This window comes from Streptomyces sp. NPDC020875 (assembly GCF_040641415.1).
Classification (GTDB): Bacteria; Actinomycetota; Actinomycetes; order Streptomycetales; family Streptomycetaceae; genus Streptomyces.
In genome coordinates this window covers 1-54,126 of the sequence record NZ_JBFADP010000026.1, presented here as the reverse complement: position 1 = coordinate 54,126, position 54,126 = coordinate 1, and the positions used below count along the sequence as shown (strand labels likewise).

Here is a 54,126-nt window from a genome sequence, read left to right as displayed (position 1 = left end):
GCGGGGGCGTCGTCTCCGGGCTCTCCGCCATCGGCGCCCGCGACGACTCCCTCTGGGTCTGCTCCGCCCTCGGCGACGGCGACCGCGAGGCCGTCCGGCGCGGTATCGCCGAGGACGGCGTCCTGATGCTGGACATCGATCCGGACATTCACGCCGACGCGTACAACGGCATCGCCAACTCGGTCCTCTGGTTCGTCCACCACATGCTCTACCAGACGCCGCTGGAGCCCGTCTTCGACGACGAGTTCCGGCGGCGGTGGCGGGCGTACGAGACGTACAACCGGGCCTTCGCCGAAGCCCTCGCCGAACGGGCCGCCGACGGGGCGGCCGTCCTCGTCCAGGACTACCACCTCGCCCTCGTCCCCGGACTCCTCCGCGAACTCCGCCCCGACCTGCGGATCGGCCACTTCACCCACACCCCGTGGGCCCCGCCCGACTACTTCCGGCTGCTCCCCGACGACATCGCCGAACAACTGCTGCGCGGACTCACCGGCGCCGACCGCACCTGCTTCCTCACCCGCCGCTGGGCCGACGCCTTCACCGCCTGCTGTACGGAGATCCTGGGCCCCGACGCCCTCAAAGGCACCCGGATCGGGGTCCACGGCCTCGGCGCCGACGCCGACTTCCTGCGCGAACGGGCCCACCGGCCCGATGTGGACGAACGCCTGGCCGCCCTGCGCGAACAGATCGGCGGCGACGACCGGAAGACGATCGTCCGGGTCGATCGCACGGAGCTGTCGAAGAACATCGTCCGAGGACTCCTCGCCTACCGTCGTCTGCTGGCGAACCGCCCCGAATGGCGCGAACGCGTCGTCCACATCGCCTTCGCCTACCCGTCCCGGCAGGACCTCGCGGTCTACCGCGACTACACGGCCGAGGTCCAGCGGCTCGCCGACGCGATCAACGAGGAGTACGGGGTCCCCGGCTGGACGCCCGTCGTCCTCCACGTCAAGGACGACTTCGCCCGCTCCCTCGCGGCGTACCGCCTCGCCGACGTGGCCCTCGTCAACCCCATCCGCGACGGCATGAACCTCGTCGCCAAGGAGATCCCCGTCGTCTCCGACGCGGGCTGCGTGCTGGTCCTCTCCCGCGAGGCGGGCGCCTACGAGGAACTGGGCGCGGACGCGGTGGTGGTGAACCCGTACGACGTGATCGCCACGGCGGCGGCGCTGCACGAGGCCCTGACGCTCCCGCCGGAGGTCCGCGCCGACCGTACGGCCCGCCTCGCGTCGGCGGCCACGGCCCTCCCCCCGACCCGCTGGTTCCTCGACCAACTGGAGGCCCTGACCCCCGAGTAACCCCGCCCCTCATGACCCTGGAGTGTCGCCCGCGCCCCGTCGGTGGTTGCTCGCGCAGTTCCGCCCCCTATGCCTTCGGCAATGGGGGGACCCCCAACCTATGCCTCGGCGATGGGGGGACCCCCAGAGCCTTGGCCCTCCGGGTGAGGCCCACGGACCCGGGCCGCGCCCGGCGACCTGATGTTGTTCGCGGTCCGCGGACCGTGGCTGGCTGGTCGCGCAGTTCCCCGCGCCCCTAAATGCTCTCCACCGCACCGCCCCTGAAAAAGGGGGCCGCCTCCCTACGAGGGCGGTCAGGAGGGCAACCTAGGGGCGCGGGGAACTGCGCGACAAGCCACAGGCGGGCCGCAGACCGCCGACAACACCAGGCCGCCGGGCGCGCGGCCCGGGATCGCCAGGATCAGGAGGGAGACGGCGCGGCGGCCCCGGGAGAGAGCCGCGTCGCGAGCGCGTCCAGGAAGGCGACGACCTCCGGCGGGCCGGAGAGGAGGACGTCCGCGCGGTCGGCCAGCTCCGTGACCTCCGCACTGCCGCTGCACACCAGCACGCCCGCCAGCCCGTCCGACCGCAGCTTCTCCACCGCCGCGTACGCCGGGAGATCGCCCAGGTCGTCGCCCGCGTAGAGGACCGTCTCGGCGCCGACCTCGCGGACGTATTCCGCGAGGGCGACCCCCTTGTCCATGCCGGGCGGCCGGAGTTCGAGGACCATCCGGCCGGGTTCGAGGACCAGGCCGTGCCGGGCGGCCAGCGCCGCCAGGGGTTCCCGGAGCGCTTCGAACGCCGCCGCCGGGTCCTCGGCCCGCCGGGTGTGGACGGCGACGGCCTGCCCCTTCTCCTCGATCCAGGTGCCCCGCCATGCCCCGTGCCGGTCGAGGCAGCCGGGGAGTTCCGCCCGGACGGCCGCGACTCCGGGGTGCGGCGCCGGGGTGTGGACCGTACTGCTGACGGCGTCCCACCGTTCGGCGCCGTAGTGGCCGAGTACGACGAGGTGCGCGAGGGCCTCGACTCCGGCGAAGCCGCCGTACCGGACCGCCACGCCCGCCGGGCGGCCGGTGACCACGGCGACATGGCCGACGCGTGGCGCGAGCCGGGAGAGGGCGGGGACGGCGCCTGGGTGGGCCCTGGCCTGTTCGGGGTCGGGGACGATCTCGGCGAGCGTGCCGTCGAAGTCGAGTGCGATCACGGCCTTCTCGGGCCGGGCCAGCAACGCGGCGAGTCCGTCCCGCCCGGCGGGCGTCGACGGCTCCGGGAGCCCGCGTGCGGATGACGTTGAAGCGTCCGGGGAGTGCGGAGAGCTGCCCATGCCCCCGACCCTATCGGCGCTCGCGTTTCCCGTCTCTCACCCGCCGGAGCCGGTTGACGGTGACCGGATCGTGCGCCAGGGCCCGTTCGTCGTCCAGGAGGGCGTTGAGCAGCTGGTAGTAGCGGACGGGCGACATGCCCAGATCCTCCCGGACGGCTCGTTCCTTGGCGCCGGGTCCGGCCCAGGAGCGCCGTTCCATGGCGAGTACGGCCCGGTCGCGGTCGGTCAGCTCACGGGCGGTACGCCCCGTACCGCCCCCGGAGCCCTCGGAGTCCCCGTCGCTCCCGGCGGCGGCGTTCACCTCGTCGGCATCGGTCATACCGTCCAACATAGGCGCCGCCACCGACACCCGCCCGCCGCGCTCCCCCCGGGCCCTCGGGCCCCCGGGCCCCTCCGGGCGGCGGGCTACTCCTCCTCCGCCCGCTCCGCTTCCTCCGCCTTCTTGTCGATCCCGTCCAGGATCGCCTTGGGGTTCCCGCCCGGTGCCACCGCGCGCCCCATGTTCTTCTTCAGGTCGGCGCTCACCGACGCCCAGGACGTCTTGCCGACCGGCGGGAGTACGGAGTCCGGCAGCTCGTCGAGGAAGCCCTTCAGCTCCTTGTACTCAGGGTCCTCCCGCATCGCGTCGAACGCGCTCGTCGTCACCGGCAGCAGATTGTTCTGCGCGGCGAAGGCCATCACGTTCTCGTCGGTGTAGAGGAAGTCGAGGAACTTCCCGATCTCGGCCCGGTTCCCGTTCTCCTTGAACGCCATGACCCAGTCGGCGACGCCCATCGCGTGCTGCGGCTTCCCGTCGGGCCCGGGGATCGCCACCGTACCCATCTCGATCCCGGCCTTGTCGGCGATCCGCAGCAGCGACGGATGCCCGTTGAGCATGCCGACCTCGCCCCGGGCGAAGGCCGCGAAGGCGTCCTTCCGGTTGAGCTGGCCGGGGGTGACGGGCCCGGTCAGCTCCTTGTCGACCAGGTTCTCCTTCACCCACTTCACGGTGGAGACGTTCCGCTCGGAGTTGATGGTGTAGCCGGATCCGGCCACGGTGTACGAGTCTCCGGCGCTGATCATCCAGTTCAGGGTCTCGGCCTGGGCCTCCTCGGGCCCGAGCGGCAGCGCGTACGGATAGACCGCCTTGGTGTTGTCCTTGAGCCGCTCGGCCGCGTCCCGCAGCTCGTCCCAGGTCTTCGGCGGCTCCTCGATCCCGGCCTCGTCGAAGAGCTTCTTGTTGTAGAAGAGCAGCCGGGTGGAGGCGACGAACGGCATCCCGTACTGGGTGCGCCGGTGCTCACCGGCGACCGCGAGGGGCCGCAGGAAGTTGGTCATCGTGCCGAGCGAGAGCAGCTGGTCGACGTCGTACAGCTTGTCCTCGGCGGCGTAGTCCGCGTAGGCGCCGATCTGGGCGATATCGGGTGCCTGGCCCGCGTCGACCATCTCCTGGACCGTACGGTCGACATTGGTCCACGGCTCGATCCGTACGTCGACCTTGATGCCCTTGTTCTTCTTCTCGAACGCCGTGACGAGGCCGTCCCAGTACGCCCGGCTGCTCTGGCCGCCGTCGACGTCGTAGTCGGCGGCGACGAGACTGAGGGTGACCTCTTCCTCCCCGTCGGAACCGCAGCCGGTGAGCGTCGCCGCGGTCAGTCCGAACGCCGCCGCGGCGGCCCCGATTCGCCCGTATCCGGGCGCGGCGGAACGGAGCGGTCTGCGTCGGAAGGGGTGGTGTCGCACGAAGGGTGTCCCAATCTGCTTCTGCGTCAGCGTCTGGTCGCCGGAGCCCGCCGGACGATCGGTGCGGCGGGTCTTCCGTACGCGCGGCTCGCGCGCCTGTCCCGGCGCCTCCTGTTGTCCCGTGGGGGACAGCACGAACCCTGCGGCTACGCCCGGAATTCGAGCGATTGTTCACCAACTCCGCACAGAGGTCCATGCCACGGGGTCTCCTTTCGGCAACGGCTCGATCACTGCTTCCTCCCGCCGGTCCAGACCAATTTCGGCCGGTGGGACGTGGTACGGGGGCGCCGTTGCCGACCGGGGTGACCTGCTGCTAAGGAGTTTCCTGTGGATCTGGCCGGATCAGCCGACAGCACTCAAGCTCAAGGAGCCCGACGCATGTCCCGTACGCCCACGCACTCCGCGACCCCTTCCCGGACCGCCGCCGAGGCGGCGACCCAGCCCGCGTCGTGGCGCCGGGCCGCCGAGGCGGCGGCGGCCTTCGGCGGCTTCCCGGCACCGGGGGAGCGGGTCGCCGTCACCGGCTGCGGCACGTCGTGGTTCATGGCGATCGCCTACGCCGCCCTGCGCGAGGCGGCGGGCCTCGGCGAGACCGACGCCTTCGCCTCCTCCGAGTTCCCGGTGGGCCGTTCGTACGACCGGATCGTGGCGATCACCCGCTCCGGTACGACGACGGAGGTCCTGGACCTCCTGGGCGCGGTCGCGGGCCGCATCCCGACGCTGGCCCTCACCGCCGACCCGGACACCCCGGTGATGGCGGCGGCGGACACCGTCGCCGTGCTGGACTGGGCGGACGAGGAGTCCGTGGTGCAGACCCGGTTCGCCACCACGGCCCTGGCGTTCCTCCGCGCCGGGCTCGGCGAACTCCCCGCCGCCCTCGGCGTCAAGTCCGTCGCCGACGCGGCGGTCGACGCCGAACTCGCCCTCACCGAGCCCCTGCCGGAGGCCGTCGTCGCCGCCGAGCAGTGGACCTTCCTCGGCCGGGGCTGGACCTACGGCCTGGCCCAGGAGGCGGCGCTGAAGATGCGCGAGGCGGCGGGAGCCTGGACGGAGGCGTACCCCGCGATGGAGTACCGCCACGGCCCCATCTCCATCACCGCCCCCGGCCGCGTGACCTGGGCCTTCGGCCCGCTCCCCGAGGGCCTGGCGGCCGATGTCGCCGAGGTCGGCGGCACGCTGGTCGCCAACGCGCCCTGCGACCCGCTGGCCGACCTGATCCGCGTCCAGCGCCTCGCGGTCACCCTCGCGGAGTCGAAGGGGTACGACCCCGACCGCCCCCGGAACCTGTCCCGGAGCGTGATCCTGAGCTGAGAGACATGGCCCGGGGCCGGTTATCAGCAGAGTTCCGGCATCTCGTCGGGGATCGGCCCCGGTGCCAGTATCGGGGCGCAGAGGGGACAGGCGTAGACCGTGGTCCCCTGCGCGGCTGCCCGCCCGTCGCCCGGGCCGACGTACCGCACGGCGACGGGCGCGTACGTCGGCCGGCCGCACCGGCAGCAGATCGCGGTCCGCGCGGGCGGGGGCGGCTGGGTCAGCCCCTCGCCGGTCACCGGCCGGATCCTGGCCGTCGGGGTCCGGCCACGGGGCGGGGTCCGGCCGTAATCCGGAAAACGTCCGGACACGCCTTCGTGTCCCGGCTAATGTCCCTCACGTTCGTCAGCTCCTTGTTCGAGAGTCGGCTGATGGGCCGTGCCCCCGGACGTTGCAGCGTCGCGGGGGTCCACTGGTTCTGTTCGTCGCCGGGTGCGTGCGTTCGCGCGTTCAGACGCCCGCGTACGCGGCGTCCCGGGCCAGGGCCTGACGGCGGACGCGCAGCGCGATCTCGGTGAGACAGCCGCCGCAGGCGTACAGCTCCCCGATCGCGCCGGGGGTATGCACGGACCCCACCCACAGCACCGGCACCTCCCGCCGCCCGCAGTAGAGCCAGCACCCACCGGTCAGCCAGTCGTTCCCGTCCCCGGTCCTGGCGGGCGCGGGCCATACGTCACGCCAGGGGAACCGGGCGGCGGACGAGACGGGCCCGGTCACGCCGGGTCCGCCGCCCTCGCCGTCCCCCGCTCGACGACGGCGGCGAGGGCCAGCGCCACATCGGGCCGCACCCGTCCCAGCTGGACGAGCGGTACGGGATCGAACTCGGCGTACGTACACGGGTCGACGCCGAGTGACGGCAGCCGAACCCCGGCGAGCGCCAGCGCCTCGCCGAGGGTGTCGCACGCCTCCTCCGCCTGCCTGATCTTCTCCGTCGCCATGAGCGGTCGCTCCAATCCAGATATTTCCCCCGTTTGCCTGTATGTCATACGGGAGTTGGGCTACTGTGCGTGTCCCGAGCGTCACCGAGCTTGGGCCCGGACCTTGCGAGCGACAACGTTTATGGGGGCTACTTCCACAGTCCGGGAGTAACTTCCACATCGTTCGAAGGGGGGCTTCATGCCCACCAGGAAAGCGACGACCGGCCGCAGTCAATCTCCCCGCCAGCGGTTCGCCGAGGAGTTGCGGTCCCTGCGGACCGAGTCCGGCGAGAGCCTGCGCAAGCTGGCCGACCGGCTGGGCTGGGACTGGTCGCTGTTCGGCAAGATGGAGAACGGCGAGACGATCGGTGGCCCCGAGGTCGCGATCGCGTTGGACCAGTACTACGGGATGCGGGGCGGACTGCTCGCCTTATGGGAACTGGCGTTGGGGGATCCGACGCAGTTCAAGGAGCAGTACCGGCGGTACATGGCTTTGGAGGCCGAGGCGGTCGGCCTCTGGCATTACGGTGTCAGCACCATTCATGGTCTGTTGCAGACCAAGGGGTTCGCCTCCGAGCTGCTCGCCGCCGGTGGCCTCGAAGGTGAGGCGCTGAGCCGACAGGTAGAGGCGCGAGCGGGCCGAGCGGCCCTGCTGACGGGGGACGGCGCTCCCCGCTTTCGAACGATCCTGTCCGAGGCCGTTCTTCGAACACGGTTGATGAACCTGGCAGAGTGGCGGCGACAGTTGCAGCACCTGATGACCATGGGGGAACGGCGCAACATCATCGTGCAGGTGATACCCCTGGCATCCGGACTGCACGGTCTGACCAACACCGACACGATGTTTCTCCGCACCTCGGACGCGAGGACTATCGCCTGGGTCGAAACCGGTTACTCGGGTTCCCTGGTTGAGTCCACCAAGGACGTCGAACGGCTCCAGCTCGCATACGATGCGGTACGCGACTTGGCGCTGTCCCCGGCCGAGTCACGGACTTTCATACTGCGGATGTTGGAGGAAGTGTCGTGCGACGCCCCATCATCGACCTGAGTACGGTCACCTGGCGCAAGAGCAGCTACAGCAACCAGGACGGCGGCGCCTGCCTGGAGGTCTCCGACGATCTCCTGACCACCGCCGACTGGTTCAAGAGCAGCTACAGCAACTCCGACGGCGGCGAGTGCGTCGAGGTCGCGGCGAATGTCCCCGCCGTGGTCCCCGTCCGTGACAGCAAGACCCCCGACGGCCCGGTCCTGGTCTTCCCGGCCGCCGACTGGTCCTCGTTCGTCACCGCCGTGAAGAGGGGCTCGCTCCCCTCCTGACCGATCCTGACCCAACGACCGAACGCGTTTCCGTCGTACCCGCGAGCCGGTGGCAGCCCCTGCCACCGGCTCGCGGTCGTCTGTTCGGGGGTCATATGTGCTCGGCGCACATTTGTCGCGCTCCGCAACGCCGGGATCCCCATTTTCCCCCATTTGATGGTGCGGCAAACGGGTGTCGCGTGACGTTCCGTGTGTCTCGCGGCATGAGAATGGGAGGGCATCGGGGGGCGTACGCACTGCACACCCCTCGGTGCCGTGCCGATCCGGCGCACCCCCCACTCTCCCCGAAGGGAGCGTCATGCCGTCGAGGAAAGCGACCTCGGGACGCAGTCAGTCCCCCCGCCAACGTTTCGCGGAGGAACTCCGCATCCTGCGCGCCGAGAGAGGCGAAACGCTGCGTCAGCTCGGCGACGCGCTGGGCTGGGACTGGGCCCTGTTCGGGCGGTTGGAGAAAGGGGAGAGCCTGGGCGGCGCGGACGTCGCCGAAGCGCTGGACCAGCACTACGGGACGAAAGGCGGACTGACGGCCCTCTGGGAACTGGCGCTCGCCGACCCCAGCCAGTTCAAACCGCAGTACCGCAGGTACATGCTGCTGGAGGCACTCGCCGTGAACATGTGGCACTTCGCCGTGGGTCTGCTGCCGGGACTGCTCCAGACGAAGGAGTACGCCACCGAGGTCCTCACCGCGGGCGGCATCTCGGGCCAGGATCTCGACCAGCAGGTGGAGGCCCGGGTCAGCCGGGCGGAACTGCTGACGCTGGACGGGGACACGCATTTTCGGACGATCCTGTCCGAGGCGGTCCTGACGACCCCGCTGAACGATCCGGGCGCCTGGCGCCGCCAGTTGGAACACCTGCTGGCGATGAGTGATCTGCCGAACGTCAGTGTCCAGGTACTTCGCCAGGCGGAGGGCATCCACGGCCTGACGAACACGGACACGATGTTCCTGCGCTCCCCCGAGGACACGACGGTCGCATGGGTGGAGACCGGCTACGCGGGCTATCTGGTGGAGGAGCGGTCCGCCGTGAACCGCCTCTGGTTCGCCTACGATTCGGTACGCGACCTCGCCCTGTCGCCCGGCGAGTCGCGGACGTTCATCCTGCGGAAGCTGGAGGAGATGTCATGCGACACCACGTCATCGACGTAACCGCCCTCACCTGGCGCAAGAGCAGCCACAGCAACCCCGACGGCGGCGAGTGCGTGGAGGTCTCCGACGACCTCCTGACCGCCGCGACCTGGTTCAAGAGCAGCCACAGCAACCCGGACGGCGGCCAGTGCCTTGAGGTCACCGCCGACTTCCTGGCGACGACGGCCGCCTGGCACAAGAGCAGCTACAGCAACCCCGACGGCGGCGCCTGCGTGGAGATCGCCCCCGCCGTCCCGGCCCCGGTGGTCCCGGTCCGCGACAGCAAGTCCCCCGACGGCCCCTTCCTGATCTTCCCGGCGGCCGACTGGTCCGCCTTCGTCACCGCGATCAGGACGGGATCCCTGCCTCTCTGACTGATCCTCGCGGGGGCTCCCGTCGCGAACCCCTGTCGCGGACCTCTATCGCGGGGTCGCCGCGCGGAACGCCCGCCGGTACGCCCCCGGGGTCGTACCGAGGGCCGAGACGAAGCGGCGGCGGAGATTGGTCGCCGAGGAGAGCCCCGCCCGGCGGGCCACCGTCTCCAGCGGGAGATCCGTGGTCTCCAGGAGTTCCCGGGCGAGGGCGATGCGCTGGGCGAGCAGCCAGCGGCCGGGGCTCGTACCGAGCTGTTCGGTGAAGCGGCGGGCCAGCGTGCGGACGGAGACGCCCGCGTGGTCGGCCAGGTCCGCGAGGTCCACCGGGTCCGGGTCCCCGATCCGGGTCACCGCCCACTCCAGGAGCGGGGCCAGCGTGCCGTCGAAGTCGGCCGGGCCGGGCGGGGCCGCGTACTGGAGCTGGCCGCCCTCCCGGTGCGGGGGCATCACCATGTTGCGGGCGATCCGGGCCGCGTGCCGGGCGCCGTGGTCCTGGCGGACCAGATGGAGACAGAGGTCGATCCCGGCGCCCGAACCCGCGCTCGTGGCGACGTCGCCGTGGTCGACGTAGAGGACGTCCGGATCGAGGCGTACGGCGGGGAAGCGTGCCGCGAACTCCTCCGCCTGCCCCCAGTGCGTGGTCGCGCGGCGGCCGTCGAGCAGACCGGCGTACGCGAGGACGAACGCGCCGGAGCAGATGCTGACGATCCGGGCACCCCGGGTGTGGGCCCGGCGCAGGGCCCGTACGACCTGCGGGGACGGCGGCCGGCCGATCGGCAGCCAGCCGGGCACGACGACGGTGTCCGCCCAGTCCAGCGCGTCCAGGCCGTCCGGCACGAGCATGTCGTAACCGGCGATGGTCGCGACCGGCCCCGGGCGTTCCGCGCAGACCATGAACTCGTAGCGGGTCGGGATGCCGGGGCGTACGACCCCGAACACCTCTGCGGCGCAGGAGAGTTCGAAGGTCGACTGCGGCGGATGGGCGAGGGCCGCGACGCGATGCATGGCAGGAAAGTACCGCAGCATGTCATTCGAGACACTCGGCCGGACGGCGGACGGCGGCGAGGCTGAACCGTATGACCACAGAACAGCAGGAACAGAAGCAGGAGCATCAGGAGCAGGGGCGGGCGTACGCCGGTCCCGGCTATGTCTGGTCGGCGGTGGCCGACGCGCCCGTCAACGAACTCTTCCCCGGGATCCGGCAGCGCCCGCTGTGGCGCGGCGAAGGCGGGGCGAGCGCGCAGGTACTGGAGATGGACCCCGGCTCCCGGTGGGAGGGCATCGACGTCCACGCCCCCGGACCCGAGGAGGTGTACGTCATCTCCGGGGTCTTCAACGACGGCGAACGGGACTATCCGGCGGGGAGCTTCATCCACGCCCCGGCGGGGTCGTCGCACATCCCGCAGACGGCGACGGGGTGCGAGATCTTCGTGTTCTACCCGGCGGGCTGACGGGCGCCGCCGGTTCTCGGGGCGCGGTACGGGGGAGCGGCCCCTGGAGCACCCCCGTGACTCCAGGGACCGCGGCTCGTGGCTCTCGGCCGGTCGGGCGGCCGGTCAGCGGCTCGGCCGGTCGGTGAGTTGATCGGTCAGCCGGCCAGCCGGTTGGCCGGTCAGTCGGTCGCGCGCAGGGCCGCCGTCTCCTGCCAGCGGCGGCCCGCCGCCTCGAACATCGCGGGATAGACACCGAACCGGCGGAACGGCTTGATACCCGCCAGATAGGCCCGCCCGAAGCGGCCGTTGGGCTTCACCAGGACGGCCATCTGCGCGTGATATCCGCCGGAGCCGTCGGGCACCCAGCCCAGGTGCAGCGCCGCGTGGACCGTCCGGTTGGCGATCTCCGCCAGCCACTCGTCCCGGGTCGTGTAGACCGAACGGAACGGGATCGGCCGGGCGTCCGGACCCCGGGGCCCGTCGCGCAGATCGTCCGGCAGCCGCTCGCGGAGCGACGGTACGCGGGCCCCGATCCCCGTACCGGGCCCGTCCCAGCCCAGCAGCGCGCCCAGCTTCCAGCGCAGCCCGAGCAGGGTAGCCGCCACCGGGTGCGCGAACGGCGAGGACGACTGTTCCGGCGCCGCCCCTCCCGTGCGGGGGGCGGTGCCGGAGAACTGTCGTACGAGATGGATCAGATCGTCCGGACCGCCGGGCGTCGGCAGCCGCCAGACGTCCGCGAGGGCGAAGTCCCCGGCGATGGCGTGGACCCGCCAGGGGCGTCCGGTGTGCGCGCTCGCGGGCAGCCGCATGTTCTCTCCCCCGGGATCTATACGGTGGCGTATGGAACGAGGCTAGACGGATCTATACGGTGCCGTCTATACGTTGCCGTATATATCTCGGGCGGGCTCGGCGGATGCGGATGAGGAGACGGAAACGTGGGCGTGACCAGAACACCCCGGAGCACCTGGATCGAAGAGGGCCTGCGGGCCCTCGCGGCGGGCGGCCCCGAAGCCGTCCGGATCGAACCCCTGGCGCACGCCCTCGGCGTCAGCAAGGGCGGCTTCTACGGGCACTTCGCCAACCGCGACGCGCTCCTCACCGAAATGCTCGACGTCTGGGAACGGGACGGCACCGAGGTCGTGATCGCCCGGGTCGAGAACCGGGGCGGAGACGCCAGGACGAAGCTCGCCCGCCTCTTCGGAATCGTCGCCGTCAGAAGTGAGGAGACCTCGGCCACCAGCATCGCCGCCGACCTCGCGATCCGCGACTGGGCCCGCCGCGACGAGGCGGTCGCCGCACGACTGCGCCGGGTCGACAACAAGCGGATGGAGTATCTGCGCACCCTCTACCGCGAGTTCTGCCCGGACGAGGCCGATGTCGAGGCGCGCAGCACGATCGCGTACGCCCTCCGGATCGCCTACCACTCCATGGCGGTCGACCACGGCGCGTACACCCGGGACGAGGTCATGGAACTGATCAAGGTCCGACTCCACGCGTGACGCCTCCCGCGGGGGCGCCTCCCGCTGTGGGGTGCGCCGCGCCCGGGGACCCCCAGCGCCTCGGCCCTCCGGGAGGCCCCGTCACTACCGGGCCGCGCCCGGCCACTGATTCTTGTTCGCGGCCCGCACCACCGTCGTGGCTGTTCGCGCAGTTCCCCGCGCCCCTGGCCCCTTCCTCCGAGTCGCCTCGGGGAGGGGGCGCCCTCCGGGCGGGATGGGTAGTGCTTCCTCCGGAGGAGTTCCGACTGCGGGCCGCCGTGGCTTGTCGCGCAGTTCCCCGCGCCCCTAAAAGCTCTCCCCAGCACCGGACCTGAAAAGGGGCACCCGCCCCGGGAAGAGGGGCCCGTCTCTTTTCGAGGGCGGTCAGGAGGGCAACCAGGGGCGCGGGGAACTGCGCGAACAGCCACATGCGGTCCGCAGGCCGCCAACTGCACCAGGCCGCCGGGCGCGGCCCGGGGTTGTGGGCCTCAGCCGGAGGGCCATGGCGCTGGGGGTCCCCCGGCGCCGACGGGCGCGGGTGGGCCGACGGCGCCGGGCGGCCTGGCCGGGCGGCGCGGTCGGGGCGTAAGAGCTAGTCCGCGCCCTTCAGGGCCTCGCGGAGGTGGCCGTTCGACTCCTCCAGGAGGCGCGCCGCCGACTTCGCGTCCGTGCCCGCGAGGATCATCAGGATCGCGGGTTTCACCTCGCCGCCCGTCGCCTCCAGGGCTGATTCGATCTCGTCGGCCGCGGCGCCCGTCGCGAACGAGACGATGCGGCGGGAGCGGGCGCGGAGCTTGTCGTTGGAGGCGCGCAGGTCGACCATGAGGTTTCCGTACGTCTTGCCGAGGCGGATCATCGTGATCGTGGAGATCATGTTGAGGACCAGCTTCTGGGCCGTACCGGCCTTCAGGCGGGTGGAGCCGCTGAGGAGTTCGGGGCCGACGACCACCTCCACGCCGTGTTCGGCCGCCGCCGCGAGCGGGCTGTTCGCGTTGTTGGAGAGGCCGACGGTCAGCGCGCCGACCCCCCGGGCGTAGCCGACCGCGCCGACCGCGTAGGGCGTACGGCCCGAGGCGGACACCCCGACGACCGTGTCGTCCGGGCCCACGCCCAGCCGGGCCAGATCCTCCGCCGCCAGGTCCGGCCGGTCCTCCGCGCCCTCGACGGCCGTCACGAACGCCGCCGTACCGCCCGCGATCAGACCCACGACCCGCTCCGGGGCCGTATTGAAGGTCGGCGGGCACTCACTCGCGTCCAGCAGGCCCATCCGGCCCGCCGTGCCCGCGCCCGCGTAGATCAGCCGGCCGCCGCGGGCCATCCGCTCCGCCGCCGCGTCGATCGCCGCGGCGATGGCGGGGAGTTGGTCCGCGACCGCGCCCGGGACCGTCCGGTCCTCGGTGTTCATCAGCCGGGCGATGTCGAGCGTCGGCAGCCGGTCGATCTCGGCGAGATCGGGCCGGAACGCCTCGGTGGTGAGGGCGGCCAGCTGGGCGCCGAGTTCGCGGTACGCGGGGGAGGTGGGCGTCATGGGCGACTTCCTCATCGATGGGTGGTGGTCCGGGGGGAGTGCCGGTGCGCGAGGGCCTCGTAGGAGGCGGCGAGGGCGGGCGCCGCGGTCTCGTAGGTCCGCTGCGCCACGCCTATGAAAAGGCAGTCCACGACCAGCAGCTGGCTGGTCCTGGACGACATCGCGGCGGGCCGCAGCTCGCTCTCCCGCGCGGTCGACGTGGTCAGGACGTGGTCGGCGTACTGCGCGACCGGGCTGTCGGGGCGGCCGGTGATCGCGACGGTCGTCGCACCGCGTTCGAAGGCGGTACGGAGCGGTTCGATGACGTCGCCCGTGGAGCCCGAGTGGGTGATGGCGATCGCCACATCGCCCGAGCGGAGCTGGACGGCGTTGGTGACCGCGAGATGCGGATCGGCGTGGGCGTGGGCGATCAGCCCGATCCTGAGCAGCTTCTGCGCCAGGTCCATCCCGACGAGCGACGAGGCGCCGACGCCGTAGATATCGATCCGGCGGGCGGTCGCGGCGGCCACGACCGCGGCGGTGAGCTGGGCGATGTCGAGTCCGGCGGCGGTGTCGGCGAGGGTCTGCCGCTCGTCGTGGGCGAGCTTGGCGACGACGTCCCCGATCGGGTCGTCGACCGCGATGTCCGCGGTGACGCTGGGGGCGCGCCCGGACTGCTGGTGGGCGGCGAGCCCGGCGAGGGCCAGCCGCAGATCGCGGTAGCCGGGATAGCCGAGCAGTCGGGCGGTGCGGACCACGGTGGCCTCACTCGTTCCGGTCCTGGTCGCGAGACCGGTGACCGTGAGGGCGGCGCAGCCGGCGGGATCGTCGGCCACGGCCTCGGCGACCCGCTGCATCGAGCGCGTCATGGACGGGGTGAGCGTACGGACCTTGGCGGCGAGGGCGGCGGGGGCGGGCGGTGTGTCGCTGGCGGCTGCCCCCTTGTTGAAAATTTCCTTCACTCGGTTACCCATGGTATGAAAGCTATTTTCACATCATGGGGCCGGTCAAGACCCCCGTCGGTATCCGCTTGGTATAGGGCGCGCAACGAAGTGCCAGCTCGCGGGGGGTGCCGACTGGTACGGACGGGGCACGCGGGCCGTCCGGGCGGTGCGGGACAATAGCTTCATGGATCACCCCGACGGCGATGCCGACGACGCCGAGCCTGCCGCCGACCCGCTGGAGCGGGCGCTGCACACCGCCCGCGCCCTGATCCTCGGCGATCTCGCGGCCCGGGACGTCGCGGACCCCGATGTGGTCTCGCTGGTGGAGGACGCGGTCACCCACCGCCGCTGGTGGGTCGAGCAGTGGCCCGAAGGCGCCGACTACGTCACCGGACTCGTCGCCCAGGACGTCCAGGACGCCCTCCTCGAACGGCACGGCCGCTGGCCGCTCTGCCCGGTCTGCGACACGGGCGACCCGCACGCCCTCGGCGTCGAACCCGAACTCGGCGCCGACCCCCACTGGGTGTGCGAGGCGGCGGGGGTGGTTGTGGCCCGGGTGGGCGCACTGGGCGGCGGCGCGTACGGTACGGACGGCCCGGCGGGCGACCCGAACGGCACCGGCGGCCCGGCGGGCGCGGACCCCGCCTGATGGCCGTCTACATTGATCCGCCGACCTGGCCCGGCCACGGCACGACCTGGTCGCACCTGGTCAGCGATGTCTCCTACGACGAACTCCACACCTTCGCGGCGGCCATCGGCTGCCCGCGCCGCGCCTTCGAACGCGACCACTACGACGTCCCGGCCCACCGCTACGCCGCCGCCGTGGGGGCGGGCGCGATCGAGGTCCCCAGCCGCGAGATCGTCCGCTTGCTGCTGGCGGCGGGCCTGCGCCACCGTAAGACCGGCCCGGCGTAGGGGCGAACCGGCGCGGGGGCGGGGCCGCCGGTCCTCAGGTCGGGAAGTCGGTCGTGTCGATCTTGATGTCGAACGGCTCCGGAAGCTGCACGATCTCGCCGAACGGGACGCGCTGGACCGAGGTGTAGATGCCGCCCTCGGGCTCGGTGAGGACCGTCGAGGCGGGGCCGTCGGGATCGAACCGGTCGATCAGCAGGTACACCGGAACGAGGGCCTGTGCGTAGGCCCGGAGCTTTCGGACCCGGTCCACATTGGCGTTCCCCTTCGACGTGACCTCCACAACCAGCAGAGCCTCGCCGGCGTCCACGGGATCCTTTGTGTCACTGGCGCCGGAGGTCAGCTCCCGGGGGACGATCACCAGATCCGGGACGTAGAGCCGCTGAAGCGGTGTGATCTGAACGCCCAGGGTCTGGTAGAGGCCGAGGTCTTTCGGCAGACCACCCCCGTAGAGGGCCCGCTGCACCCCTTCGGTGATGTGGTTGTGGTGACGGTGCGGCGGTGGCGCCAAGGTGATCTGATCCCCGTCGATCTCCGCGTGCCATCCCTCGGGCACGTCGAGCTCTCGCCATGTCTCCAGGATCAAGTCCCACGGCCCGTCATCCGACATCTGGAACCTTTCGGCCATCGCAGCTGTCATCACGACTCCTTTCCCCACGGCCTGACGGGGCGAGCGTAGAAGCGTGACACTGCGGTCGTCGTCCTCTTGGGACAGCATTCCACGATCGAGTGAAGGAATCCCGAACGTGGCCGCTCCGGGCGCCCCGGAGCGGCCACGTTCCGGGCTCAGACCCGGTCCGCCACGGGCTCGGCCCCCACCCGGGCGGCCGGGACGACGCCCGGGGAGCCCGCCACCACGCGGGACCGGCCGTGCAGCCGTCGCGCGACCATGACCAGGGCCAGGGCCACGATCAGCATCGCCGCGCCCGCCCAGGCCGGGGACTCGTAGCCGAGGTCCGCGTCGATGACCGTTCCGCCGAACCAGGGGCCCACGGTGTTGCCCAGATTGAACGCCGCCGTCGTGGTCGCCGCCGCCAGTGTCGGGGCCGCGTTGGCCACGTTGAAGATCCGGGCGTTCAGCGCCGGGGCCGTATAGAACGCGGAGACGCCCAGCAGGAACGCCAGCACGATCACCACCGCCGGGACGGTCGCGAAGACGGCCAGCGCCGACAGCAGGACCGTGGACGCCGCGATACCGCTGATCATCACGCCGAACAGATGCGCGTCGGCGAACCGGCCGCCCAGCGCCGTACCGACCAGCGCGCCGATCCCGAAGAGCGCGAGGACCGTCGACACCCAGCCCTCGCCGATGCCCGCTACATCGGTGAGCAGCGGCGCGAGATAGGAGAACGCGGCGAAGATCCCGCCGCCCGCGAGCGCCGTGATGACCACCGCGAGCCAGACCTGGCGGTCGCCGTAGATCGCCAGTTCCCGCTTGAGCCGGGGCTTCTCGGCGGGGACCGGGATGTGCGGGATCCGGGTCACGACGCCCACCAGCGCCACCGCCGACGCCACCGCGACCGCCCAGAACGCGGACCGCCAGCCCAGCTGGTCGCCGAGGAAGGCGCCGAGGGGGACGCCCAGCACATTGGCGATCGAGAGACCGCCGATCATCACGGCCATCGCCCGGGCCCGCTGGTTCACCGGGACCATGGCCACCGCGACCGCCGCGCCCAGGGCCCAGAATCCGGCGCAGGCGAGGGCGCTGATCACCCGGGAGACGAAGAGGATCTCGTACGTCGGCGCCAGCGCGCCCGCGACCTGGCCCAGGCCGAAGACCGTGATCAGGGCGATCAGAGTGGCCTTGCGCGGCAGTTTGAGGGTGGCGACCGCGAGCAGCGGGGCGCCGACGACCATGCCGATCGCGAAGGCGGATATCAGCAGTCCGGCCTGCGGGATGGAGACGTTCATGTCGTCGGCGATCGGCGGCAGCAGCCCGGAGAGCATGAACTCGCTGGTACCGAGGGCGAAGACGGAGAGGCCGAGGATGTAGACGGCGAACGGCATCCGGGGCCGGTCGGTCGCGGTGGCGTCGGCGGTGGCGTTGGTGGTCGTGGGGGCCGGGGACGGCGCGGGAGCGGATTCGGGCATGACAGATGGAACGGTCCGTGCCGCCATGGGCATTCCCGTTACTCGGTGATGTCATCTATCCGCAACAGAGGGGGCGGGCGGGCCGCCCCGCGGCCGGTTCAGCCGCCGTCCGCCAGCCGGGCCAGTTCCGCCGTCATGTTCGCGCGGGCCGCGGACTCCCACTCCCGGGCGCCGTACGGGGTGTGGAACAGCCGGGGCAGCTCCAGCAACTGGCGCAGTACCTCCGACCGGCCCCGGCGGAACGCGTTGTCGGGGACGAAGGCGTACTCCTCCCGTACGGCGGCGGCATACGCCCGGTACTCGGCCTCGGGCGCCGCGAGAATGCCCAGGTCGGCGTCGCAGAGCGCCGCGCCGTTGGTGTCACCGGGGCCGGGGGCGTGGGTGATCGTGAGACGGACCAGCCGGGCGACCTCGGCCGTCGCCCTGCGGTCCAGGCCCGCGTCCGGGAGGGCGCGTTCCGCCAGCCGGGCCGACCGCTCCTCGTTCTCGGACCGGTCCGGGCGGTACACGGCGTCGTGGAACCAGGCCGCGAGCCGGACCAGGTCGGGGTCGGCGGCGTACCCGGCGACCAGGTCGATCCGGTCGAGGACGGCGACCAGATGATCCGTACCGTGGTATCGGCGCTGGGGCTCCGCCCAGCGGGCCAGCAGTTCCTCGGCGTACGGCAGCGGATCGGGGGCCGGGACCGGGCCCGTGGCCGGGTTCGTGCCGGGGTTCGTTACGGGGGCCGTGGCGTTCCGTGCTCCGGTCAGCGCCCGCGTCCAGCGCGCGGCGAGCACGGTCGGGTCGTACGGAGAGTCGGCGGTCATGAACAGACTGTAGAACCGGGCGGTACGGGCCCTGGCCCCGGGTACCCCTCGTACGCTTGGCTGGCCCGATGGCATCCACCACGGAACCCACCCGCCCCGCCGGTCAGTCCGACCCCACCGGTACGGGCATCGGCACGGGCACCGGCATCGGCCCGGTCCGCGATCCCGAGCTGCCCGGACTCCTCCTCGCGACCGAACGGGACGCGCTGATTCCTCTCCTGCGGGCCCGCCCCGACGGCGATTTCGAGCTGCGGACCTGCTGCCCCGGCTGGACCGTGCGGCATGTCGTCGCGCACTGCGCGGCCGTGCTCTCCCGGGTGGTCGAGAACCGGTACGAGAAGGACGTCTTCTCGCCCGAGTCCAACGACCGCGATATCGCCGCCCTCGCCGACCGGTCGAACCGGGACCTCGTCGACGATCTGGAGCGGCTGCTCACCGCCGCCGGACCGGTGATCGCCGCCGCCGGACACGGCAGGCTCGACGGCATCGGCTTCGGCGAGTGGGTGCACGCGGGCGATCTGCGGGAGGCCCTCGGCGAACCGGGGGCGTACGAGGGCGATGCCCAGGCCCCCGCCCTCGCGCTGCTCGCCGCGCTCAGCCGGGCCCGCCGGGCGCAGCCGCTGCTGGCCCGGCTCGACGGGCATGAATCGCCGCTGGTCGTGGGCGCGGACAGTCCGGAGCCCGCCGTCTACACGGGCTCGGCCGCGACCCTGATCAGGCTGGTCACCGGACGTCCGCTGACCGGGACCCGCTACCGGCTGACCGGGGCGGGGGAAGCGGACCTGGCCTTCTTCGTCTGACGCCGCCGCCGGACGGGGCGGCGGACCGGGCGCCGGACCGGGCGGACGGGGCGGCGGAGTGGGGCGGGCGGCGGACCGGTCCCGGCCGGACCAGCGCGGACCGGCCGTTTCCGCGGGGGTCCGGTGCCCGGTGTCCGAAAGACGATCTTGTCGTGCGATATCCGGAGACGCATGCTTCCTAACGCGTGGCCCCCGCATCCAACCCCTTCACCGGGTCCACGCACTCCCCCCACGGATGAAGGAAGCACCGGTGACGATCACACCTGCCCCCGTATCCCCTGATTCCCCCGCCTTCGCGGTCCACCGCCCCGCCGTCGTCCTCCCCGAGCACCAGGTGACCCAGGAAGAGATCATCAGCGCGCTCGGCGACCACTTCGCCCGAATACCCCATGTCGAACGGGGTCTGGAGCTGATGCGGAGTACGACCGTACGGACCCGCAGCCTGGTGGCCGACCTCCCGGCCATGCTGGCGTCCCGCTCCTTCGGCCACCGCAACGCCCACTACCTGACCGAGGTCGTCCGGCTCGGGGCGGCAGCCGCCGAACAGGCCCTGAAGCACGCCGGAGCCGACCCCGCCGACGTCGACGCGTTCGTCTTCGTCTCCTGCACCGGCTACGCCCTGCCGGGACCGGACGCGTACATCGCCCAGGAGATCGGCCTCCGCCCGACCGTCCGGCGTACCCCCATCCAGCAACTGGGCTGTGCCGCCGGGGCCTCGGCGCTGGCCGAGGCGTACCACTATCTGCTGGGCCGGCCCGATACGACGGTGCTGGTCGTCGCGGCCGAACTCAGTTCCCTCTCCTTCCAGCCCGAACAGCACTCGCTCAGCGACTTCATCTCCAACGGCGTCTTCGGCGACGGCGCCGCCGCCGCCGTACTGCGCCGGGCCGACCCCGGCACCACCGGGTTCCGGATCCACGGCGTACGGCAGCACCTGCTCCCCGACTCCCAGTCGGTGATCACCGGCAGTACCACCGAGGACGGCTTCCACTTCCGGACCGATCCCCGGGTCCGCGCGACCGTGCCCCAGGTGGTCCCTGAGATCGACGCCTTCCTCGCCGAACTGGGCTGGCACCCCGGCGACCTCGGCTTCTGCGTCTCGCACACCGGCGGCCCGGTCATCATGGACGGCGTCGAGGAGGGCCTGAAGCTCCGCCCCGGCACCCTGCGGCACAGCCGGGAGAGCATGGCCCGGGTCGGGAACACCTCCAGCGTCTCTGTTTTCGACGTGCTCCGGCGGCACCACGAGGACGGCTCGCCCGAGCACGGCTCCCGGGGGCTGATCGTCGCCTTCGGGCCCGGTTTCACCACGGAGGTCCTGGCGGGCACCTGGCACGACGCGGAAGCCGCCGCCGCCGACTCCGCCGCCGCCGACGGCGACTGATCGTCCCGGACGTCCCGGACGGGCACCGGCCGGTACAGGCGCGTACCGGCGGCGGCCCGCCCCGTATGCCGGAATCGTCCGGCAGAGCGACACTGGAAGCGGTAATACCCCGGTGCCACGTCATACGGGAGGTGGACATGGCCGGCATGATCATTTTCGGACTGCTGATCGCGGGCATCCTGTGTGCCGCGATGTGGTGGGACGGCCGACGGCGGGCGAATCTGGTGACCCCCCGCCCGGACGAACAGCCCCAGCGGCCCGAACGCCGTGAACACGTCGAGGAGATCCGCGAGGCCGACGGCCCCGACGCCTTCCCCCAGGACGGCGGGCGGCTGCTCCCGTACAACATGCGTCCCCACAGCAGCCACAGCACCGGCAAGGGCCGCGAGTCCCGCCCGAAGCACGGCCCGAACACCCACAGCGGCTCCTTCGGCAGCGGCGGCCTGGGCGGCTGACGCCGTTCTGTTCAGGGGCGCCGGTTCGCCTCCGGCGGGGTCTCGTGTGCGGTGTACGCGCCGTACCCGGCCGGTCGCGCTGTTCAGTGCCCTGCGCCTTCGGTGAGGGGAGTGCCCCGGCGCCCCTGAACCGTCCGGGCGAGGCTCCCCCGGAAAGGCCGAGCCCCACCGGCTGGGCGGGGGTCGTCAGCGGACCGTGACCGGCTGGTCGCTCAGTTCCCCGCGCCCCCGAACCCCCCTCGTCGCGGTTCGGGAAGCCCCGGCTCCGGGTGGAGAGACGAGCGCGCCGCCGCCCGGCGGCGGGCAGCCGTATGCGGCACCGTACGGGTCTCCACCCGGCGATACGGGAGGGGCCCGGGCGCCTCCCAGCGCCCGGGCCCCTCCCGTATCAACCACTCAGCCGCTCCGGTTACGACACGGCCTTGAAGCGCCGCAGCAGCAGGCTGTTGCCGACCACGAAGACCGAGGAGAAGGCCATCGCCGCTCCCGCGATCATCGGGCTGAGCATTCCCATCGCGGCCAGCGGCAGCGCCGCCACGTTGTAGACGAAGGCCCAGAACAGGTTGGACTGGATCGTGCCCAGCGTGCGGCGGGCCAGCCGGATCGCGTCCGCGGCCACCCGCAGATCGCCCCGGACCAGGGTCAGGTCGCTGGCCTCGATCGCCGCGTCCGTACCCGTACCCATCGCCAGACCGAGGTCGGCCTGGGCGAGCGCCGCCGCGTCGTTGACGCCGTCGCCGACCATGGCCACGCTCCGGCCCTCGGCCTGGAGGCGCTTGACCACGTCGACCTTGTCCTCCGGCATGACCTCGGCGATCACCTCGTCGATGCCGACCTCGGCGGCCACGGCCCGCGCCACGGCCTCGTTGTCACCGGTGAGCAGGATCGGCTTCAGGCCCAGCTTCCGCAGCCGGACGATCGCCTCGGCGCTGGTCTCCTTGATCGCGTCGGCGACCTCCAGCACGGCCCGCGCCTCGCCGTCCCAGGCGACCGCGATCGCGGTCCGGCCCTGGGCCTCGGCCTCGGCCTTGGCCCGCTTCAGCTCCTCGGGGAGGTGGATCTCCCACTCGGCCAGCAGCTTCTCGCGGCCCACGAGCACGGCGTGCCCGTCGACGACGCCCTGGACACCGAGTCCGGGGATGTTGGCGAAGTCCTCCAGCGCGGGGAGCTTGCCGACCTTCTCCACCGCACCGGCCGCGACGGCCTGGGCGATCGGGTGCTCGGAGGCGTTCTCCAGGGCGCCCGCCAGCCGCAGTACCTCGTCCTCGTCGGTCGAGTCGGCGGTACGCACCCCGAGCAGCGCCATCTTGCCGGTGGTGACGGTGCCGGTCTTGTCGAGGACGACGGTGTCGACCTGGCGGGTGGACTCCAGGACCTCCGGGCCCTTGATCAGGATGCCGAGCTGGGCACCCCGGCCCGTGCCGACCATGAGGGCGGTCGGCGTGGCCAGCCCCAGGGCGCAGGGGCAGGCGATGATCAGTACGGCGACCGCGGCGGTGAACGCCGCCGCCCAGCCCTCGCCGGTGGCGAGCCAGGTGAAGAGGGTGGCGATGGCCAGCAGGATGACGACCGGCACGAAGACGCCGGAGATCTTGTCGGCCAGCCGCTGGGCGGCGGCCTTGCCGGTCTGCGCGTCCTCGACCAGCTTCGCCATCCGGGCGAGCTGGGTGTCGGAGCCGATCCGGGTCGCCTCGACGACCAGCCGGCCGCCCGCGTTCAGGGTGGCGCCGGTGACGCCGTCGCCGGGGCCGACCTCGACCGGCACGGACTCGCCGGTCAGCATGGACGCGTCCACGGCGGACGAGCCCTCGATCACCAGACCGTCGGTGGCGACCTTCTCACCGGGGCGGACCAGGAAGTGGTCGCCGACCTTCAGCTCCGCCGTCGGAACCCGGACCTCCTCGCCGCCCCGCAGGACGGTGACCTCCTTGGCGCCCAGCTCCATCAGGGCGCGCAGGGCGGCCCCGGCCTTCCGCTTCGACCGGGCCTCGAAGTAGCGCCCGGCGAGGATGAAGGCGGTGACGCCCGCGGCGGCTTCCAGATAGATGTTGGAGGAGCCGTCGCTGCGCTGGATGGTCAGCTCGAAGGGGTGGGTGACACCGGGGATTCCGGCGTGGCCCCAGAAGAGCGCGTACAGGGACCAGGCGAAGGCGGCGATGGTGCCGACCGAGATCAGGGTGTCCATGGTCGCGGCGCCGTGCCGGGCGTTCTTCCACGCGGCCCGGTGGAAGGGCCAGCCCGCGTAGACCACGACCGGGGCGGCGAGCGTCAGCGACAGCCACTGCCAGTACTCGAACTGGAGCGGCGGGATCATCGCCATCGCGATCACCGGCACGGCGAGGACCACGGCGGTGATCAGCCGCTCGCGCAGCGTCCTCAGCTCCGGGTCGTCCTCCTCCTCGGCCTCGCCGGAGCCGCTGCCGGTGCCGCCGTCGGCGGAGACCGCCGCCTGCTGCTTCGGCTTGGGCGGGGCGGCGGTGTAGCCCGTCGCCTCGACCGTGCCGATCAGGTCCTTGACGCTGACCTCGTCGCTGAAGGTGACTCTGGCCTTCTCGGTGGCGTAGTTGACCGTGGCCTCGACGCCCTCCATGCGGTTGAGCTTCTTCTCGATCCGTGCGGCACAGGAGGCGCAGGTCATGCCGCCGATCGCGAGTTCCACCTCTTGCTGGTGGGTGGCCGTGTGCGCCATGCTTCCTCCCGGTCCGGCACCTTAATACCCCTACAGGGTATCCCGTCTGGATCTATATATACCCCCCCTGGGTATGCAAACGCAAGCCGTGGCCGGGCTTTCCGGCGTGGATCCGGAAGATTTACCTCCGAGTCGCCGAACGGCGACGGCGGGTAACGCGGGGTGATGGCGGGGCGGCGGTGCCGGATGGTGCGCCGGGGCGGCGGCGCTTCGGCCGGTCGGCGCGGCGCTTCGAACGGGCAGCGGATAGGCGGCAGGCGGGCGGCGGCCTGGCTTCGGACGGTCGATGGGCGGTCGGCGGCCGGGTGGCGGGTGGCGCTTCGGCCAGACGGGGGTACGGGAACCGGCCAGTGCCGGTTATCTCTCATCCGCCCGCTGATGCGCCCCGGAAACCCGCGGACTAGGCTGAGCTATTGGACTAGACCTGTAGCGGGTCCAGCCGTCACCGGCACCACCTGGAGGAATGGGGTCACATGAGCAACCGTGCGCTTCTGGAGGTGATCGCCCTGGACGCCGCCGACGCCGTCGCGGCCCAGGCCGGTGGAGCGGACAGGCTGGAGCTGGTCACGGACATGGCGGCGGACGGGCTGACTCCGCCCCGGGAGACCTTCGCGCGGATCCGTGCCGCCGTGGACATCCCGCTGCGCGTGATGCTGCGCCTCGCCGACGGCTTCTCGGCCGGTACGCCCCACGACGTGGAGGCACTGGTGGCGGCTGCCGCCGGACTGCGCGAGGAGGGCGCCGACGAGTTCGTCCTCGGCTTCCTCGACGCCGAGGGCCATCCGGACCTGGTGACCGTGGAGCGGCTGCTGGCCGTGATCTCCGGCTGTTCCTGGACCTTCCACCGGGCGATCGACCGGGCCGCCGACCGGGACGCCCTGCGCAAGCAGCTCGCCGATCTGCCGGGCCTCGACACCTATCTCACCGCCGGCGCGGCCACCGGGGTCGACGCCGGACTCGACACCCTGATCGCCGAGGCCGGCCGCCGGACCGAGCCGGGCTACGAGCAGCGGCTGCTGGTCGGCGGCGGTCTCCGCCTCGACCATGTCCCGGCCCTGCGCGCCGCCGGGATCGACGCCTTCCACATCGGCGGCGCCGCCCGCCCCGACGGCTGGACGGGCCCGGTCGCCGCCGACGCCGTACGGGAATGGCGGACGGCGGTCGACGCGTAGACGCGTAGACGTAGACCCGAGCGGATACGGGCCCGGGGCCCGTACGGCGACGGCCGCTTCCCGGCACTGCACCACCGGGAAGCGGCCGTCGTCATTCACCGCGTACGGTCCGGGTCAGCGGACGTCGACGAAGTCCGAGGTGGAGGTCACCGGAGCGACGGTCCCCGTACCGGCGTACCGCAGCCGCCAGTACCCGTCCACCGACGCCTTGGCCGTGGTCTTCACCTTGCCGTTCTTGTCGGTCTTCAGCGTCTTCACCGGCGTCCAGGTCTTCGTGTCCTTCTTCAGGAACTCCAGCTGCACGGTGTGGTTGACGTACCCCGTATAGGTCCGGCGGTCCCAGTTCACGATCGTCAGCAGCCCGTCGACGGTGACGTTCTGCCCCTTCTTCACCGGCTCGGGGCCCGCGTTGGCGGTGAGCTTGGTGTGGCGCAGGAGGGTGAGCTTCCCTGCCTTTTCGTTGATGTAGTCGCCGCCCTGCTTGTCGAAGACCGCGAGCGCCAGATTCCAGCCGCCGCCCGACTTGTTGTTCAGATCGATGGCGGGCATCACCAGGAAATCGGCGGAGCAGTTCGCGGCGGTCCCGGCGCAGCTCTTGAATCCGTCGACCGGAACCCACGGGTTGGTGTCGCCGTAGACGGAGCCGCCCCACAGCTCGGCGTCCAGATTCTCGATCCCGCCCGGCGCGTTCACACTGAAGGTGGCCCGGACGGCCTTGTCGGCGAGCCCCACGACGAGCGGCTTGCCCCCGTTCACCACGACCTTGGTCACGGTCGGATTCGCCGCCGCCCCGTACTTGCCGGAGGCGCCGGACTTCCCCGCCCCGGACTTCGCGAAAGCCCCGGAACGCTCCCCGCGTTCCGCGCGGGGCGTTTCCCCGGCGACGGCGTACGGGGCGAGCAGCCCGCCCAGTGCCAGGGTGCCGGTGACGGCGGCGATGGATGCACGTATGCGCATGTGTTCCCCAGTTTTCAGTTCAACGGGGTACGACCGCGGGGCGCCGCCCCGCCGTACCCAGGGTCATTGGCCCGGGAGTTGAGACTCCGGGACCGCGTGCATGGTCCCATCCCCGGGGCGGCTCCGGGAACGAAAACGTGCACGCCGGTCCGGAATCCGAGCCCCCCCGGCGGTACGCCTCCGGGACGCGGGGAGCGGCCTTTTCGTTCGCGGTACGCACCGACCGCGCCGCCCCCGTTCGCCTCAGACCGTCGCGGCCGGGTCCTTCAACTGCCTTGGCAGGGGCCGGTGGTGGACCACGGTCAGGCCGGAGACCGCGCGGGTCAGGGTCACGTAGAGCCGTCGCAGGCCGGTGCGTTCGTCCGGTTCGCCGTCGACCACGGACGCAGGGTCGTCGAGGACCACGTAGTCGTACTCCAGGCCCTTCGCCAGTGACGCGGGCACCAGGGTCAGCCGGGCGTCGGCGCTGGTCTCGTCGCCGGGGGCGAGGTGGGGGAGTGCGGCCGTCGAGAGGGCGGCGGTCAGGGACTCGATCCGGGTGTCCGCGGCGATCAGGCCGATCGAGCCCTCGCGGGTCAGGGCCGTACGGCAGGCCGAGACGACTGCCTCGTCCGGGTCGTCGTCGGCCGGTACCTCGTGGAACTCCAGCGATCCGGGGGCGGCGCGGACCGACGAGACCTCCTTGAGGCCGGGGGACATGAACGGCAGCAGCCGGGAGGCGTAGGCGATCACCTTGCGCGGCACCCGGAAACCGGCCGTCAGCTCCTCCACCAGCGCGTCCGGCTTGCCCAGATGGGTCAGCGCCTCGGCCCAGCTCGCGGTCGCCCACGGCGTGGTCCCCTGGGCGAGATCGCCGAGTACGGTCGCCGAGCCCGTCGTGCAGCGCCGCCCCACCGCCCGGTACTGCATCGGTGACAGGTCCTGCGCCTCGTCCAGGACGACATGGCCGAGCGACGGGGTACGCCGGACCAGGTCCGTCGCTTCGTCCACCAGGACCGCGTCCGCCGCCGACCACTTGGCGGACCGTACGCTCCGGGCCGGTTTCGTCCAGAGCACGGCCCGCTGCTCCCCGGGGTCCAGCAGTCCGTCGGCGTGCGCGGCGAGGAAGTCCGGTTCGGAGAGCAGTCGCAGGACCAGCTTCGCGGGGTCGACCTTCGGCCAGATCGTCTTCACGGCCGCCTTCACCGCGTGGTGGCGGGCCACCGCGTCCTGGACCCGGTCGTCGGGCGCCTCGCCGGACTCCTCCATCCGCACCAGCACCGCGTGCGCGATCCGCTGCGGCAGGGCATCGGCCGCCGCCGCGTAGCGGATCTCGCGGCCCAGCAGCTCCGTCACCATCTCGGTGAGTTCGTACGCCGGGATCCGCCAGCGCCGCGAACCGCGTTCGACCACCACGGGTTCGGTGGGGAGGGTGACGTACGACCGCAGGGCGCGGCGCAGCACCTCCGCCATCCGGGCGTCGCCCTTGACCACGGCGGCGGCCGGGGAGTCGGTGCCCCGTACCTCGACATGGGCGACGAGATCGGAGACCGTCGCCTGGGCGACGCCGAGTTCGCCGAGGGCGGGCAGTACCTGCTCGATGTAGTGGAGGAAGGACCGGTTGGGGCCGATGACCAGGGTGCCGGTCCTGGCCAGCCGCTCCCGGTGGGCGTAGAGGAGATAGGCCACGCGGTGCAGTCCGACGGCGGTCTTCCCGGTGCCGGGGCCGCCCTGGACGCAGACCGTACCGCTCAGCGACGAACGGACGATCTCGTCCTGCTCGGGCTGGATGGTGGCGACGATGTCCCGCATCGGGCCGACGCGGGGCCGTTCGATCTCGGCCTGGAGGAGTCGGCTCGCGAGGTGGCCGGGGCCGGGGGCCGGGGCGGGGTCGGTGAGGCGTTCGTCCTCGTACGCGGTCAGCTCGCCGCCCGTGTAGCCGAACCGGCGGCGCAGTCCGACGTCCAGCGGGTCGGTCCTGGACGCCCGGTAGAAGGGCTGGGAGACGGGGGCCCGCCAGTCCAGCACCATCGGCTCGCCGGTGCCGTCGTGGACATGGCGGCGGCCGATGTAGAAGTGGTGGCCGCCGTGCTCGCCGCCCAGGTAGTCGAGCCGGCCGAAGAAGAGGGGGGTATGGGCGAGATCGGCCAGCTCCTTGATCCGCAGCTCGGTCCTGGCCTCCAGCGCCTCCTTGTTGACCCAGTTCGCCGTCACGTCCCGGATGTCGAGCGCCTCCACCTCCGCCCGCATCGTCCGCAGGGCCGACCGGGAGGCCGCGAGATGGGCCCGCTCCCGGCCGAGGGCGTCGTCGGGCGCGGGGCCGGTGTCCGGACCGGTCGTCTCGGGGGCGGTCCCGGGGGCTGATTCGTGCGGGGTGGATTCGTACGGGGACGGGGGGACGGGCGCGGGCACGGTGAGCCTCCGGGCGGATACGGCGGCGCGCGACAGGACGCCACCGGGTACGGACAGGGTCGGGTGAACGGCACGGGCACACGGCGACCGGCCGCGGGCGCTACGGCGCCGGGCGGGGGCGGGGTGTACCGGGAGCCGACCGGTTTCCGTCCGGACGGCGGCGCTCCTGGCGGAGGCGGGCAGACGGGGCAGTCTAGTCACGGTCCGGGAGGGCCGCGAACCCTTTCCCGGCGCGGCCGACCCCGGCCGGTCGGCCCGACCCGAGAGGGACGGGACGGCCGGGAGGGCCGCCGCCCCGGAACGGTTCCTCTCAGGGTCGGAGACCGTCCTTGAGGAGGAGGGCCGTCGACTGAGGGATGACACGGGGGCCTCCGGCGTACTCCGGAAGTGCCGCCCCGGGCGGGGAACCCTTATGCCTTGGGTCGGACAAATTCGGGGTCGGGGTTCCGACGTGCGGCCGATGTGGCGACAGGGGCCGCCGAAGCACTATGGGACACATGACGACGACGACTCTCACCCCCTCGGTCCAGGTCCCCGGCCCCCGCCACGGCGCGACGGCCACGGACGCGGCGCACACCGGCAGCCGCGCGGGCGGCGCGCTGCGGGCGGTCAAGGTGTACGCCTCGGCGATCTTCAGCGTCGCGGTCCTCGGCGACTACGACGCGGAGGCCGCGGGCGTCCGCCGCCACTGACCGCCCGGCCGGACCCGTACCGGTCCCGGCCCGCCCCGTACCGGCTGAGTATCCGTACCCACGAACCACCGGCCACCGGTTGAGCGCCCCGGCGGAGGCGCGCGAACCCGCCCGGCGCCTTCAATGGACGCCATGCCGATCGAGAACGAGCCACCGCGCACCGCGGCCGCCGCGACCACCTCGACTACGACCGCCGTGACTATGACGACCGGCCCCGCCCCGGGCCGCGTACCCGAAACCACTCACGGTCCCGCCGACGACCCCGTCAAGACATCCGCCGACGCGGGCGCCCTCCGGGTCCTCGCCACCGTCGGCCTGGCGCTCTTCATCGGCGCCGCCGTGCTCACCGCCGTGCTGGCCCTGGTCGACGCCTTCGAAACCGACGGCCGGGGCGGACCCCTGGTCGCCGCCGGGATGTGGTCCCTGGTCCCGGCCGGACTGCTCGGAATGATCGCGGCAGCCGTCCCGCGCGACGACATGCCCAACACCGTCCGGGGCTGGATGGTGTCGCTCCAGTACCTCTTCATGACCCTGGCCCCGGCGCTGGTGGCCGCCGACGCCTGAGCCCCGGGACCCGCTCGTACGGCCCCGGGGCTCACCGGCTCACACCCTCACGGCCTCGCGCCCTCAAGGGGGCTCACCCCTCCGGGGATTCCGCCGCCCCGCCGCTGAGCAGCTCGTCCGCGTCCATGATCCGGTACGCGTACCCCTGCTCGGCCAGGAACCGCTGCCGGTGCGCGGCGAAGTCCTGGTCGATGGTGTCGCGGGCGACGACCGAGTAGAACCGGGCCTCGTGCCCGTCCGCCTTCGGCCGCAGTACCCGGCCGAGCCGCTGGGCCTCCTCCTGCCGGGACCCGAAAGTGCCCGAGACCTGGATCGCGACCGTCGCCTCCGGCAGATCGATGGAGAAGTTGGCGACCTTCGAGACCACCAGGACCGAGATCTCGCCCTGCCGGAAGGCTTCGAAGAGCTTCTCCCGCTGCGCGTTGGACGTCTCGCCCTTGATCACCGGCGCGTCCAGATGCTCGCCCAGCTCGTCGAGCTGGTCGATGTACTGCCCGATGACCAGCGTCTGCTCGCCCCGGTGCTTGGCGACCAGCGCCTCCGTCACCTTCCGCTTGGTCGCGGTGGTGGCACAGAACCGGTACTTCTCCTCGGTCTCTGCGGTGGCGTACGCCAGCCGCTCCGAGTCCGTCAGATTGACCCGGACCTCCACACAGTCCGCCGGGGCGATGTACCCCTGGGCCTCGATCTCCTTCCACGGCGCGTCGAACCGCTTCGGCCCGATCAGAGAGAAGACGTCCGACTCCCGGCCGTCCTCCCGGACCAGGGTCGCGGTCAGCCCGAGCCGCCGCCGGGCCTGGAGATCGGCGGTGAACTTGAAGACGGGCGCGGGCAGCAGATGCACCTCGTCGTAGACGATCAGCCCCCAGTCCCGGGAGTCGAACAGCTCCAGATGGGGATAGATCCCCTTCCGCTTGGTGGTCAGCACCTGGTACGTGGCGATGGTGACGGGGCGGATCTCCTTCCGCGTACCGCTGTACTCGCCGATCTCGTCCTCGGTCAGCGACGTCCGCTTCACCAGCTCGTGCTTCCACTGCCGGGCGGAGACCGTATTGGTCACCAGGATCAGCGTCGTCGCCTTGGCCTGCGCCATCGCCCCGGCCCCGACCAGCGTCTTCCCGGCCCCGCAGGGCAGTACGACCACACCCGACCCGCCGTGCCAGAACCCCTCGACGGCCTGCCGCTGATACGGCCGCAGGGCCCAGCCCGACTCGTCGAGATCGATCCGGTGCGCCTCACCGTCCACATATCCGGCCCGGTCCTCGGCGGGCCAGCCCAGCTTCAGCAGCGTCTGCTTGATCTGCCCCCGCTCCGACGGATGCACCACCACGGAGTCCGCGTCGATCCGCGCCCCCACCAGCGGCTGGACCTTCTTCGACCGCAGGATCTCCTCCAGCACCGGCCGGTCGGTACTGGTCAGCACCAGCCCGTGCGCCGGATGCTTGGAGAGGGTCAGCCGCCCGTACCTGGCCATGGTCTCCGCCACGTCCACCAACAGCGCGTGCGGCACCGGATACCGGCTGTACGCCACGAGCGCGTCCACGACCTGCTCGGCGTCGTGCCCGGCGGCCCTGGCGTTCCACAGCCCGAGCGGAGTGATCCGGTACGTGTGGATGTGCTCGGGTGCCCGCTCCAGCTCGGCGAAGGGCGCGATGGCCCGGCGACAGGCGTCGGCCTGCTCGTGGTCGACTTCGAGGAGGAGCGTCTTGTCGCTCTGGACGATCAGGCAGGACACGCGTACCTCCGGAAGTGGGATCGTCCCGTGACTGAGAGCACACCCGCCACGGCTCGGGCGTCGCCCCGTGACCGGCGCCCGAAAGGCGTCTCCGCCCGTGCGCCGGGAATGCGCGCTGCCATCGGCGTACGACTTTCACGCGAAACAGAAGATTCTACCCCGCCCGGGCGTCGGCGGACCGCGTGCGAGGCGTCGTACCAGGCCAGGGGCTGGTCCCGGTAACGGAAGGCATCGAGGTGCGCGGACCTCGACGGCCGTCTCGCCGAGGAGCGGTACCAGGTGGGTGATCGTCATGTCGTCATGATCGCGAGCCCGGAGGCAGTGTTGGCCGGCCCGATGGCCGCGTGTCATCGCTGGTTATCACCGCGTGATTGACACGTGAGTGAATCCAGCCCCTTCCGCACGCTCCGTCGCCGACTCACCCCGTCAATCGGGCGCGATCATGACAAAGGCTTGGGCGTCGCGAGTGTACGCCTCCGGACGGTGAGCGAAAGGGAATCGATCAGTTCCACTTCCTGGCGAAACACAGGAGACTCCGGGGCTCCGCCCCACCTACGATCCCGCTCGACCTCGGGGCCGTAGCCACTGCTCCGGGGAGAAGAGGAGGAGTCTGTTGAGTGAGGCGAAGACGGAGAAGCGGGCCGCCAGGCGCCGTCGCGTGCTGGGCCCGGTGGCCCTCGCCGCCGCGGTTCTGACCGTGGGTGTCGGCTCGGGGGTCGCCTACGCGGCCGTCACCGACAACATCGTTCCCACCGCGAACTACAGCCCCCGCTGTATAGACGAGGGCAGTGAGCCGGACGCGAACGGCGGACTCTGCCTGACCGACAACACAGCCGTCACCTACTACGCGGACAGCTCCGGCGACAACATGCTGGAGTCCAATGACAAGGCCGTGGTCAACACCGTCATGGCGGACGACTACAACCCGACGCAGCTGAACACGAGTTACGACTCGTCGCCCAGCTTCTCCGGTAGCGCCGAGACGGACGTCATCTACCAGGAGGGCACGCGCAACCTCGCGTCGAACGTTCTCGGCATGGCGTGGTGCAACGACGCGGTGACCTCCTCCAAGTGCGACCAGGCGTACATCCGGATCCGTCCCGGCTACTACAACCGGGGTATCACCTGCCACGAGACGGGTCACGCGGTGGGCCTGACGCACGGCCAGCAGGCATCTCCGAGGCTCCGGCAGAACGACTCCCGGCTCGGCTGCATGCAGACGCCGGTCCCCGCTGGTGCCACTCTCGGCGCCAACAACCGGGACAACATCAACGCCGCGTACTGATCCAGGGGGAACCATGCAACGCCGTACTTATCTGACCGCCGGCGGCGCGACGATCGCCGTGGCCGCGATGACCGCCGCTCTGCTCACCGGAACGTCGGTGGTGTCCGCCGCCCCGGACCGCCCCGCCGAGGACGGGCCCGTGACCGTCCACGGTCTCGACCGTCTGCCCAGCGAGACCGCCGAGGAATGGGTGGCGTCCGCCGACCACGTCGTCTCGGTCACCGCGACCTCCGCCACGGAGGTTCCGCCGACCGCCGAGGAGGTCGCCCGTGGTGAGGGTGTCATCGGCCGGACGGTGGACCTCACCATCAACAACGTGCTGTGGTCCCGGCCCGCGGCCGCCCAGCCCGCCCCCACGACCTGGCAGTACTCGGCCGCCGGGTGGCAGTTCAAGAACGGTGACCTGGTGAACCGCCGGGAGATGGCGCTGCACGGTCAGCCGCGGGTCGAGCCCGGGCACACCTACATCATGGCCATCGCCTGGCAGGCGGCTCAGTGCGGGGAGGACGGCACGACTCCCGCGGGCTGGGTCGGGCTCGGAGGCGGCTCCGAGGTCGCGTTCGACAATGGTGTCATCGGCAATGGCGAGAGCGAGGGCAAGGTCACGCCGGTGACGGCCCTCAGCGGCAAGGCGGCCCGGGCGCTGCCCATCGTCCCGCCGATTCAGGAACGGCCGGTGAAGGAAGCCATGAACGGCAGGAGTTCGACCGCCCTGGTGAACGTGCTCAACAGCATCGAGCCCAGTCCGGTGGCACGCAAGTTCGCCCAGGCGAACACGAACTGCCCCTGAGCCGGAGCGCTTGAGGCCACCCCCATGGGTCTGAGGCCCGTCCGGCGGTGAACCGAGCCGCCCCCGAAAACGGCAGTGAACGTTTTCGGGGGCGGCTCCGTCGTAGGGGAAACGGGAAGGGCGAAGGATGCGCGGACTACGCGGCACCCGGTCGAGGACGGACGTATCGATGTCCCCTGACAGGACCGGGGAGGACGAGGACACGGGCCGGCTCCGTGCCGTGCTGCTGATGAGCGGGCTTCCCTGGGGCGAGCTGGACGACGGTGTGCAGCAGGTGCGCCTCAAGCTCCTGGAGGAGCGCGCCCGCAAGGGCGGCGACGGCGGGATCAGGGATGAACGTGCCTGGTCGGCAGTGGTCGCCTCGCGGGTGGCGATGGACTGGCACCGGGACCGCCGCCGGGAGGCCGGGCTGCGTGAGCGGCTGGCGGCCCGGTGGACGGTGCGGCCGCCGGTCGAGCACCCGCAGGAGCACCGGGCCCTGGCGCTCTCGGTCGCCGACGCGCTGGCGCGGCTGACGCCGGACCAGCGCCAGACGCTTGTCCTGCGCTACTACGCCGACCTGCCCGTACGGGACATCGCACGGCTGCTCGCCCTCCCCGAGGGCACGGTGAAGAGCCGACTGCACAAGGCGTGCGCCGCGCTCCGTACCGTTCTGACGGCCGGGACGGAGGAGGAGACGACATGAGCGGACTGTCCGGATCGGACGAACTCTCCGAGGAGCAGCGGGAACGGCTGCGGCTGGCACTCGGGATGATCGGGGACGAGGCGGCGCGTGATGATCCGGGCGCGACTCCGGCGGCGCACCCGGCACCGGTGGTGTCGCCGGCCGCGCGCCGTAGGTCGCGTCGGCGCGGGATTTTCCTCGGCGGCGGGGCGGTCGCGGCGGCCGCCGCGCTGGTGATCGGCCTGGTGGCCCACAACGTGTCCGGAGCGGGGAACGGGGCCGACGGCCGTGCGAAGGCGGCCGGGGTTTCCGGGACGACGGACACGGGGGCGGCCGGAAGCATGAGCCAGAGCGACGCGGAGGGCGTCGCCTGCGCCACTCTCATCGCCGAGGGTGACATCGTCTCCGTGCGCGATGCCCCAGGGGAGGGGCGGATCCTGCTCACCCTGGACATCACCAAGTGGATCAAGCCGGACGGGGGGAAGCGGCGGGTCGAGCTGGACCTCGTCGACCCCGCGATCACCGAGGGGCGCCGGGATTTCGGGGCCGGGGACAACGTCCTGATCAGTGTGCCGACCCGGCGCGATCTGGTACCGGGCGTCTATGTCGAGGGCGGCAAGGAGCGGAAGTTCTTCCAGGACGTCATCCACCGGGTGCTCGCGGAGTCGAAGACCACTGTCTGCCGGCCGTACTGGAAGAACCCTCCCGGCCCGGGCACCGGGGAGCCGGGGGCGGAGACCGACCCCAGGCACTGACCGTGCCGGCCGAGTCCGGTGCGCATGTGCCGGGTGAGGTTCGCCGGGATCCCGCGCGACCACGGACCACGGACGGCCGGCAGCCGGACCAGGTGTGCCGAGAGGGCGTCTGGTGCCGAGTGGGTACCAGCGGAGGACGAGCGGGTAGCGGATGTCATCGTGCCGCACCGCTTCGCCGATACCCGGACCGGGCCTCGGACCGGTCGCCCGTCCCGGCCGGGTCCGTCGGCGGGGGGTTCCGGCAGGAGTCGGCCCGGCGGCGCGGGAGGCGGCCCCGCACTACTCGTCGGCGAGTTCCGCGACGCCCGTGATGCGGTGGAGCGGGTAGGTGCGGACCTCGTCGGCGGTGTGGTCGTAGCCCGTGACGAAGCCGCCCTCCACCCGGACCGGGGCGATGACGCGCTGGCTGGCGGTGCCCTCCGGGTTGACGTAGCCGATCCAGACCGCGGAGCCGGTCATCGCGGCGGCCTGGACGGTGGCCAGGGTTTCGGCGGCGGAGGTGCGGGGGAGGCCCGCGCCCGGGCCGGTGGCGGGGGCGGGGCGGTCGGCGTCGGCGGTCGCGGGGGGTGCCGGTTTGCGGCTGATGGTGGCCGCGAGGTCGCCCGCGCGGATCGCCCGTACCGCCGCGCCGAGCAGGGTCGCGTCCGGGACCGGCGGGCCCTCCGGCTGGGGTGCCGGGGGTGTCCGGGGCGGGGTGCGGCGGGCGTGGGCGCGGGCGATCAGGACATCGCCCTCGGCGGACTCGGCGGCCGGGGCGTACCCCATCGACCGCAATCCGCCGAGCAGTGTCGACGGGTCGACGGCCGACGCGAGGACGGTGGGCGCGAGCCGCCGCAGGCCCAGTCCGGCGGAGCGCTTGTCGGCGGCGATCTCGTCGAGGAGCGCGTCGTCGTCGCAGCGGACGTAGGAGGACGCGGCGCCGACCCGGAGATGGCCGTGGCGGCGGGCCACGTCGTCGATCAGATAGCCCAGCGGCTGCGGGACCGGGGTCCTGGAGTGGGTGTTGAGGAAGGTGTGCAGCTCGGAGGCGGTGCGCCCGGCGTCGAGGGCCCGGCGTACGGAGCCGGGGGTGAAGCGGTAGACGGTCGCCCCGCCTTTGGACTCGACATCGGCGAGTACGGCCAGTGTCTCGGCGAGCGGGCGCTGGAGGGGGCCGGGGGCGACGGCGGTCAGGTCGGCCTGGAGGAGTACGTGGTCGAGCGGCACGGGCAGCAGCGGCGCGAGCGTTTCGGCGGCGGCGCGGAGGCGGTCGTCCGGGACGGGGGCGGTGGGGGCCGGGCCGGGGGCGGTGTCCGTACCCGGCGCGGCGGCGTCTACGGCCCCGGCCGGCAGGTCCAGCAGGGCGCGGGCGTGGCTCGACAGGGCCCCGCGGCCGGTGACGCCCAGGTATTCCGCCTCGGCGAGGGTCCAGACCGCGATCCGGCTCCGCAGATCGGACCCGGGGCCGTCGGGCGCGGACCCGGCGGCCCCCGTGGTCGTACCGCCGTACGAGCCACCGTCCCCGCCCCGCAGAGGATGCTCCCAGCGCAGCCGGGTCAGCACGCTCTCCGGGGTGGGCGCCGTCGCGGGCGGCAGCGCGCCGATCAGCGCCAGCACCCGGCGGCGTACCTCCGGCGCGGCGGACCGGTCGAGACCGGGGCCCAGGACGGCGAGCGTACGGCCCTTTCCGTCGAGGGAGCCGACGAGGCCCGCCGTCCGGGTGGCCGTGAGCCAGGCGCCCGCCAGCCGGGCCCACCGGTCGGCGGCGGGCAGCTCCAGCCAGCTGTCGTACGCGGGCGTCGGCGCGAATGCCTCGTCCGCCTCGCCGTCCGGCGCGACCAGCCCCGCCGCGTACGCCAGCTCCAGCCAGAACGCGGCCACCGGCTCCGTAGCGTCCAGCGCGACCGCCGTCCGCTTCAGGTCCCGGACCGAGAGCCCGCCCGCGCGCAGCACCTGCGGGCCGCCCTCGTGCCACTCCTGGAGCAGGTCCTCGACCGTGGAGAGCGCCGTCAGCGCCTGTCCGGCCGCCGCGCCGTCCACAACCTGTGGACGGGCCGCCAGTACGGACGCGGCGGGGACCAGCTCCGGCGGCCGGGGCTCCACGGTCCGGTGCGCCCGGCCCGCCCGCAGATGCAGCGCCGCCTCGCGCGGCAGGACGACCGTGCGGGGCGACGCGGGCAGCAGCAGCCCCCGGTCCCGCAGCCAGCGCACCGGCGGCGTGGGATCGGCGGTGATCTCCCCGTACGGCGGGCCCCACACCAGCCGGTCGAGTACCGCCGACGCCTCCGGCGGGGCCGTGTCGAGCAGGGCGGACATCCGCGTGTGGTCCGTGAAGAGCGCCGTCAGCGCCGCGACCGCCGACACCGGGTCGTGGGTCGTCGGCAGCCCGGCCGTCGTGACGATCTCCTGGAGCCGCCCGGGGGACATCCCGGACGTGGCCTCGGCGACCGTCGGGCCGAGCCCGGTGGGGGAGGGGCGGGCGGGCGACGGGGCGAGCAGTTCCCGGGCCGTACGGACCAGCCGCAGCCGGTCGTCACCGCCCCACACCAGGGCCCGGGTGCGCAGCGCCGCGACGGCGCCGGGCAGGGCGGCGGCGATCCGCTCCCCTTCAGTTTCAGCGGCCTCCGCGGTGTCGGCGTAGTCGGTGTTGCTGGTGATACCGGTGTCGCCGTCGTCGCCGGTGAGCAGTCCGAGGAGCGTCTCGTACGACGCGGGATCCGGCGCCACCGCCAGCGCTTCCGCCGTCTGGAGGGCGAACCGGTCGAGCCGTTCGAGCGCGCGGACCACGGACGCCCGGGTGCCCGCGCGGGTGGCGAGCTGCGTCAGATCGCCCGGGACGGGGTTCAGCAGATCGGGGCGGGCCCGCAGCAGGGCGGCCAGTTCGGTGTCCGCACCGGCGCGCAGCGCCTCGGCGAGCGTGCGGGGGCCGCCGCGCGCCTGTTCGTCACGGGGTGCACCGGTGACGTCCGCGTCGGTGGTTTGGGCGGCGGCCCCACCGGGCGCACCGGTCGGTTCGTCGTACGGATCGGCCTGGTGCGTGCCGTGCGGTACCTCGGGCTTCGTCCCCATCCGCCCCACGGTAGTCGCTGTGGTCCCCGGGCCGCGCTACCGTCGTGCTGGGATCGTGACCGGTGTTGTCACCGGGCCGGTCCGGTCCGGGGAGCACGCGAGGGGAACCGTCCGTGGGGATCGAGAGCGAACAGCTCGTCTACGACTATCTGAGCCGGGTCGGCGACCTCGCCCAGCAGCGCCAACTCTCCTCCGGGGCGCGGATGGAGCTGGTGGCGTCGCTCCGCGGCGAGATCGAACGGGAGCGCGCGCGGACGACCGCCGAGACCCCGGCTTCGGTACGGCGGATCCTCGGCCGCCTCGGTACGCCCGCCGAGGTCGTGGACCAGGCGGCCGATACTCCGCCGCGCGCCGCGCCGCCGGGCGCGACCGTCTTTCCCCGGGCGGGCGCGGACGCCCAGGAGCCGCGGCGTCCCGCGCCCGGTTCCACGCACGGTTCCGGCTCCGGGTCCGAGTCCGGGGCCGACTCCGGCTCCGGGGCCGGGTCCGTGTTCGGGAAGGCCCTTCTCCCGGCCCAGCGCGTACGGAAGTTGATCCCCCGCCCCCGTAAGGACCGCGCCGCCCCCGCCGTACCGCCGCCGCCGTCCCCGCCGGGTCTCCCGCCCCATCTCGCGGGCCTGGACGAACTCGGCCCCTCCACCGGCTCCGGCCCCGACCTCACCGGCGACGGCGAATGGTGGAGCGTCGAACCGCGACCCTTCGGCGCGGGCGAACGGGTCGGCGGCTTCACGGGCGGCGTCGAGATCCCCGAAATACTGCGCCCGCCGCGCGAGGACGAGGAGACGGAGGAGGACGCCGAAGCCGACGGCGACGAACCAGACGGCGACGGTGACGGCGAGGAGCAGGAGCCCCCGCGGCCCGGTCTGCTGCCCCGGCTGCTCTCCCGCCGCGCCAAGGACCCCGAGAAGGCGGCGGCCGTCGCCGTCGCGGCCGGGCTGGGCAGCCCGATACTGCTGGTCGCCGCGTTGCTGCTGATCGGCGGTGCGATCTTCGGCTCCTGGATCGCGCTGGCCGCCGGCTGGCTGATCGCGTACGGCTCCCGCAGGCTCGGCCCCGTACAGACGAAGATCGCGGTCCTCGGCATCCCGGGCACGGCGGTCGCGGCGGGAATCCTCTGGCTCTGGGGCCGCGCCACGGGTCGTTGGGGCGATCCCCTGCCCGACGAGGCGATGCGCGACGCCTTCGTGGAGTCGGGCCCCTGGGTCCTGCGGGGCGCGGCGATCGCCTCGGCGCTGTATCTGGTGTGGCGAGCGCGCCGGGTGTGACGCGGGGTGGGGCTTCGGGCCGCGGGCCCGGACCCTGACCGGCGCCGGACCTCGACCCCAAACCGGCGCCGGACCCCGACCCCGGCCCCGGCGCCCGGCCCGGCCCCGCTGACAGGGCTTCGTACGGTCCCGGCCCTCTGACAGGGCCTTCGTACGGCCCCGGTCTCTACCCTCGGCCCCATGGAATGGCACCAACTGCTCGGATTCGTCATCGCGATCGTCCCGGTCACCCTCACCCCGGGCACCAGCTTCACCCTCGTCACCCAGCAGGTCATTGCCGGAACGCGGGCCGACGGTGTCCGCGTCGCGTTCGGTACCGCGTGCGGTCTCCTGATCCACGCCACCTTCGCCGCCGTCGGGCTCTCGGCCCTGGTGATGTCGTCGGCCCGCGCGCTGACCGTGGTGAAGATCGTCGGTGGGCTCTATCTCGTCTGGCTCGGTGTCAGTACCTGGCGTTCGGCCCGCCGGTCCGCCGTCCCGCCGGAGGACCGGCCCCGGCCGAAGCTGCCGTGGAACCGGCTCGGCTCCTTCGGTCAGGGCCTGTTCGCCAATCTCCTCAACCCCAGGGCCGCCTGGGTCTATCTGACGCTGGTCCCGCAGTTCCTCACCGCGGGCCGCCCGCTGCCGCCCCAGATCGCGGCGCTGTCCGTGGCGCATGTGATCGTGGTGCTGGGCTGGCTGCTGTTCTGGGCGTCGGTCGTCGCCGGGGCGCGCGGCGCGATCGACACCCCGCGGATCCGGCTCTGGATCGCCCGCGTCGCCGGTACGGTGCTGGTGGCGCTGGGAGTCCGTACGGCGACGACCGCCTGAGCTGTCGGCGCCCCCCGGGTCAGGGCCAGAGCCGGTGCCGCCGCCAGCCCGCGTCGGGGCCGGTGCGCTCGTACCGCAGCCGGGTGTGCAGCCGGTCCTTGTCCGCCTGCCAGAACTCCACGGATGTCGCCCGCACGGTGTAGAGCGTCCACCCGGGACTGACCAGCTCCGGTTCCGCCGCCAGCCGGGCCAGCGCCGAGGCGAACTCCCGCTCCCGCTCGGCGACATCGTCCAGCCGCTCGCTCTGCCGCCCCATCAGCACCTCGGCCCGCGCGGACGCCGACCGGGCCAGCAGATCGGCCGCGCTCTCCCCGGCGGACGCCGCCTCCACCGGGCCGCGTACCCGCACCTGCCGTCCCAGCAGCGGCCAGTAGAAGGTGAGCGCGGCGGCGGGCCGCCCGCCGAGCTGCCGCCCCTTGGGGCTCTCCGCGTACCCCGCGAACTGCCACCCCCGGGCATCCACGTTCTTCACGATCAGCACCCGCGCGTCGGGCACCCCGTCGTCCCCCACGGTGGAGACGGTCATCGCGTGCGCCTCGGGCACCCCGGCGTCGACGGCCTCCCGCAGCCAGCCGAGGAACAGCTCCACGGGATCCTCCGGCGCCTCCTCCGGCACGAACTCCGCCAGCGGCCCCGCGAACACCTCAAGCCCGCGCAGCCACTCCCGTACGCCGCCGTCCGTTCCGTTCTCCGTACTCACCAGGTCCTCCAGTCGTCGTCACCGTGATCGCCGTACCGCTCGAACACCGCACGGAACCATTGTCGGTGCGGCCTGAAACAACAGGGCGGCAAACGGAATATCACCGGCCATCGAATGGCCGGGCGACAACCCCTCCGTACCGCCGATGTCATGGAATGGAATCGTCCGCGTCCGGGTTCCGCGATGAAATCGCCCGGTACGCGACAGTCGCCGCTACATTCCCCGTCGGCCGGTCCGGATCACCGCTTTCCCCGTGACGGCCGGAAAACTCCCCGCCGACCCTTCCCGACCCTTCCCGAAGCTCCCCGAACGTCCCGAACCGTCGCAGAGGATTCCCCATGCCCTTGCAGTACCGGTCCTGCACCTTTCGATACTCCCGAAGGGACCGGCCGGTGCTCGACCGGCTCGATCTGGACTTCTCGACCGGGCATACCGTGCTCCTCGGACCCAACGGCGCCGGGAAGAGCACCCTCCTCTCCCTCGGCGCGGCGGCCGTCAGACCACAGCAGGGCGCCGTCCACTACCAGGAGTTCGACCTCGGGGTCCGCCGCCAGGCGAAGGAGTTCCGGCGCCGGGCGTCCTGGCTGCCGCAGCGGCCCGGTTTCCTGCCCGGGATGACCTGCCGCGAACATGTCGCGTATATCGGCTGGCTGAAGGGCCTGCGGGAACGCGACGCCTGGCGGGCCGCGCCCCACGCGATCGAACGCGTCGGCCTCACCGACCGGCTGAACGACAAGGTCGACCGGCTCTCCGGCGGCCAGCGCCAGCGTGTCGCCATCGCCCAGGCACTCGTCCACGAAGCCGAACTGCTGCTCCTCGACGAACCCACCGCCGGGCTCGACCCGCGGCAGCGCCGCCGCTTCCTCGATCTGCTGGCCTCCCTGCGCGGCACGGTCCAGGTCATCGTCTCCACCCATGACATCGGCGATCTGGACGAGGCGTTCGACGAGGTCGTCGTCCTCGAATCCGGCCGCCCCCGATTCCGCGGCACCGTCCCGGACTTCGCCGCGAACGCCCGCCCGGGCACCGCCGCCGACCGCAGACTGGAGAGCGCCTACGCCTCGTTACTGGAGGCCGCCGAATGATCACCCGGGCCCAGATCCGCTGCTCGGCCATCCCCTGGATCGCCTCCCCGGCGCTGATCTACACCATCCTGTACGTGAACGACTCCGTGTTCGTGAAGTCGTCGCGGTACGCCGTGGAGTCCGGCGAAGCCGCCGCGTACGGCGTCCTGGCGATCACCCCCGCCGTGGCCGGGGCCGCCGCCTGGGAGGCGGGCCGCGACCGGCTGCTGGGCGCGGTCCGCGGCAGCGCCGCCCGGGGCCCGGTCCGCCGGTTCCTCCAGGCCGCCTCCCCCGTCCTCGCCCTCCAGCTCGCCCTCTCCCTGGTGGCCCTCTTCCTGGCCCGCATCACGGTCGGGGTCTGGCCCGGCGAAGCCGCGGGCCTGCTCGCCACGGCCCATCTGGTGCTGCTGCCCGCGGGCTGGCTGGTGATCGGCTGGACCCTCGGAATCCTCCTCCCGCGCGCCCTCGCCGCGCCCGTCGCCGCGATCGGCTGCTGGGTCTGGATGGCCGTACCCCAGTCGACGGGCAATCCGTACATCCGCCATCTCGGCGGCGCGGTCGACGTCAGTTCGAACATCACCGATATCCAGGTGTCCGGCGCCTACACCGTGCCCTGGCTCGTCGTCGCGGGCTTCGCGCTCGCCGCCGTCGCCCTGACCGGGGCCCGCCGCCGCCCCTGGCAGGCCGCCGTGGCGCTCGCCGTCGCCGCAGTCACCTTCCTCACCGGCCGCGCCCTGGTCCTGGACTGGGGCTACCAGACCCCGTTCAAGCCCCGTGACGTCGCCCTCCGCTGCGTCGGCGCCGAGCCCCGGCTCTGCGTCCCGCCGGAGTACCCGGGCGACACCGCGTACGACCGCCGACAACTGATCGGCCCCCTCCACGAACTGGAGGCCGTCGGTGTTCCCATGCCCCGGGAACTCCGCGTCGCCTCCGACGAACTGCCCCTCGGCCCCGGTGTCTGGCCCCTGCACACCGCGTACGCCGACGACCTGGCCGACGCCGCCGCCGTCGGTACGGCCCACGCCCACGCCGGGCCCGGGGAATGCCGGATCCCCGGAGAACGGGCCAGGGCCTGGGCCGCACTGGTGATCGGCCTGCCCGACCCCGATGCGCAGGGCAGCCTGTCGTACGACGACTGGACCGAGGTCCAGCGCGTCCGGGAACTCCCCGCACCCCAACAGGCCGACTGGTTCGAGCGGGCCGCCACGACCGGTCTCCGCTGCCAGAAGGACCTCGTACGGTGAACCGCTACGCCACCACCGTCCGCCGCTGGTGGGCGGTGCCCCCGGCGCTGCTCGCCCTCGTCCTGGTCTGCCGGACGGCGGGCGCCCTGGAACTCCCCGTCCCCAGCCTCTCCGGTGGTACGACCGGGGCCAGGCTCGACCACTTGGCCCCGCTGATCGTCGTCGCCGCCGTCATGTACTGCCTCGACCGAGGCATCCCCGAGGCGGAGGCCACCGCCGTCGCCCCCGTCCGCACCCTGGACGCGGCGGCCCTCCTCCTCACAGGCGCCCTGACCCATCCGGCCGCGCCGCTGGTGGGCCTCGCCGTCCCCCGCAACACCCTGCTCCTGCTGGCCGTCGCGGTCCTGGCTCACCGCCTCACCCATGCGACGGGCGCGACGTTCACCGCCCTCGGAGCCCTGTTCCTCACCCTCCTGATCGCCGACCCGGGGGACCCCTACTGGTGGGCGCTCCCCCTCCACCCCTCCGACAGCCTCCCGGCCTGGCTCGCTTCGGCGGTCCTGTTCGGGGCGGCGCTGTGGTTCAAAGGGGCACGGAGATAGCCCCGTACCGGACGAAACTCAGCTCGTCCGGTACGGGCCCGAGGGCGGCGCAGGTGGCGTGCTGCGGACAGGCGTAGCGGACGGAGTCCTCGCGGTAGCCGACCTCGACGGCGGCGGGGGAGACCCGTCCGCAGACCACACAGGGGCTGTCGGCCGGGGGCGGGACGGCCCGGGTGAGTCCGTCGGGCGTCATCGGCGCGGGTGCCCGGGCGGGAGGGGCAGATGGGCGCCCGGCGGCACGATGTAGAGCCTCCGCCGCCGCCGGGCCTGCTCACGGGCGCGAAGGACGGCTTGGGCCTGCTCCTTGGTGGGGCTGGTCCACGGTCTGCGCCAGGGGTCGGGGGGTGGCGCCGGGACGGTGAGTGGGACCGGTTCCGGTCGGGCCGGGACGAGGAATCGTAAGACCCCCGCGAGTACGCGAAGGATAGGGTCGATCACGGTCGTTCAGCTCCTTGTGCAAGCTGATCGGCAAGCCCCGGCGGTGACCGTTGGCGCGGTCCTGTCGGGGCGCTCTGCTGTTCGGGCGTTTCAGGTGACGGTGGTACGGATCGCCTTGCGGGCGTCGGCCTCCACGGCCAGGGGGTCGGCTCCGGCGGCGATCCGGCGGAAGGCTTCGGTCCGCCAGTCGCGGGGGAGTCTGCGGAGGCGCTGGGCGAGTTCGGGCGCGTCGACGCCGCGCAGGGCTGCGTACGGCGGAAACGGCGGAGGCTCGCCCTTCTCCGTGTACGTGGCGGCTTCGGCCAGCGCCTCGGCGAGGGTGGGCCGGGCGGGGTCGCGGGTACGGGCCCCGTGGTGGAGGTCCCGCAGTACGGCCGCCCGCCAGGCGGCCGGGAGTTCGGCCCACTGCCGCAGTAATCCCTCGGCGACTTCGGCGTCCCGGGTCCGGTCCGGATCGGCCTCGGGCCAGCGCGCGGCCCCGGCGGGGTCGCAGAGTGCGGCGAAGTACGCCACGTCCACGCACAGGTCGGCGAGCCGGGGCCCGTACTCCTCGGCCCGTTCCCCGTGCGGCCAGGTCCGCCCCAGGGCGAGGGAATCCGCGACACACCACCCCAGCCCGGCCCGGATGTACCCGGGCAGTGCCTCCGCCACCACGGAAGCCGTATACGCCTCCCGCACCAACGGCCCCACCCGCCCAGCGAACCGCGCCACCACCGACCACTCCCGTAGCCGCCAGCACCCCAACACGTCCAACGCCCCGCGCACCCCGTCCAGGCCCGCCCCGGGGGCCGGCATTTCGTTCATGATTTAACTCTTTCCTCGGGCCGGGAGAGCGATTGTCGATCTCCCCTCGCTCCAAGCAACTGCGTGGCTACTCTGAGCGGAAGCGCGTTCTCGTGCGCGGCACTTGAAAACCCTGAAAACGCCTGAGTGAAGGTCGTGAACATGGCCAAGCGAGAATCGAACACCGGGCTGGAACGGCTGCTTCGTGAATCCGGCTGGACCTACGCTCAACTGGCCCGTGCGACGAACCAGATCGGTACGGAGCTGAACACTCGGCTTCGTTACGACGAGTCCGCCGTCACGCATTGGCTCGGCGGCACGATTCCCCGGGAGAGGGCACGCCGCTGCGTCGTGGAGGCCCTGTCCCGGCGGCTCAATCGGCATGTGACATACACCGAAGCAGGCTTCCCCGCCCCCCGAAACGGGCAACCGGATACCGAGGTCGACTTGGTGGAGGGGCTGATCGAGTTGGGCAGACAGGACATGGACTCGTCGCGTCGCGGAATCCTGGGGGTCGGCCTCTTCTCGGTGGCGCTGGCCGTGCCGGGGTGGCCGGACGTGGTCGGGCGGGCGGAGGCGCTGAAGACGGGCCGGTCCGCGCGGATCGGGATGTCGGATGTGGAAATGGTCCGGTCCATGACCGACCGGGTGTCGGACCTGGACGATCAGTTCGGCGGTCGGCACGCGCGTCCGCTCGCCGCCACGATCCTGGTGAACACCGTCGCCGAGGCGTTACGTGCCGATGCCCGGCCCGAGGTCCGTAAGGCCATGATGTCCGCAGCCTCGGACCTCTGTTATCTCGCCGGATACATGGCGGTGGACGAGGGACTGCACGGGCTGGCACAGCAGTACTACGTGAAGGCGCTGGAATTCGCGGGTGGGGCGGAGGACCACCTCACCTACTGCACGACGCTACGAGGAATGAGCGTCCAGGCCGCAGGGCTGGGACACGGCTCCAAAGCGCTTGACCTGGCGAACGCCGCCGCTGCCGCGTCCCCTGCCGCCGGACCCCGGATGCGCGCCTTCCTGGTCGGACAGCAGGCCCACGCGGCGGCCATGACCGGTGACAGAACAGGGGCGTTGCGGCAGATGAACGAGGCCGAGCAGGCTCTGAGCCGCGCCGACAGCCAATTGCCCGCCATCGGGAGGTACGACGCCGCAGCCCTGAACTTTCACATCGCCGAGATGCGCCTGGCGCTGAAGGACGTCAAGGGGTCTGTGGAGTCCCTGAGCCAGTCGAGTCAGCTGCGCAGGTCCGTCTATCGGCGCTCTCGTGTCCGGCACAATGCGATGCTCGCCGAGCGTCAGTTCAGGCTCGGGCATCTCGAAGCCGCCTGCCATGACTGGAAGGCGGCACTGGCTGAGTATCCGCTTGTTCAGTCCGGTCGGGTCGATACAGGGATGCAGACCATGATGCGGCTCATCCGGCCGCACACCGGGAACCCGTATGCCCGGGACCTCTACGACCGCGCCCGTGTGGTCCTCCCCGCCCGGCTCATGGGCGGAGTTACCGGGGTGCGCCGCGCCTGAGGGTTCGTTAGGTCACGCGCTCCGCGTCGCCGGGGCGGACCGTGTCCCGGTACCAGCGGCCCCAGGTGTCCAGTTGGCTCATGATCGCGTCGAGTCGGTGCGCGGCGTCGGTCAGGGTGTACTCCACCCGGGGCGGGACCTCTCGGTAGACCGTACGGGTCACCAGGCCGTCGGTCTCCAGTTCGCGGAGCTGGCGGGTCAGCATGCGCGGGGTGATGGCCGGAAGCGCGCGGCCGAGTTCGCCGAAGCGGAGGGTGCCGGGGGTCAGTTGTTTGAGGATCGCCAGTTTCCAGCGGCCCCCCAGAACCTCCATGGCGGACTCGATCGCGCAGTAATCCGGATTCTCTTCCGTCCTGGTGCGCACCGCTGACCTCCATTGCTATACGGAATGACAGTAGGGGACAGATAAGACCGTACTTGTCGGGGGAGTTCATACCTCCTGAGATGGAGCGTATGACGGACAGGGATACGAAAGCACCGGCATTCCCCCCGGCGGAGCCGGACCCGCCGATCTCCTCGTCGCCCCGGCGGTGGACCGTACTGGCCGTGGCGGCGGGCGGGCTGTTCCTGGCCGGGATCGATCTCACCGTGCTGCACGTCGCCGTGCCCGCCGTCAGCCGGGATCTGCGGCCCGGCCCCACCGAGGTGCTGTGGATCGTCGATGTGTATTCGCTGGCGCTCGCCGCCCTCCTGGTCACCTGCGGCACCCTGGGCGACCGGATCGGGCGGCGGCGGATGGTCCTCGGCGGGTTCGCCGCGTTCGGGCTGGCCTCGGCGGTGTGTGCCTTCGCGGCCTCCACCGGGCAGCTCATCGCCGCCCGCGCGGCCCTCGGCGTCAGCGCCGCGATGATCATGGCGTCCACGGTGGCGATCATCAGGGTCACCTTCGCCGACGCCCGCGAACGGGCCCTCGCGATCGGGATCTGGACCTCCGCGCACAGCGTCGGCGCGACCCTCGGTCCGCTGATCGGCGGTCTGGTCTCCGAACGGTGGGGCTGGGGCGCGGTCTTCCTGGTCAACGTGCCCGTCGTCGCGGTACTGCTCGCCGTGGGCGCGCGGGTGATCCCGGAGTCGAGGAACCCCGTACCCCGCCGCTGGGACCTGATCGGCGTGCTGCTCTCCGTGGCCGGACTCGCGGCCGTCGTCTACGCGCTCAAGGAGTTCGGCGAACATACCGAGGTCACTACCGCGTTCCTCGTCACCGCCCTCGGCGGCACGGCCCTGCTCTACGTCTTCGTCCGCCGCCAACGGCGCCTGGACGAGCCCCTGCTGGACTTCTCCCTCTTCGCCGAGCGCCGCTTCTCCACCGCCACCCTCTGTGTGATCGGCTGCTTCGGCGGCTATGTCGCCCTGCTCTTCTTCCTCACCCAGTGGCTTCAGCAGGCCGGTGGCTACAGCCCCCTGCGCGCCGGTCTCGCCCTGATGCCGCTGGCCGCCGCCAACGCCGTCGGCGCCGTCACCGCGCCCCGGGTGGCGGCCCGCTGGGGCAACCGCCGGGCGCTCACCGGGGCGCTGCTGCTCTTCGCCCTCGCCTACGCGGTGATCGCCGCCGGCGGCGACCCGGCCCACTACCCCGTCACCCTGCTCCCGGCACTGCTCGCCGCCGGATACGGCGCCGGGATCGTGATGACCCTCGGCGCCGACACCATCATGGGCGCGGCCCGCCCCGAACGCTCCGGGGAGGCGGCGGCGATCCAGGAGACCTCGTTCGAACTCGGCGCCGGGCTCGGTGTCGCCGTCTTCGGCACCGTCGTGGCCCTGGTCTACCGGGACGCCGTACCGTCCGTCCCCGGCCTCGACCCGGGGGAGCGGGCCGCCGTCGGAGAGTCGTTCACCGCCGCCGAGAGCATCCTTACGGGGCTCCCGCCCGCGACCGCCGACGCCGTACGGGACGCCGCCCGGTACGCGTACGACCAGGGCTTCACCGTTGTCTCGGCGATCGCGGCCGCCTGGCTCGCCGCCACCGCGACCCTGGCCGCCGTACTGCTGCGCCCCCGCAAGGTATCCGGCGCCGACCGCCTCCGGGCCCGCGAGTAGCCACCTTTTTGTGGGTACTTGGCAGCGCCCGCCCGCCGGGGGAGTCTGATGGTGCGACGCGACGCGCGGGACCGGGTGATCCGACCGGAACGAGGAGAGACGAGATGAGCTAGGAGACCGCCCGGTCGGCGGCGGCGGACCGCTGTTCGGCCAGTTTGTCCAGGCGGCGATGACCCCAGTCCGCGACCGGGGCCAGCGCCTCGGAGAGTTCCACTCCGAATTCGGACAGGGAGTAGACCGTCTTCAGCGGCAGTACGTCGTGCACCTCGCGGTCGACCAGCCCGTCGGACTCCATTTCGCGCAGCGCCTGAGTCATCACCTTCTCGGAGATCCCCGGCAGTATCCGGCGCAGCTCACCCGGCCGGTGCGGACCGGATTCGAGCGCCCACAGCAGGGCCGTCTTCCACTTGCCGTCGATCACCGCGATCGCGGCGGTCACCCCGCACACATCCGGATCCTGCGCCCGCGTACGCGGCATCGTCACCAACCCCCTTCACCGATTCATTCCTTTCTATTCTGTACGGAGCTGAAGCATGTCCGCGAAGACCCGAACCACCACCGGCAACGCCGTCACGGTGATCGGCCTCGGCCCGATGGGCCGGGCCCTGGCCGCCGCCTTTCTGAAGGCCGGGGTTGCCACCACGGTCTGGAACCGCACCCCGGGCCGGGACCGTGAGCTGGCCGCGGCGGGCGCGGTCGCCGCCACCTCCCCCGAGGAGGCCGTCGCGGCGAACGAGCTGATCGTGGTCTGCGTGGTCGACTACGACGCCACCGACGCGATCCTGCGGCGTCCCGAGGTCACCGCCGCGCTCAAGGGACGTACCGTCGTCAATCTCTCCGCCGACGTGCCCGCCCGGGCCCGGGAGGCCGGGGAATGGGCCGCCGAGCACGGTGTCCGCTACCTCGACGGCGCGATCATGGTGCCGACCACCGTCGTCGGCACCCCGGACGGCGTCTTCCTCTACAGCGGCCCGGCGGAGCTGTACGCCGAGCACAAGCCCGTCCTCGACGCGCTGGACGGCGGCCACACCCACCTCGGCGAGGACATCGGCCGGGCCGCGGCCTTCGACATCGCCCTGCTGGACATCTGGTGGACCTCGATGACCGGCTATATGCACGCCCTGGCCATCGCCCGCGCCGAAGGCATCAGCGGCCGGGAACTGGCGCCGTTCGCCCAGGGCATCGGGAAGATCCTGCCGCCCTCCTTCGACGAGGCCGCGATCGCGCTGGACGACGGCACCCACACCGCCGTCATCAACCCGATGACCTCGTCCGCCTCCACGATGGCCCACATCATCCACGCCTCCGAGGCCCACGGCATCGACGCGAGCATCATGCGCGCCGTGGAGGGCGTCACCCGCCGCGCCATCGGGCTGGGCCACGGCGACGACGACATCAGCCGGGTCGCGGAGCTGCTGGGGCGCCGCGCCTGACGGCCCCGTCGTACGGGTCGCGCCGTAGCGGCCCCGTCATACGAGCCGCCGTACGGGTCGGGCCGGTCCTGCCGGGACCGGCCCGTACGGCGTACGGCGTGAACAGGCAGAATGGGGACCATGGACGCCCAGGACCCCGTTTCCGGCCCGGCGGACGGCCCGTACGCCTCGGACGGCTCGCACGCTCCGTACGCCTTCACCGTCGGATTCGACCTCGACATGACCCTGATCGACTCACGGCCCGGGATCCACGCGACCTACGTCCGGCTCTCCGAGGAGACCGGGGTACCGATCGACGCCGATCTCGCCGTGACCCGGCTCGGGCCGCCGCTGGAGCAGGAGCTGGCGCACTGGTTCCCCGACGACCGGATCCAGGCCACGGCGGACCGGTACCGGGAGATCTATCCCGAGTACGCCATCGAGCCCACCCGCGCCCTCCCCGGCGCCCACGACGCCGTACGCGCCGTCCGGGAGCACGGCGGACGGTCCGTCGTCGTCACCGCCAAACACGAACCCAACGCCAAACTGCACCTCGCGCACCTCGGCATCGCCCCGGACGCGGTGATCGGCTGGCTCTGGGCCGAGGGCAAGGCGGAAGCCCTGCGCGAGTACGGCGCCACCGCGTACGTCGGCGACCACACCGGGGACGTCCGCGGCGCCAGGACCGCCGGGGCGCTGGCCGTCACCGTCCCCACCGGCCCCTGCTCCGCCGCCGACCTGCTCGAAGCGGGAGCCGATGTGGTGCTCGACGATCTGACCGCCTTCCCCGGCTGGCTCCGGGAGCACGCCCCGGAGCTGCGGGCCCGTACCGCCCGTACCGCCTGATCCGGGCCGGGCCGCTCGATCCGGGCCGGGCCGCCGGTACCGGCCGTACCGCCTGATCCGGCCGAAGAAGCGGCCCGGTCAGTCCGTCACCGCTTTCGCCGTCCGCCGCTGCGCCGCGATCGACCGGAACACCCCCGCGCCCGCGATCGCGAAACCGACCCCCATCAGCATGCAGACGGCATAGGCCACGGGCGGGAAGGGATCCGTTCCCAGGAACATCGGGACGAAGGTGATCAGGGTGGCCACCGCGCCGATGACGAAGACGATCGCGCCGGCCCGGACGAGCCCGTCCCCCGGCGCGGAAGGAGTAGCAGTCATCCGGCCAGGGTAGTTCCCGGCGGGGACGAACCGTTCGGCGACGTCTTGTCACCAGCCCCTGGACCATTAGCCTGGGGTGTGGTGCGGGTCGGGCGACCCGCCGTACTGCTATCCGGACCGTTTTTCACCGAGTTTGCTGTTTTTACCGAGTTTCCTCAGGGCTCTGCGTTTTCTACAGTTCCCTACAGTTTCCCGAACAGCTTCCCGAGTCTTCGTGGCGCGCCCGCGCCCGACGAAACGCCCCGACGAGTACAAGGACGAGGACAGACGTGCCTACCGGCAAAGTCAAATGGTTCAACAGCGAGAAGGGCTTCGGCTTTCTCTCCCGCGACGACGGCGGCGACGTCTTCGTGCACTCGTCAGTGCTGCCCGACGGAGTCGATTCGCTGAAGCCCGGCCAGCGGGTGGAATTCGGTGTCGTCGCAGGTCAGCGCGGAGACCAGGCGCTTTCTGTCGTCGTACTCGACCCGACGCCCTCCGTCGCCGCCGCCCAGCGGCGCAAGCCGGACGAGCTGGCGTCGATCGTCCAGGACCTGACCACCCTCCTCGAAAACGTCACCCAGCAGCTGGAACGCGGCCGGTACCCCGAGAAGGCGCACGGCGCGAAGATCGCGGGCATGCTGCGGGCGGTGGCGGACCAGCTCGACGTCTGACCGGGGTTCGGCGGCGTTCGACCGCCGCGGCGTCCGACGACCGGTACGACCGGCGTCCCGCCGACACTGTGACGGTACGGCCGTCACCCGGGTCGCTCCCCTGATCGGGTGAGCCCGGCGCACCGAGGCCGAGGGGCGGTACAAGCCCCTCGGCCGTTTCTGTGCCGCGCGCCCCCGCGCGCCCCCCGCTCCCGTCCTCCGGGGCTACGGGAAGTCCAGCGCCCCCGGTGCCAGCGCCGGGACCAGCCCCTCCGCCGCCGCCCGGGTCAGCAGCCCCCGTACCGCCGCATAGCCGTTCGGGCCCAGATCCGCCGTGAACTCGTTCACATACAAGCCGATATGCCGGTCCGCGACCGACGGATCCATCTCCTGAGCGTGCTCCCGGACATACGGCCGCGACACCTCCGGGTCGTCCCAGGCCATCCGGACCGACGCCCGCGCCGACTCCGCCAGCAGCCGCAGCCGCTCCGCGCCCAGCGACCGCTTCGCGATGATCGCGCCCAGCGGGATCGGCAGCCCGGTCGTCTCCTCCCAGTGCTCACCCATATCGGCCAGCCGCGTCAGCCCGTACTCCTGGTACGTGAACCGCGCCTCGTGGATCACCAGACCGGCGTCCACCACACCGTCCCGCACGGCGGGCATGATCTCGTGGAACGGCAGCACCACGACCTCCCCGACCCCGCCGGGCACCCGGTCCGCCGCCCAGAGCCGGAACAGGAGATACGCCGTCGACCGCTCCGACGGCACCGCGACGGTACGCCCCGCGAGGTCGGCGGCCGTACGGATCCCGCCACCCGAGACGTCCGTGGGACGGGTCAGCACCAAGGGGCCGCAGCCGCGCCCCAGCGCCCCGCCGCACGGCAGCAGCGCGTACTCGTCCAGGACCCAGGGCAACACCGCGTACGACACCTTCAGGACCGTGCCCTCGCCCCGCTCGGCCATCCCGTTGGTGATATCGATATCCGCGAACGTCACATCCAGCGGCGGCGCGCCCGGCACCCGGCCGTGGGCCCACGCGTCGAAGACGAAGGTGTCATTGGGGCAGGGGGAGTACGCGATGTCCATCAGCTCTCCTCGGCCGGTGAAAGCCCGTCCTGTGCCAGTGGCCCCGGGGCCGGTGACAGGAGCGCCGGGGCCGGGCCGTCGAAAAGGGGCCGCAGCCGCCGGAAACCCTCCTCCAGCGCCGCCAGCGCGTCCTTGATCCGCCAGGCGCCCCGGTCCCGGGGACCGACCGCGTTGGAGACCGCCCGGACCTCCAGCACCGGCAGCCCGAACACGGCCGCCGCCTCCGCCACGCCGAACCCCTCCATCGCCTCCGCACCAGCCCCCGGATGACGCCCGCTCAACTCGGCCGCCCGCGCCGCCGAACCCGTCACCGACGACACCGTCAGCACCGGAGCCAGCAGCCCGCCCGTCAGCCGGGCGACCTCCCGGGCCACCTCACGCGGCGACTCGTACCGGTCCCGGCCGAAACCCAGCTCACCGAGCGGCAGCCAGCCGCCGTCCGGCGTACCGGCACCCAGATCCGCCGCGACGATCACATCGGCGACGACGAGAGAGCCGACGGGAGCCCGCGGGGCGAAACCGCCACCGATACCGGCGGAGACCACCAGGTCATACGGGGGCGCCCCGGCCGCTGCGGTCGCTCCGGCCCGGCTCAGCGCCACCGCCGTACGGGCCGCGACAGCCGCCGGGCCCACACCACCGGCCAGCACCTCGACACCGGGCCCGGCGCCCGCCACGACGGCCGACGCCTCCGGGGCGACGGCGGTCACGACCAGTACGCGCATCTCACCGCCTCCGGTCGCCGACCGCGAGAACTGCGATCAGCTCGACTTCTTCAGCTTGAACTGCCAGACACCGACCGGCTGCTTGTTCTTCAGCTCCACGATCTGCAGCCGCAGCTCGTCCTGGCCACCCGGCGGGAAGAACGCGCGGCTGTTGATCGACTGGTACGTCTTCGTGGACTCCTCGGCCTCGTTCGAGAGCGAGCCCTCCACCCCGAGCACCCAGCCGTTCTCCGCGATCGCCGTGTCCACGCCGATCCGCAGCGGCTGATCCGGATCCAGCTTCAGCGTCTTACCGGTCTTCTTCATGCACTCGTCGTACACGTCCTTGGCGAGCGGCTTGCCGTCGTTGTAGCAGGCGGCCTCCGTGTTCACCGACTCCGTGCCGATCGTCAGAGTCGCGACCGGAGTCGGCTTTTCACAAGCGGTGAGGGCGAGGAGCCCGGCGCCGACGACGGCGACGGAGGCAGCGGCCCGGCGGCGGGTCCCGGACAAGAACGCAACGGTCATGCCCGAAGGCTATCTGCCCACGCCCCGCGCTCCACGCGCGGGCCCCTCCCGGAGGGTCGCGGGGTCGCCTCCCGCGGGGGCGCCTCCCGCTGTGGGGTGCGCTGAGTGGGGGCGCCTGGTGCCGGGGTTGCCTGTGCTCAGGCGGGCTGTTCGCGCCTCGCGCCTCGGGCGCCTGGTGTGGGGTTGCCTGTGCCCAGGCGGGGCGGTTCGCGCCTCAGGCGCCGGCGGGGCTGTTGAAGATGTGACCGTCACTCCAGCGGTATG

The 54,126-nt window shown here is 72.3% G+C and carries 58 protein-coding genes (1 of these 58 only partly in view); 30 read left to right on the top strand and 28 right to left on the bottom strand.

Annotated features, from left to right (window positions below):
- On the top strand, positions 1–1,298 hold the 3' portion of the coding sequence (locus AB0G74_RS17170) for a trehalose-6-phosphate synthase (RefSeq protein WP_361146619.1). Its footprint begins 145 nt before the window's first position; only the last 1,298 of its 1,443 coding nucleotides appear in the window; the start codon falls outside the window, past its left edge; it ends in the stop codon at positions 1,296–1,298.
- Positions 1,299–1,698: 400 nt separating this feature from the next.
- Here AB0G74_RS17170 and otsB read toward each other — a convergent pair whose 3' ends face one another.
- The 3 genes from otsB to AB0G74_RS17155 form a co-directional block, all read right to left on the bottom strand.
- The gene (otsB, locus tag AB0G74_RS17165) at positions 1,699–2,601 is read right to left on the bottom strand and encodes a trehalose-phosphatase (RefSeq protein ID WP_361146616.1); all 903 of its coding nucleotides are present in this window, start codon (positions 2,599–2,601) and stop codon (positions 1,699–1,701) included.
- A 10-nt stretch (positions 2,602–2,611) separates the two neighbouring features.
- Positions 2,612–2,920 (bottom strand): DUF3263 domain-containing protein, encoded by a 309-nt coding sequence (locus AB0G74_RS17160; RefSeq protein WP_361146612.1) that lies wholly within the window; start codon positions 2,918–2,920, stop codon positions 2,612–2,614.
- 86 nt (positions 2,921–3,006) lie between these two features.
- Positions 3,007–4,323, bottom strand: a complete 1,317-nt coding sequence (locus AB0G74_RS17155; protein ID WP_361146609.1) for an extracellular solute-binding protein — start codon at positions 4,321–4,323, stop codon at positions 3,007–3,009.
- Between the two features lie 378 nt (positions 4,324–4,701).
- On the opposite strand from AB0G74_RS17155, the gene AB0G74_RS17150 reads away from it, so the two are divergent.
- A complete protein-coding gene (locus tag AB0G74_RS17150) occupies positions 4,702–5,634 on the top strand; it encodes a sugar isomerase (protein WP_361146606.1) in 933 nt (310 codons plus the stop codon).
- A 23-nt stretch (positions 5,635–5,657) separates the two neighbouring features.
- Here AB0G74_RS17150 and AB0G74_RS17145 read toward each other — a convergent pair whose 3' ends face one another.
- The 3 genes from AB0G74_RS17145 to AB0G74_RS17135 all read right to left on the bottom strand — a co-directional run bounded on the left by AB0G74_RS17145 (position 5,658) and on the right by AB0G74_RS17135 (position 6,572).
- Complete coding sequence (locus AB0G74_RS17145) at positions 5,658–5,873, bottom strand: hypothetical protein (protein ID WP_361146603.1); 216 nt, start codon at positions 5,871–5,873, stop codon at positions 5,658–5,660.
- Positions 5,874–6,084: 211 nt separating this feature from the next.
- Positions 6,085–6,351 (bottom strand): hypothetical protein, encoded by a 267-nt coding sequence (locus AB0G74_RS17140; protein ID WP_361146601.1) that lies wholly within the window; start codon positions 6,349–6,351, stop codon positions 6,085–6,087.
- On the bottom strand, positions 6,348–6,572 hold the full coding sequence (locus tag AB0G74_RS17135) for a hypothetical protein (protein WP_361146598.1): 225 nt from the start codon (positions 6,570–6,572) through the stop codon (positions 6,348–6,350). The genes AB0G74_RS17140 and AB0G74_RS17135 overlap by 4 nt, the downstream gene beginning before the upstream one ends.
- Before the next feature lie 178 nt (positions 6,573–6,750).
- Here AB0G74_RS17135 and AB0G74_RS17130 point away from each other — a divergent pair, with 178 nt between their 5' ends.
- The 4 genes from AB0G74_RS17130 (at position 6,751) to AB0G74_RS17115 (ending at position 9,368) form a co-directional block, all read left to right on the top strand.
- Positions 6,751–7,599, top strand: a complete 849-nt coding sequence (locus AB0G74_RS17130) for a helix-turn-helix transcriptional regulator (RefSeq protein WP_361146595.1) — start codon at positions 6,751–6,753, stop codon at positions 7,597–7,599.
- Positions 7,575–7,868 (top strand): DUF397 domain-containing protein, encoded by a 294-nt coding sequence (locus AB0G74_RS17125; RefSeq protein WP_361146592.1) that lies wholly within the window; start codon positions 7,575–7,577, stop codon positions 7,866–7,868. The genes AB0G74_RS17130 and AB0G74_RS17125 overlap by 25 nt, the downstream gene beginning before the upstream one ends.
- Positions 7,869–8,166: 298 nt before the next feature.
- Entirely contained in the window at positions 8,167–9,015 is an 849-nt protein-coding gene (locus AB0G74_RS17120; protein WP_361146590.1) for a helix-turn-helix transcriptional regulator, read from the top strand.
- Entirely contained in the window at positions 8,991–9,368 is a 378-nt protein-coding gene (locus AB0G74_RS17115) for a DUF397 domain-containing protein (RefSeq protein ID WP_361146587.1), read from the top strand. The genes AB0G74_RS17120 and AB0G74_RS17115 overlap by 25 nt, the downstream gene beginning before the upstream one ends.
- A 45-nt stretch (positions 9,369–9,413) precedes the next feature.
- Here the strand turns inward: AB0G74_RS17115 and AB0G74_RS17110 are convergent, their stop codons facing one another.
- On the bottom strand, positions 9,414–10,373 hold the full coding sequence (locus AB0G74_RS17110) for a helix-turn-helix domain-containing protein (RefSeq protein WP_361146584.1): 960 nt from the start codon (positions 10,371–10,373) through the stop codon (positions 9,414–9,416).
- Positions 10,374–10,444: 71 nt separating this feature from the next.
- Between AB0G74_RS17110 and AB0G74_RS17105 the strand changes: the two genes are divergently transcribed.
- Positions 10,445–10,819, top strand: a complete 375-nt coding sequence (locus AB0G74_RS17105; protein ID WP_361146581.1) for a cupin domain-containing protein — start codon at positions 10,445–10,447, stop codon at positions 10,817–10,819.
- 161 nt (positions 10,820–10,980) lie between these two features.
- Here AB0G74_RS17105 and AB0G74_RS17100 read toward each other — a convergent pair whose 3' ends face one another.
- Entirely contained in the window at positions 10,981–11,610 is a 630-nt protein-coding gene (locus tag AB0G74_RS17100; RefSeq protein ID WP_361146578.1) for a DUF2867 domain-containing protein, read from the bottom strand.
- Positions 11,611–11,736: 126 nt separating this feature from the next.
- On the opposite strand from AB0G74_RS17100, the gene AB0G74_RS17095 reads away from it, so the two are divergent.
- Positions 11,737–12,300, top strand: a complete 564-nt coding sequence (locus AB0G74_RS17095; RefSeq protein ID WP_361146575.1) for a TetR/AcrR family transcriptional regulator — start codon at positions 11,737–11,739, stop codon at positions 12,298–12,300.
- Positions 12,301–12,871: 571 nt separating this feature from the next.
- Here AB0G74_RS17095 and murQ read toward each other — a convergent pair.
- The gene (gene murQ, locus AB0G74_RS17090) at positions 12,872–13,807 is read right to left on the bottom strand and encodes an N-acetylmuramic acid 6-phosphate etherase (RefSeq protein ID WP_361146572.1); all 936 of its coding nucleotides are present in this window, start codon (positions 13,805–13,807) and stop codon (positions 12,872–12,874) included.
- Positions 13,808–13,818: 11 nt separating this feature from the next.
- Entirely contained in the window at positions 13,819–14,760 is a 942-nt protein-coding gene (locus AB0G74_RS17085) for a MurR/RpiR family transcriptional regulator (protein WP_361146570.1), read from the bottom strand.
- A gap of 154 nt (positions 14,761–14,914) precedes the next feature.
- Here AB0G74_RS17085 and AB0G74_RS17080 point away from each other — a divergent pair, with 154 nt between their 5' ends.
- Positions 14,915–15,379 carry a hypothetical protein gene (locus tag AB0G74_RS17080; RefSeq protein WP_361146567.1) on the top strand — a complete coding sequence of 155 codons (465 nt, stop codon included), beginning with the start codon at positions 14,915–14,917 and terminating at the stop codon, positions 15,377–15,379.
- On the top strand, positions 15,379–15,645 hold the full coding sequence (locus AB0G74_RS17075) for a DUF4031 domain-containing protein (RefSeq protein WP_358823036.1): 267 nt from the start codon (positions 15,379–15,381) through the stop codon (positions 15,643–15,645). Before AB0G74_RS17080 ends, AB0G74_RS17075 begins: the two co-directional genes overlap by 1 nt.
- 34 nt (positions 15,646–15,679) lie before the next feature.
- Here AB0G74_RS17075 and AB0G74_RS17070 read toward each other — a convergent pair whose 3' ends face one another.
- The 3 genes from AB0G74_RS17070 to AB0G74_RS17060 all read right to left on the bottom strand — a co-directional run bounded on the left by AB0G74_RS17070 (position 15,680) and on the right by AB0G74_RS17060 (position 18,542).
- Complete coding sequence (locus tag AB0G74_RS17070) at positions 15,680–16,282, bottom strand: Uma2 family endonuclease (RefSeq protein WP_361146563.1); 603 nt, start codon at positions 16,280–16,282, stop codon at positions 15,680–15,682.
- 146 nt (positions 16,283–16,428) lie between these two features.
- Positions 16,429–17,649: a Cmx/CmrA family chloramphenicol efflux MFS transporter gene (locus tag AB0G74_RS17065; protein ID WP_361146766.1), complete on the bottom strand. Its 1,221-nt coding sequence runs from the start codon at positions 17,647–17,649 to the stop codon at positions 16,429–16,431.
- Positions 17,650–17,831: 182 nt separating this feature from the next.
- Positions 17,832–18,542, bottom strand: coding sequence for a hypothetical protein (locus AB0G74_RS17060; RefSeq protein ID WP_361146560.1), 711 nt, complete (start codon positions 18,540–18,542; stop codon positions 17,832–17,834).
- Positions 18,543–18,688: 146 nt separating this feature from the next.
- On the opposite strand from AB0G74_RS17060, the gene AB0G74_RS17055 reads away from it, so the two are divergent.
- From AB0G74_RS17055 to AB0G74_RS17045, 3 genes are all read left to right on the top strand, one after another.
- Entirely contained in the window at positions 18,689–19,342 is a 654-nt protein-coding gene (locus tag AB0G74_RS17055; protein ID WP_361146763.1) for a maleylpyruvate isomerase family mycothiol-dependent enzyme, read from the top strand.
- A 250-nt stretch (positions 19,343–19,592) separates the two neighbouring features.
- A complete protein-coding gene (locus tag AB0G74_RS17050) occupies positions 19,593–20,726 on the top strand; it encodes a type III polyketide synthase (protein WP_361146558.1) in 1,134 nt (377 codons plus the stop codon).
- 137 nt (positions 20,727–20,863) lie between these two features.
- Entirely contained in the window at positions 20,864–21,181 is a 318-nt protein-coding gene (locus AB0G74_RS17045) for a DUF6479 family protein (protein ID WP_361146555.1), read from the top strand.
- A 409-nt stretch (positions 21,182–21,590) separates the two neighbouring features.
- On the opposite strand, the gene AB0G74_RS17040 is transcribed toward AB0G74_RS17045, so the two are convergent.
- A complete protein-coding gene (locus AB0G74_RS17040; RefSeq protein ID WP_361146552.1) occupies positions 21,591–23,870 on the bottom strand; it encodes a heavy metal translocating P-type ATPase in 2,280 nt (759 codons plus the stop codon).
- 473 nt (positions 23,871–24,343) lie between these two features.
- On the opposite strand from AB0G74_RS17040, the gene AB0G74_RS17035 reads away from it, so the two are divergent.
- On the top strand, positions 24,344–25,042 hold the full coding sequence (locus tag AB0G74_RS17035) for a copper homeostasis protein CutC (RefSeq protein WP_361146550.1): 699 nt from the start codon (positions 24,344–24,346) through the stop codon (positions 25,040–25,042).
- A gap of 114 nt (positions 25,043–25,156) precedes the next feature.
- Here AB0G74_RS17035 and AB0G74_RS17030 read toward each other — a convergent pair whose 3' ends face one another.
- Entirely contained in the window at positions 25,157–25,999 is an 843-nt protein-coding gene (locus tag AB0G74_RS17030) for a calcium-binding protein (RefSeq protein ID WP_361146547.1), read from the bottom strand.
- Between the two features lie 243 nt (positions 26,000–26,242).
- Positions 26,243–28,228, bottom strand: coding sequence for a UvrD-helicase domain-containing protein (locus AB0G74_RS17025; protein ID WP_361146760.1), 1,986 nt, complete (start codon positions 28,226–28,228; stop codon positions 26,243–26,245).
- A gap of 659 nt (positions 28,229–28,887) precedes the next feature.
- On the opposite strand from AB0G74_RS17025, the gene AB0G74_RS17020 reads away from it, so the two are divergent.
- Together AB0G74_RS17020 and AB0G74_RS17015 are read left to right on the top strand one after the other, a co-directional pair.
- Entirely contained in the window at positions 28,888–29,082 is a 195-nt protein-coding gene (locus tag AB0G74_RS17020; RefSeq protein WP_361146544.1) for a hypothetical protein, read from the top strand.
- Positions 29,083–29,214: 132 nt separating this feature from the next.
- The gene (locus AB0G74_RS17015; RefSeq protein WP_361146541.1) at positions 29,215–29,646 is read left to right on the top strand and encodes a hypothetical protein; all 432 of its coding nucleotides are present in this window, start codon (positions 29,215–29,217) and stop codon (positions 29,644–29,646) included.
- A gap of 73 nt (positions 29,647–29,719) precedes the next feature.
- On the opposite strand, the gene AB0G74_RS17010 is transcribed toward AB0G74_RS17015, so the two are convergent.
- Positions 29,720–31,381, bottom strand: a complete 1,662-nt coding sequence (locus AB0G74_RS17010) for a DNA repair helicase XPB (protein WP_361146538.1) — start codon at positions 31,379–31,381, stop codon at positions 29,720–29,722.
- A 613-nt stretch (positions 31,382–31,994) separates the two neighbouring features.
- On the opposite strand from AB0G74_RS17010, the gene AB0G74_RS17005 reads away from it, so the two are divergent.
- The 4 genes from AB0G74_RS17005 (at position 31,995) to AB0G74_RS16990 (ending at position 34,875) form a co-directional block, all read left to right on the top strand.
- The gene (locus AB0G74_RS17005; protein WP_361146536.1) at positions 31,995–32,666 is read left to right on the top strand and encodes a hypothetical protein; all 672 of its coding nucleotides are present in this window, start codon (positions 31,995–31,997) and stop codon (positions 32,664–32,666) included.
- Between the two features lie 13 nt (positions 32,667–32,679).
- Positions 32,680–33,456, top strand: coding sequence for a hypothetical protein (locus AB0G74_RS17000; protein ID WP_361146533.1), 777 nt, complete (start codon positions 32,680–32,682; stop codon positions 33,454–33,456).
- Between the two features lie 169 nt (positions 33,457–33,625).
- Positions 33,626–34,141 (top strand): sigma-70 family RNA polymerase sigma factor, encoded by a 516-nt coding sequence (locus AB0G74_RS16995; RefSeq protein ID WP_361146530.1) that lies wholly within the window; start codon positions 33,626–33,628, stop codon positions 34,139–34,141.
- A complete protein-coding gene (locus AB0G74_RS16990) occupies positions 34,138–34,875 on the top strand; it encodes a hypothetical protein (RefSeq protein WP_361146527.1) in 738 nt (245 codons plus the stop codon). Before AB0G74_RS16995 ends, AB0G74_RS16990 begins: the two co-directional genes overlap by 4 nt.
- A gap of 279 nt (positions 34,876–35,154) precedes the next feature.
- Here AB0G74_RS16990 and AB0G74_RS16985 read toward each other — a convergent pair whose 3' ends face one another.
- On the bottom strand, positions 35,155–37,923 hold the full coding sequence (locus tag AB0G74_RS16985; protein WP_361146524.1) for a helicase C-terminal domain-containing protein: 2,769 nt from the start codon (positions 37,921–37,923) through the stop codon (positions 35,155–35,157).
- Between the two features lie 113 nt (positions 37,924–38,036).
- Here AB0G74_RS16985 and AB0G74_RS16980 point away from each other — a divergent pair, with 113 nt between their 5' ends.
- A complete protein-coding gene (locus tag AB0G74_RS16980) occupies positions 38,037–39,188 on the top strand; it encodes a hypothetical protein (protein ID WP_361146521.1) in 1,152 nt (383 codons plus the stop codon).
- A gap of 180 nt (positions 39,189–39,368) precedes the next feature.
- Positions 39,369–39,998: a LysE family translocator gene (locus AB0G74_RS16975; protein WP_361146518.1), complete on the top strand. Its 630-nt coding sequence runs from the start codon at positions 39,369–39,371 to the stop codon at positions 39,996–39,998.
- Positions 39,999–40,017: 19 nt separating this feature from the next.
- On the opposite strand, the gene AB0G74_RS16970 is transcribed toward AB0G74_RS16975, so the two are convergent.
- Entirely contained in the window at positions 40,018–40,698 is a 681-nt protein-coding gene (locus tag AB0G74_RS16970; protein WP_361146516.1) for a pyridoxal 5'-phosphate synthase, read from the bottom strand.
- Positions 40,699–41,036: 338 nt separating this feature from the next.
- On the opposite strand from AB0G74_RS16970, the gene AB0G74_RS16965 reads away from it, so the two are divergent.
- From AB0G74_RS16965 to AB0G74_RS16955, 3 genes are read left to right on the top strand one after another with little or no spacing between them, the layout of a single operon-like run.
- Positions 41,037–41,783, top strand: a complete 747-nt coding sequence (locus tag AB0G74_RS16965; RefSeq protein WP_361146513.1) for an ATP-binding cassette domain-containing protein — start codon at positions 41,037–41,039, stop codon at positions 41,781–41,783.
- A complete protein-coding gene (locus AB0G74_RS16960; protein WP_361146510.1) occupies positions 41,780–43,006 on the top strand; it encodes a hypothetical protein in 1,227 nt (408 codons plus the stop codon). The genes AB0G74_RS16965 and AB0G74_RS16960 overlap by 4 nt, the downstream gene beginning before the upstream one ends.
- Positions 43,003–43,548 carry a hypothetical protein gene (locus AB0G74_RS16955; RefSeq protein ID WP_361146507.1) on the top strand — a complete coding sequence of 182 codons (546 nt, stop codon included), beginning with the start codon at positions 43,003–43,005 and terminating at the stop codon, positions 43,546–43,548. The genes AB0G74_RS16960 and AB0G74_RS16955 overlap by 4 nt, the downstream gene beginning before the upstream one ends.
- On the opposite strand, the gene AB0G74_RS16950 is transcribed toward AB0G74_RS16955, so the two are convergent.
- The 3 genes from AB0G74_RS16950 to AB0G74_RS16940 all read right to left on the bottom strand — a co-directional run bounded on the left by AB0G74_RS16950 (position 43,529) and on the right by AB0G74_RS16940 (position 44,790).
- Positions 43,529–43,741: a hypothetical protein gene (locus AB0G74_RS16950; RefSeq protein WP_361146505.1), complete on the bottom strand. Its 213-nt coding sequence runs from the start codon at positions 43,739–43,741 to the stop codon at positions 43,529–43,531. The genes AB0G74_RS16955 and AB0G74_RS16950 overlap by 20 nt on opposite strands.
- Positions 43,738–43,986, bottom strand: a complete 249-nt coding sequence (locus tag AB0G74_RS16945) for a hypothetical protein (RefSeq protein ID WP_361146502.1) — start codon at positions 43,984–43,986, stop codon at positions 43,738–43,740. Before AB0G74_RS16945 ends, AB0G74_RS16950 begins: the two co-directional genes overlap by 4 nt.
- 90 nt (positions 43,987–44,076) lie before the next feature.
- Positions 44,077–44,790, bottom strand: a complete 714-nt coding sequence (locus AB0G74_RS16940) for a hypothetical protein (protein ID WP_361146499.1) — start codon at positions 44,788–44,790, stop codon at positions 44,077–44,079.
- Positions 44,791–44,931: 141 nt separating this feature from the next.
- Here AB0G74_RS16940 and AB0G74_RS16935 point away from each other — a divergent pair, with 141 nt between their 5' ends.
- A complete protein-coding gene (locus AB0G74_RS16935; RefSeq protein ID WP_361146757.1) occupies positions 44,932–46,299 on the top strand; it encodes a tetratricopeptide repeat protein in 1,368 nt (455 codons plus the stop codon).
- Between the two features lie 7 nt (positions 46,300–46,306).
- Here AB0G74_RS16935 and AB0G74_RS16930 read toward each other — a convergent pair whose 3' ends face one another.
- Positions 46,307–46,663 carry a helix-turn-helix domain-containing protein gene (locus AB0G74_RS16930; RefSeq protein WP_361146496.1) on the bottom strand — a complete coding sequence of 119 codons (357 nt, stop codon included), beginning with the start codon at positions 46,661–46,663 and terminating at the stop codon, positions 46,307–46,309.
- Positions 46,664–46,752: 89 nt separating this feature from the next.
- Here AB0G74_RS16930 and AB0G74_RS16925 point away from each other — a divergent pair, with 89 nt between their 5' ends.
- Positions 46,753–48,336, top strand: coding sequence for an MFS transporter (locus AB0G74_RS16925; protein ID WP_361146493.1), 1,584 nt, complete (start codon positions 46,753–46,755; stop codon positions 48,334–48,336).
- A 109-nt stretch (positions 48,337–48,445) separates the two neighbouring features.
- Here the strand turns inward: AB0G74_RS16925 and AB0G74_RS16920 are convergent, their stop codons facing one another.
- A complete protein-coding gene (locus AB0G74_RS16920) occupies positions 48,446–48,814 on the bottom strand; it encodes a helix-turn-helix domain-containing protein (protein ID WP_361146490.1) in 369 nt (122 codons plus the stop codon).
- Positions 48,815–48,869: 55 nt separating this feature from the next.
- On the opposite strand from AB0G74_RS16920, the gene AB0G74_RS16915 reads away from it, so the two are divergent.
- Both AB0G74_RS16915 and AB0G74_RS16910 read left to right on the top strand, forming a co-directional pair.
- On the top strand, positions 48,870–49,769 hold the full coding sequence (locus AB0G74_RS16915) for an NAD(P)-binding domain-containing protein (RefSeq protein ID WP_361146487.1): 900 nt from the start codon (positions 48,870–48,872) through the stop codon (positions 49,767–49,769).
- A gap of 120 nt (positions 49,770–49,889) precedes the next feature.
- Positions 49,890–50,594 carry a haloacid dehalogenase-like hydrolase gene (locus AB0G74_RS16910; RefSeq protein WP_361146484.1) on the top strand — a complete coding sequence of 235 codons (705 nt, stop codon included), beginning with the start codon at positions 49,890–49,892 and terminating at the stop codon, positions 50,592–50,594.
- A gap of 78 nt (positions 50,595–50,672) precedes the next feature.
- On the opposite strand, the gene AB0G74_RS16905 is transcribed toward AB0G74_RS16910, so the two are convergent.
- Entirely contained in the window at positions 50,673–50,912 is a 240-nt protein-coding gene (locus AB0G74_RS16905; protein ID WP_361146481.1) for a hypothetical protein, read from the bottom strand.
- Between the two features lie 269 nt (positions 50,913–51,181).
- On the opposite strand from AB0G74_RS16905, the gene AB0G74_RS16900 reads away from it, so the two are divergent.
- On the top strand, positions 51,182–51,565 hold the full coding sequence (locus tag AB0G74_RS16900; protein ID WP_361146478.1) for a cold-shock protein: 384 nt from the start codon (positions 51,182–51,184) through the stop codon (positions 51,563–51,565).
- 204 nt (positions 51,566–51,769) lie between these two features.
- Here AB0G74_RS16900 and AB0G74_RS16895 read toward each other — a convergent pair whose 3' ends face one another.
- Genes AB0G74_RS16895 through AB0G74_RS16885 form a run of 3 tightly spaced genes read right to left on the bottom strand, consistent with a single transcriptional unit; the run spans position 51,770 to position 53,862 of the window.
- The gene (locus AB0G74_RS16895) at positions 51,770–52,630 is read right to left on the bottom strand and encodes a 1,4-dihydroxy-6-naphthoate synthase (RefSeq protein WP_361146475.1); all 861 of its coding nucleotides are present in this window, start codon (positions 52,628–52,630) and stop codon (positions 51,770–51,772) included.
- Positions 52,630–53,355 (bottom strand): futalosine hydrolase, encoded by a 726-nt coding sequence (locus AB0G74_RS16890; RefSeq protein WP_361146472.1) that lies wholly within the window; start codon positions 53,353–53,355, stop codon positions 52,630–52,632. The genes AB0G74_RS16895 and AB0G74_RS16890 overlap by 1 nt, the downstream gene beginning before the upstream one ends.
- 36 nt (positions 53,356–53,391) lie before the next feature.
- On the bottom strand, positions 53,392–53,862 hold the full coding sequence (locus AB0G74_RS16885; protein ID WP_361146469.1) for a DUF2771 domain-containing protein: 471 nt from the start codon (positions 53,860–53,862) through the stop codon (positions 53,392–53,394).
- Positions 53,863–54,126 lie beyond the last annotated feature (264 nt).

Excerpts from the sequence above, each read along its gene's own strand:
- otsB (WP_361146616.1), bottom strand. The coding sequence starts at position 2,601 with ATGGGCAGCTCTCCGCACTCCCCGGACGCTTCAACGTCATCCGCACGC.
- AB0G74_RS17160 (WP_361146612.1), bottom strand. The coding sequence starts at position 2,920 with ATGACCGATGCCGACGAGGTGAACGCCGCCGCCGGGAGCGACGGGGAC.
- AB0G74_RS17150 (WP_361146606.1), top strand. The coding sequence starts at position 4,702 with ATGTCCCGTACGCCCACGCACTCCGCGACCCCTTCCCGGACCGCCGCC.
- AB0G74_RS17135 (WP_361146598.1), bottom strand. The coding sequence starts at position 6,572 with ATGGCGACGGAGAAGATCAGGCAGGCGGAGGAGGCGTGCGACACCCTC.
- AB0G74_RS17130 (WP_361146595.1), top strand. The coding sequence starts at position 6,751 with ATGCCCACCAGGAAAGCGACGACCGGCCGCAGTCAATCTCCCCGCCAG.
- AB0G74_RS17120 (WP_361146590.1), top strand. The coding sequence starts at position 8,167 with ATGCCGTCGAGGAAAGCGACCTCGGGACGCAGTCAGTCCCCCCGCCAA.
- AB0G74_RS17115 (WP_361146587.1), top strand. The coding sequence starts at position 8,991 with ATGCGACACCACGTCATCGACGTAACCGCCCTCACCTGGCGCAAGAGC.
- AB0G74_RS17110 (WP_361146584.1), bottom strand. The coding sequence starts at position 10,373 with ATGCATCGCGTCGCGGCCCTCGCCCATCCGCCGCAGTCGACCTTCGAA.
- AB0G74_RS17105 (WP_361146581.1), top strand. The coding sequence starts at position 10,445 with ATGACCACAGAACAGCAGGAACAGAAGCAGGAGCATCAGGAGCAGGGG.
- AB0G74_RS17100 (WP_361146578.1), bottom strand. The coding sequence starts at position 11,610 with ATGCGGCTGCCCGCGAGCGCGCACACCGGACGCCCCTGGCGGGTCCAC.
- murQ (WP_361146572.1), bottom strand. The coding sequence starts at position 13,807 with ATGACGCCCACCTCCCCCGCGTACCGCGAACTCGGCGCCCAGCTGGCC.
- AB0G74_RS17085 (WP_361146570.1), bottom strand. The coding sequence starts at position 14,760 with ATGGGTAACCGAGTGAAGGAAATTTTCAACAAGGGGGCAGCCGCCAGC.
- AB0G74_RS17080 (WP_361146567.1), top strand. The coding sequence starts at position 14,915 with ATGGATCACCCCGACGGCGATGCCGACGACGCCGAGCCTGCCGCCGAC.
- AB0G74_RS17075 (WP_358823036.1), top strand. The coding sequence starts at position 15,379 with ATGGCCGTCTACATTGATCCGCCGACCTGGCCCGGCCACGGCACGACC.
- AB0G74_RS17070 (WP_361146563.1), bottom strand. The coding sequence starts at position 16,282 with ATGACAGCTGCGATGGCCGAAAGGTTCCAGATGTCGGATGACGGGCCG.
- AB0G74_RS17065 (WP_361146766.1), bottom strand. The coding sequence starts at position 17,649 with ATGCCGTTCGCCGTCTACATCCTCGGCCTCTCCGTCTTCGCCCTCGGT.
- AB0G74_RS17060 (WP_361146560.1), bottom strand. The coding sequence starts at position 18,542 with ATGACCGCCGACTCTCCGTACGACCCGACCGTGCTCGCCGCGCGCTGG.
- AB0G74_RS17045 (WP_361146555.1), top strand. The coding sequence starts at position 20,864 with ATGGCCGGCATGATCATTTTCGGACTGCTGATCGCGGGCATCCTGTGT.
- AB0G74_RS17040 (WP_361146552.1), bottom strand. The coding sequence starts at position 23,870 with ATGGCGCACACGGCCACCCACCAGCAAGAGGTGGAACTCGCGATCGGC.
- AB0G74_RS17035 (WP_361146550.1), top strand. The coding sequence starts at position 24,344 with ATGAGCAACCGTGCGCTTCTGGAGGTGATCGCCCTGGACGCCGCCGAC.
- AB0G74_RS17030 (WP_361146547.1), bottom strand. The coding sequence starts at position 25,999 with ATGCGCATACGTGCATCCATCGCCGCCGTCACCGGCACCCTGGCACTG.
- AB0G74_RS17025 (WP_361146760.1), bottom strand. The coding sequence starts at position 28,228 with ATGCGGGCGGAGGTGGAGGCGCTCGACATCCGGGACGTGACGGCGAAC.
- AB0G74_RS17020 (WP_361146544.1), top strand. The coding sequence starts at position 28,888 with ATGACGACGACGACTCTCACCCCCTCGGTCCAGGTCCCCGGCCCCCGC.
- AB0G74_RS17015 (WP_361146541.1), top strand. The coding sequence starts at position 29,215 with ATGCCGATCGAGAACGAGCCACCGCGCACCGCGGCCGCCGCGACCACC.
- AB0G74_RS17000 (WP_361146533.1), top strand. The coding sequence starts at position 32,680 with ATGCAACGCCGTACTTATCTGACCGCCGGCGGCGCGACGATCGCCGTG.
- AB0G74_RS16995 (WP_361146530.1), top strand. The coding sequence starts at position 33,626 with ATGTCCCCTGACAGGACCGGGGAGGACGAGGACACGGGCCGGCTCCGT.
- AB0G74_RS16990 (WP_361146527.1), top strand. The coding sequence starts at position 34,138 with ATGAGCGGACTGTCCGGATCGGACGAACTCTCCGAGGAGCAGCGGGAA.
- AB0G74_RS16985 (WP_361146524.1), bottom strand. The coding sequence starts at position 37,923 with ATGGGGACGAAGCCCGAGGTACCGCACGGCACGCACCAGGCCGATCCG.
- AB0G74_RS16975 (WP_361146518.1), top strand. The coding sequence starts at position 39,369 with ATGGAATGGCACCAACTGCTCGGATTCGTCATCGCGATCGTCCCGGTC.
- AB0G74_RS16965 (WP_361146513.1), top strand. The coding sequence starts at position 41,037 with ATGCCCTTGCAGTACCGGTCCTGCACCTTTCGATACTCCCGAAGGGAC.
- AB0G74_RS16960 (WP_361146510.1), top strand. The coding sequence starts at position 41,780 with ATGATCACCCGGGCCCAGATCCGCTGCTCGGCCATCCCCTGGATCGCC.
- AB0G74_RS16950 (WP_361146505.1), bottom strand. The coding sequence starts at position 43,741 with ATGACGCCCGACGGACTCACCCGGGCCGTCCCGCCCCCGGCCGACAGC.
- AB0G74_RS16940 (WP_361146499.1), bottom strand. The coding sequence starts at position 44,790 with ATGAACGAAATGCCGGCCCCCGGGGCGGGCCTGGACGGGGTGCGCGGG.
- AB0G74_RS16935 (WP_361146757.1), top strand. The coding sequence starts at position 44,932 with ATGGCCAAGCGAGAATCGAACACCGGGCTGGAACGGCTGCTTCGTGAA.
- AB0G74_RS16925 (WP_361146493.1), top strand. The coding sequence starts at position 46,753 with ATGACGGACAGGGATACGAAAGCACCGGCATTCCCCCCGGCGGAGCCG.
- AB0G74_RS16920 (WP_361146490.1), bottom strand. The coding sequence starts at position 48,814 with ATGCCGCGTACGCGGGCGCAGGATCCGGATGTGTGCGGGGTGACCGCC.
- AB0G74_RS16915 (WP_361146487.1), top strand. The coding sequence starts at position 48,870 with ATGTCCGCGAAGACCCGAACCACCACCGGCAACGCCGTCACGGTGATC.
- AB0G74_RS16910 (WP_361146484.1), top strand. The coding sequence starts at position 49,890 with ATGGACGCCCAGGACCCCGTTTCCGGCCCGGCGGACGGCCCGTACGCC.
- AB0G74_RS16905 (WP_361146481.1), bottom strand. The coding sequence starts at position 50,912 with ATGACTGCTACTCCTTCCGCGCCGGGGGACGGGCTCGTCCGGGCCGGC.
- AB0G74_RS16895 (WP_361146475.1), bottom strand. The coding sequence starts at position 52,630 with ATGGACATCGCGTACTCCCCCTGCCCCAATGACACCTTCGTCTTCGAC.
- AB0G74_RS16890 (WP_361146472.1), bottom strand. The coding sequence starts at position 53,355 with ATGCGCGTACTGGTCGTGACCGCCGTCGCCCCGGAGGCGTCGGCCGTC.
- AB0G74_RS16885 (WP_361146469.1), bottom strand. The coding sequence starts at position 53,862 with ATGACCGTTGCGTTCTTGTCCGGGACCCGCCGCCGGGCCGCTGCCTCC.